At 42.1% G+C, this 57,671-nt stretch carries 57 protein-coding genes and 1 tRNA gene (2 of these 58 cut by a window edge); 25 read left to right on the top strand and 33 right to left on the bottom strand.

The annotated features are described in order from the left end of the window. A protein-coding gene (locus AAFH98_RS13810) for an L-fucose/L-arabinose isomerase family protein (RefSeq protein ID WP_342523361.1) crosses the window boundary here: on the top strand, positions 1-604 show its 3' end. 797 nt of this gene lie to the left of the window's left edge; 604 of the gene's 1,401 nt are visible here — the last part of the coding sequence; the start codon falls outside the window, past its left edge; it ends in the stop codon at positions 602-604. Between the two features lie 126 nt (positions 605-730). Continuing rightward, the gene (locus AAFH98_RS13805) at positions 731-2,479 is read left to right on the top strand and encodes a sodium:solute symporter (RefSeq protein WP_342523360.1); all 1,749 of its coding nucleotides are present in this window, start codon (positions 731-733) and stop codon (positions 2,477-2,479) included. Between the two features lie 90 nt (positions 2,480-2,569). Here the strand turns inward: AAFH98_RS13805 and AAFH98_RS13800 are convergent, their stop codons facing one another. The 3 genes from AAFH98_RS13800 to AAFH98_RS13790 form a co-directional block, all read right to left on the bottom strand. Next, positions 2,570-3,238, bottom strand: coding sequence for an HAD family hydrolase (locus AAFH98_RS13800; RefSeq protein WP_342523359.1), 669 nt, complete (start codon positions 3,236-3,238; stop codon positions 2,570-2,572). 116 nt (positions 3,239-3,354) lie between these two features. Beyond that, positions 3,355-4,437, bottom strand: a complete 1,083-nt coding sequence (locus AAFH98_RS13795; RefSeq protein ID WP_342523358.1) for an arabinan endo-1,5-alpha-L-arabinosidase — start codon at positions 4,435-4,437, stop codon at positions 3,355-3,357. Positions 4,438-4,482: 45 nt separating this feature from the next. Next, the gene (locus tag AAFH98_RS13790; protein ID WP_342523357.1) at positions 4,483-5,493 is read right to left on the bottom strand and encodes an arabinan endo-1,5-alpha-L-arabinosidase; all 1,011 of its coding nucleotides are present in this window, start codon (positions 5,491-5,493) and stop codon (positions 4,483-4,485) included. Positions 5,494-5,647: 154 nt separating this feature from the next. Between AAFH98_RS13790 and AAFH98_RS13785 the strand changes: the two genes are divergently transcribed. Next, complete coding sequence (locus tag AAFH98_RS13785; protein WP_342523356.1) at positions 5,648-7,129, top strand: hypothetical protein; 1,482 nt, start codon at positions 5,648-5,650, stop codon at positions 7,127-7,129. 9 nt (positions 7,130-7,138) lie between these two features. Here AAFH98_RS13785 and AAFH98_RS13780 read toward each other — a convergent pair whose 3' ends face one another. From AAFH98_RS13780 to AAFH98_RS13730, 11 genes are all read right to left on the bottom strand, one after another. Then, on the bottom strand, positions 7,139-7,933 hold the full coding sequence (locus AAFH98_RS13780; protein WP_342523355.1) for a purine-nucleoside phosphorylase: 795 nt from the start codon (positions 7,931-7,933) through the stop codon (positions 7,139-7,141). Further along, a complete protein-coding gene (locus tag AAFH98_RS13775; RefSeq protein ID WP_342523354.1) occupies positions 7,930-8,724 on the bottom strand; it encodes an MBL fold metallo-hydrolase in 795 nt (264 codons plus the stop codon). The genes AAFH98_RS13780 and AAFH98_RS13775 overlap by 4 nt, the downstream gene beginning before the upstream one ends. A gap of 1 nt (position 8,725) precedes the next feature. Next, a complete protein-coding gene (locus tag AAFH98_RS13770) occupies positions 8,726-9,712 on the bottom strand; it encodes a PhoH family protein (protein ID WP_407935513.1) in 987 nt (328 codons plus the stop codon). A 122-nt stretch (positions 9,713-9,834) separates the two neighbouring features. Further along, on the bottom strand, positions 9,835-10,521 hold the full coding sequence (gene rpe, locus AAFH98_RS13765) for a ribulose-phosphate 3-epimerase (RefSeq protein ID WP_342523352.1): 687 nt from the start codon (positions 10,519-10,521) through the stop codon (positions 9,835-9,837). Between the two features lie 5 nt (positions 10,522-10,526). Next, a complete protein-coding gene (locus AAFH98_RS13760; RefSeq protein ID WP_342523351.1) occupies positions 10,527-11,345 on the bottom strand; it encodes a PASTA domain-containing protein in 819 nt (272 codons plus the stop codon). 30 nt (positions 11,346-11,375) lie between these two features. Further along, positions 11,376-12,245: a DUF5683 domain-containing protein gene (locus tag AAFH98_RS13755; protein WP_342523350.1), complete on the bottom strand. Its 870-nt coding sequence runs from the start codon at positions 12,243-12,245 to the stop codon at positions 11,376-11,378. A gap of 190 nt (positions 12,246-12,435) precedes the next feature. Next, a complete protein-coding gene (porV, locus tag AAFH98_RS13750) occupies positions 12,436-13,539 on the bottom strand; it encodes a type IX secretion system outer membrane channel protein PorV (RefSeq protein ID WP_342523349.1) in 1,104 nt (367 codons plus the stop codon). Positions 13,540-13,707: 168 nt separating this feature from the next. Beyond that, complete coding sequence (locus tag AAFH98_RS13745) at positions 13,708-14,889, bottom strand: acetyl-CoA C-acyltransferase (RefSeq protein ID WP_342523348.1); 1,182 nt, start codon at positions 14,887-14,889, stop codon at positions 13,708-13,710. A 47-nt stretch (positions 14,890-14,936) separates the two neighbouring features. Continuing rightward, positions 14,937-16,076 (bottom strand): cystathionine gamma-synthase, encoded by a 1,140-nt coding sequence (locus AAFH98_RS13740; protein WP_342523347.1) that lies wholly within the window; start codon positions 16,074-16,076, stop codon positions 14,937-14,939. A 12-nt stretch (positions 16,077-16,088) separates the two neighbouring features. Next, positions 16,089-17,276, bottom strand: a complete 1,188-nt coding sequence (locus tag AAFH98_RS13735) for a tetratricopeptide repeat protein (protein WP_342523346.1) — start codon at positions 17,274-17,276, stop codon at positions 16,089-16,091. 70 nt (positions 17,277-17,346) lie between these two features. Further along, entirely contained in the window at positions 17,347-18,675 is a 1,329-nt protein-coding gene (locus AAFH98_RS13730) for a tetratricopeptide repeat protein (RefSeq protein WP_342523345.1), read from the bottom strand. A 156-nt stretch (positions 18,676-18,831) separates the two neighbouring features. Between AAFH98_RS13730 and AAFH98_RS13725 the strand changes: the two genes are divergently transcribed. Next, a complete protein-coding gene (locus AAFH98_RS13725; protein ID WP_342523344.1) occupies positions 18,832-19,635 on the top strand; it encodes an alpha/beta fold hydrolase in 804 nt (267 codons plus the stop codon). Between the two features lie 6 nt (positions 19,636-19,641). Continuing rightward, positions 19,642-20,019 (top strand): RidA family protein, encoded by a 378-nt coding sequence (locus AAFH98_RS13720; RefSeq protein WP_342523343.1) that lies wholly within the window; start codon positions 19,642-19,644, stop codon positions 20,017-20,019. 53 nt (positions 20,020-20,072) lie between these two features. On the opposite strand, the gene AAFH98_RS13715 is transcribed toward AAFH98_RS13720, so the two are convergent. The 4 genes from AAFH98_RS13715 to rplU all read right to left on the bottom strand — a co-directional run bounded on the left by AAFH98_RS13715 (position 20,073) and on the right by rplU (position 23,540). Beyond that, a complete protein-coding gene (locus AAFH98_RS13715) occupies positions 20,073-22,016 on the bottom strand; it encodes a M23 family metallopeptidase (protein ID WP_342523342.1) in 1,944 nt (647 codons plus the stop codon). Between the two features lie 3 nt (positions 22,017-22,019). Next, entirely contained in the window at positions 22,020-22,676 is a 657-nt protein-coding gene (locus tag AAFH98_RS13710) for a fumarylacetoacetate hydrolase family protein (RefSeq protein WP_342523341.1), read from the bottom strand. Positions 22,677-22,746: 70 nt separating this feature from the next. Beyond that, the gene (rpmA, locus tag AAFH98_RS13705; protein ID WP_342523340.1) at positions 22,747-23,004 is read right to left on the bottom strand and encodes a 50S ribosomal protein L27; all 258 of its coding nucleotides are present in this window, start codon (positions 23,002-23,004) and stop codon (positions 22,747-22,749) included. Positions 23,005-23,024: 20 nt separating this feature from the next. Beyond that, positions 23,025-23,540, bottom strand: coding sequence for a 50S ribosomal protein L21 (gene rplU / locus AAFH98_RS13700; protein ID WP_342523339.1), 516 nt, complete (start codon positions 23,538-23,540; stop codon positions 23,025-23,027). 154 nt (positions 23,541-23,694) lie between these two features. Between rplU and AAFH98_RS13695 the strand changes: the two genes are divergently transcribed. Both AAFH98_RS13695 and AAFH98_RS13690 read left to right on the top strand, forming a co-directional pair. Continuing rightward, complete coding sequence (locus AAFH98_RS13695) at positions 23,695-23,901, top strand: hypothetical protein (protein ID WP_342523338.1); 207 nt, start codon at positions 23,695-23,697, stop codon at positions 23,899-23,901. Between the two features lie 24 nt (positions 23,902-23,925). After that, complete coding sequence (locus AAFH98_RS13690) at positions 23,926-25,998, top strand: peptidylprolyl isomerase (protein WP_342523337.1); 2,073 nt, start codon at positions 23,926-23,928, stop codon at positions 25,996-25,998. 4 nt (positions 25,999-26,002) lie between these two features. Here AAFH98_RS13690 and AAFH98_RS13685 read toward each other — a convergent pair whose 3' ends face one another. Continuing rightward, positions 26,003-26,623 carry a Dph6-related ATP pyrophosphatase gene (locus AAFH98_RS13685; RefSeq protein ID WP_342523336.1) on the bottom strand — a complete coding sequence of 207 codons (621 nt, stop codon included), beginning with the start codon at positions 26,621-26,623 and terminating at the stop codon, positions 26,003-26,005. A gap of 144 nt (positions 26,624-26,767) precedes the next feature. Between AAFH98_RS13685 and AAFH98_RS13680 the strand changes: the two genes are divergently transcribed. The 3 genes from AAFH98_RS13680 to AAFH98_RS13670 are packed head-to-tail and all read left to right on the top strand — an operon-like array spanning position 26,768 to position 28,921. Further along, positions 26,768-27,976 carry a 2'-deoxycytidine 5'-triphosphate deaminase gene (locus tag AAFH98_RS13680; RefSeq protein ID WP_342523335.1) on the top strand — a complete coding sequence of 403 codons (1,209 nt, stop codon included), beginning with the start codon at positions 26,768-26,770 and terminating at the stop codon, positions 27,974-27,976. A gap of 16 nt (positions 27,977-27,992) precedes the next feature. Then, a complete protein-coding gene (locus AAFH98_RS13675) occupies positions 27,993-28,214 on the top strand; it encodes a hypothetical protein (protein ID WP_342523334.1) in 222 nt (73 codons plus the stop codon). Next, the gene (locus AAFH98_RS13670) at positions 28,214-28,921 is read left to right on the top strand and encodes an RsmE family RNA methyltransferase (RefSeq protein ID WP_342523333.1); all 708 of its coding nucleotides are present in this window, start codon (positions 28,214-28,216) and stop codon (positions 28,919-28,921) included. The genes AAFH98_RS13675 and AAFH98_RS13670 overlap by 1 nt, the downstream gene beginning before the upstream one ends. Before the next feature lie 67 nt (positions 28,922-28,988). Here AAFH98_RS13670 and AAFH98_RS13665 read toward each other — a convergent pair whose 3' ends face one another. The 8 genes from AAFH98_RS13665 to AAFH98_RS13630 form a co-directional block, all read right to left on the bottom strand. After that, entirely contained in the window at positions 28,989-30,869 is a 1,881-nt protein-coding gene (locus tag AAFH98_RS13665) for a S41 family peptidase (protein ID WP_342523332.1), read from the bottom strand. Positions 30,870-30,998: 129 nt separating this feature from the next. Further along, entirely contained in the window at positions 30,999-32,441 is a 1,443-nt protein-coding gene (gene hslU, locus AAFH98_RS13660) for an ATP-dependent protease ATPase subunit HslU (RefSeq protein ID WP_342523331.1), read from the bottom strand. Continuing rightward, complete coding sequence (gene hslV, locus AAFH98_RS13655; RefSeq protein ID WP_342523330.1) at positions 32,441-32,989, bottom strand: ATP-dependent protease subunit HslV; 549 nt, start codon at positions 32,987-32,989, stop codon at positions 32,441-32,443. The genes hslU and hslV overlap by 1 nt, the downstream gene beginning before the upstream one ends. Positions 32,990-33,034: 45 nt before the next feature. Beyond that, a complete protein-coding gene (locus tag AAFH98_RS13650; RefSeq protein WP_342523329.1) occupies positions 33,035-34,798 on the bottom strand; it encodes an Rne/Rng family ribonuclease in 1,764 nt (587 codons plus the stop codon). A 559-nt stretch (positions 34,799-35,357) separates the two neighbouring features. Further along, positions 35,358-36,629 carry a UDP-N-acetylglucosamine 1-carboxyvinyltransferase gene (gene murA / locus AAFH98_RS13645; RefSeq protein ID WP_342523327.1) on the bottom strand — a complete coding sequence of 424 codons (1,272 nt, stop codon included), beginning with the start codon at positions 36,627-36,629 and terminating at the stop codon, positions 35,358-35,360. Continuing rightward, entirely contained in the window at positions 36,622-37,131 is a 510-nt protein-coding gene (locus tag AAFH98_RS13640) for an acyl-CoA carboxylase biotin carboxyl carrier protein subunit (protein ID WP_342523325.1), read from the bottom strand. The genes murA and AAFH98_RS13640 overlap by 8 nt, the downstream gene beginning before the upstream one ends. Positions 37,132-37,133: 2 nt before the next feature. After that, positions 37,134-37,403 (bottom strand): hypothetical protein, encoded by a 270-nt coding sequence (locus tag AAFH98_RS13635; RefSeq protein ID WP_342523324.1) that lies wholly within the window; start codon positions 37,401-37,403, stop codon positions 37,134-37,136. 56 nt (positions 37,404-37,459) lie between these two features. After that, positions 37,460-37,993, bottom strand: a complete 534-nt coding sequence (locus tag AAFH98_RS13630) for a hypothetical protein (protein WP_342523323.1) — start codon at positions 37,991-37,993, stop codon at positions 37,460-37,462. A 98-nt stretch (positions 37,994-38,091) separates the two neighbouring features. Between AAFH98_RS13630 and AAFH98_RS13625 the strand changes: the two genes are divergently transcribed. The 3 genes from AAFH98_RS13625 to AAFH98_RS13615 all read left to right on the top strand — a co-directional run bounded on the left by AAFH98_RS13625 (position 38,092) and on the right by AAFH98_RS13615 (position 40,731). Continuing rightward, complete coding sequence (locus tag AAFH98_RS13625; protein ID WP_342523322.1) at positions 38,092-38,919, top strand: DUF3108 domain-containing protein; 828 nt, start codon at positions 38,092-38,094, stop codon at positions 38,917-38,919. A 3-nt stretch (positions 38,920-38,922) separates the two neighbouring features. After that, positions 38,923-39,366 (top strand): dUTP diphosphatase, encoded by a 444-nt coding sequence (gene dut, locus AAFH98_RS13620; RefSeq protein WP_342523321.1) that lies wholly within the window; start codon positions 38,923-38,925, stop codon positions 39,364-39,366. Between the two features lie 63 nt (positions 39,367-39,429). Further along, the gene (locus AAFH98_RS13615; RefSeq protein WP_342523320.1) at positions 39,430-40,731 is read left to right on the top strand and encodes an MFS transporter; all 1,302 of its coding nucleotides are present in this window, start codon (positions 39,430-39,432) and stop codon (positions 40,729-40,731) included. 49 nt (positions 40,732-40,780) lie between these two features. Here the strand turns inward: AAFH98_RS13615 and AAFH98_RS13610 are convergent, their stop codons facing one another. After that, positions 40,781-43,132 (bottom strand): S9 family peptidase, encoded by a 2,352-nt coding sequence (locus tag AAFH98_RS13610; protein ID WP_342523319.1) that lies wholly within the window; start codon positions 43,130-43,132, stop codon positions 40,781-40,783. A 241-nt stretch (positions 43,133-43,373) separates the two neighbouring features. Then, positions 43,374-43,901 (bottom strand): PH domain-containing protein, encoded by a 528-nt coding sequence (locus AAFH98_RS13605; RefSeq protein WP_342523318.1) that lies wholly within the window; start codon positions 43,899-43,901, stop codon positions 43,374-43,376. Between the two features lie 132 nt (positions 43,902-44,033). On the opposite strand from AAFH98_RS13605, the gene ccsA reads away from it, so the two are divergent. From ccsA to AAFH98_RS13575, 6 genes are all read left to right on the top strand, one after another. Beyond that, positions 44,034-44,729: a cytochrome c biogenesis protein CcsA gene (gene ccsA / locus AAFH98_RS13600; RefSeq protein ID WP_342523317.1), complete on the top strand. Its 696-nt coding sequence runs from the start codon at positions 44,034-44,036 to the stop codon at positions 44,727-44,729. Then, complete coding sequence (locus AAFH98_RS13595; RefSeq protein WP_342523316.1) at positions 44,726-44,998, top strand: hypothetical protein; 273 nt, start codon at positions 44,726-44,728, stop codon at positions 44,996-44,998. Before ccsA ends, AAFH98_RS13595 begins: the two co-directional genes overlap by 4 nt. After that, entirely contained in the window at positions 44,995-45,396 is a 402-nt protein-coding gene (locus tag AAFH98_RS13590; protein WP_342523315.1) for a cytochrome c maturation protein CcmE domain-containing protein, read from the top strand. Before AAFH98_RS13595 ends, AAFH98_RS13590 begins: the two co-directional genes overlap by 4 nt. 6 nt (positions 45,397-45,402) lie before the next feature. After that, positions 45,403-47,892 carry a heme lyase CcmF/NrfE family subunit gene (locus tag AAFH98_RS13585; protein ID WP_342523314.1) on the top strand — a complete coding sequence of 830 codons (2,490 nt, stop codon included), beginning with the start codon at positions 45,403-45,405 and terminating at the stop codon, positions 47,890-47,892. Positions 47,893-47,955: 63 nt separating this feature from the next. Next, a complete protein-coding gene (gene truA / locus AAFH98_RS13580) occupies positions 47,956-48,693 on the top strand; it encodes a tRNA pseudouridine(38-40) synthase TruA (protein ID WP_342523313.1) in 738 nt (245 codons plus the stop codon). Between the two features lie 83 nt (positions 48,694-48,776). Further along, positions 48,777-48,848: transfer RNA gene (locus tag AAFH98_RS13575), tRNA-Asn, on the top strand. Between the two features lie 68 nt (positions 48,849-48,916). On the opposite strand, the gene AAFH98_RS13570 is transcribed toward AAFH98_RS13575, so the two are convergent. Further along, on the bottom strand, positions 48,917-49,147 hold the full coding sequence (locus AAFH98_RS13570; protein WP_342523312.1) for a hypothetical protein: 231 nt from the start codon (positions 49,145-49,147) through the stop codon (positions 48,917-48,919). A 234-nt stretch (positions 49,148-49,381) separates the two neighbouring features. Between AAFH98_RS13570 and AAFH98_RS13565 the strand changes: the two genes are divergently transcribed. Together AAFH98_RS13565 and AAFH98_RS13560 are read left to right on the top strand one after the other, a co-directional pair. Further along, positions 49,382-49,594, top strand: coding sequence for a hypothetical protein (locus tag AAFH98_RS13565; RefSeq protein WP_342523311.1), 213 nt, complete (start codon positions 49,382-49,384; stop codon positions 49,592-49,594). A 27-nt stretch (positions 49,595-49,621) separates the two neighbouring features. Then, the gene (locus AAFH98_RS13560) at positions 49,622-50,287 is read left to right on the top strand and encodes a hypothetical protein (protein ID WP_342523310.1); all 666 of its coding nucleotides are present in this window, start codon (positions 49,622-49,624) and stop codon (positions 50,285-50,287) included. Positions 50,288-50,536: 249 nt separating this feature from the next. Here AAFH98_RS13560 and AAFH98_RS13555 read toward each other — a convergent pair whose 3' ends face one another. Continuing rightward, positions 50,537-50,677, bottom strand: coding sequence for a GIY-YIG nuclease family protein (locus tag AAFH98_RS13555; RefSeq protein ID WP_342523309.1), 141 nt, complete (start codon positions 50,675-50,677; stop codon positions 50,537-50,539). Between the two features lie 169 nt (positions 50,678-50,846). Here AAFH98_RS13555 and AAFH98_RS13550 point away from each other — a divergent pair, with 169 nt between their 5' ends. Beyond that, positions 50,847-51,956, top strand: a complete 1,110-nt coding sequence (locus AAFH98_RS13550; RefSeq protein ID WP_342523308.1) for a fatty acid desaturase family protein — start codon at positions 50,847-50,849, stop codon at positions 51,954-51,956. A 58-nt stretch (positions 51,957-52,014) separates the two neighbouring features. Here AAFH98_RS13550 and AAFH98_RS13545 read toward each other — a convergent pair whose 3' ends face one another. Continuing rightward, positions 52,015-53,082, bottom strand: a complete 1,068-nt coding sequence (locus AAFH98_RS13545) for a DUF2231 domain-containing protein (protein WP_342523307.1) — start codon at positions 53,080-53,082, stop codon at positions 52,015-52,017. A 311-nt stretch (positions 53,083-53,393) separates the two neighbouring features. Here AAFH98_RS13545 and AAFH98_RS13540 point away from each other — a divergent pair, with 311 nt between their 5' ends. Further along, entirely contained in the window at positions 53,394-53,597 is a 204-nt protein-coding gene (locus tag AAFH98_RS13540; protein WP_342523305.1) for a dodecin family protein, read from the top strand. 51 nt (positions 53,598-53,648) lie between these two features. Here AAFH98_RS13540 and AAFH98_RS13535 read toward each other — a convergent pair whose 3' ends face one another. Continuing rightward, positions 53,649-54,161, bottom strand: a complete 513-nt coding sequence (locus AAFH98_RS13535; protein ID WP_342523303.1) for a GNAT family N-acetyltransferase — start codon at positions 54,159-54,161, stop codon at positions 53,649-53,651. A 311-nt stretch (positions 54,162-54,472) separates the two neighbouring features. Here AAFH98_RS13535 and AAFH98_RS13530 point away from each other — a divergent pair, with 311 nt between their 5' ends. Together AAFH98_RS13530 and AAFH98_RS13525 are read left to right on the top strand one after the other, a co-directional pair. After that, positions 54,473-56,875 (top strand): choice-of-anchor B family protein, encoded by a 2,403-nt coding sequence (locus tag AAFH98_RS13530; RefSeq protein WP_342523301.1) that lies wholly within the window; start codon positions 54,473-54,475, stop codon positions 56,873-56,875. A gap of 49 nt (positions 56,876-56,924) precedes the next feature. Then, a protein-coding gene (locus AAFH98_RS13525; protein WP_342523300.1) for a YncE family protein crosses the window boundary here: on the top strand, positions 56,925-57,671 show its 5' portion. 354 nt of this gene lie beyond the right edge of the window; 747 of the gene's 1,101 nt are visible here — the first part of the coding sequence; it begins with the start codon at positions 56,925-56,927; its stop codon lies beyond the right edge, outside the window.

Below are 57,671 nucleotides of genomic sequence, written 5' to 3'. Positions count from 1 at the left end.
CTTTTCAGCCCATTTTGATACCTTCAAAGGGGATGGACGTTTTGAACAGATCAATATGCTTGCGGCCTCGAATTTGATGGCTGAAGGCTATGGTTATGCCGCTGAAGGAGATACCAATACGGCCAGTATGGTCGCAGCGGGTCATATCCTCGATGAGGATGCCCATTTTACTGAAATGTATGCCATGGATTTTAAGCGTGAATCGATGCTTATGAGTCACATGGGGGAAGGAAATTGGAAGGTTGCCCGTAAAGATGAACCTGTTCGTTTGGCCAACCGGGAGTTGGGAATCGGAGACTTGAATAATCCCCCAACAACGGTATTTCGCGTGGAACCGGGTCCTGCAACGATTGTTTCGTTAGTCCATATCGAGGGAGAAGAATTTCGATTAGTGACAGCACAGGGTGAGGTATTAGATTCTAAAAAATATCCTACGATAGAAATGCCGTATTTCCATTTTAAACCGGATTCAGGATTGCGTGCCTGCAACGATGCTTGGCTTAAAGCTGGTGGAACTCATCATCAAACACTGTTGATGGGTGATCAGCGCCAAAAATGGCAAATGCTCTGTAACATTCTCGATATCGAATATCTTGAGGTTTAATGATTTACCCTGACCACATGGTGGGAGGTATAATGCTGTAGTTGACTGTATACTTTGAACGGTCAATACTTTTGTGGATTGGGATACAAATAAAATACTAACAAAAATCATCTACATAGGAGTTTTATGGGAACATTAGCAGCAATTGATTGGATTGTTATTGGGCTGTATTTCTTGCTGATTGCGGGATTGGCCTGGTGGGTAATAAATCAAAAAACAGACACAACAACCGATTATTTTCTTGCCGGTCGGCATTTGGGGTGGATTATTGTTGGTACCTCAATATTTGCTTCAAACATTGGTTCTGAGCATCTGGTGGGGCTTACCGGAACGGGGGCTACTGATGGTGTAGCAATGGCACATTACGAGCTGCATGCCTGGTGTTTGTTGATTTTAGGATGGGTGATGTTGCCATTCTATATTCGCTCACGTGTTTTTACGATGCCTGAATTCCTCGAAAAACGGTTTTCACCCATGGCTCGGACGGTGCTCTCGGGAGTGTCATTATTGGCATACGTACTTACTAAGATTGCAGTAGGTATTTTTGCCGGCGGTATTGTATTCAGTGTTTTGATGCCTGAACTTTCTTTTATGGGGATGAATAGTTTTTGGCTCGGTTCGGTGCTTGTTATTGTATTTACTGGGTTATATACGGTGCTGGGTGGGCTTCGTGCCGTAGCTTACACCGAGGCCGTGCAAACCCTGGTACTTATTTTTGGGTCGGTTATGGTACTGTATTACGGCTTGGACGCAATTGGTGGTTGGAGTCGTCTTGTTGAAGTTGCAGGACCTGAAATGTTTGACCTCTGGAAACCAATCGTCCCTGAAGGGACTGAGGCTACGTGGGCTCCTGTGATGGGAGAGGATCAAATGGCATGGTATTTTAACAGCAACTATCCTTGGTTGGGTATGTTGTTTGCTGCTCCTATTGTAGGTTTATGGTACTGGACTACCGATCAATATATCGTTCAGAGAGCTTTAGGTGCGCCGAATGAAAAGGAAGGTCGTCGAGGAACTATTGCGGCTGCTTTCTTGAAATTGCTGCCCGTATTTTTATTTATCATCCCCGGGATTATTGCTTTTGCATTGGCAAAATCTGGGGATTTAGCGATTATGCAGCAAGAGTTGCTAAATGAGCAGGGAGAGATTATTAATCAAAATGCCCAAGCTTCCTTTCCGTTATTAGTGGCTCATATTTTACCTGTAGGCATCCGTGGTATCGTTGTCGCAGGACTATTAGCTGCTTTGATGAGTTCATTAGCCGGTGTATTTAATGCCTCGTCAACACTTTTTACCATGGACTTTTATAGCAAATTTAAACCCGAAGCATCCGAAGAGCATCTTGTATGGATGGGACGTCTTGCTACGGTTGTCATGGTTGTTATTGGCTTACTTTGGATACCGGTGATTCAAGGAAGTCGCGGATTATATGATTACTTGCAAGGTGTACAGGCGTATTTGGCACCGCCTATATTTGTGGTCTTTTTCTTTGGAATCTTTTTCAAAAGACTCAATAAGCAAGGGGCATTATGGGCACTGTTTGTAGGATTATTTCTGGGACTATTCAGATTGGCTATAGACACACCCGTAATGTTGGGAGATATGTCTTATGCCGAAGGGTCATTCTTTTGGATTGTCAATAATATCTTCTTCCAATATTATAGCCTGTTTATTTTCTTAACCTGCATTGCAGTAATGTTTGGTGTAAGTTATGCAACAGAACCTCCAAAATATGAGAAAATATCTGGATTGACTTACGGTACACTTACCGAAGAAGATAAACGTAAATCTCGTGAGAGTTGGAACTGGGTAGATGTAACACTATCTGTATTACTGGTAGTCGTAATTGGATTTATCTACATCTATTTCAGTTAGAGAGAGTGGAAATATTTATAAATAGAAAGGTCCGTCGAAAATATCGACGGACCTTTTTTATTAGAAAAGACGCTCTAAGTGAGGGGGTAATTATTTTTTCAGAGAATAAATTAATTCAGTGGTTTGTTGAACGGTAAGGTCAACAAAGTTATTAATGGTCATCGCACAGGGAGATAACTCTTCATTTGTATGGGTTGTCAGTACACCTACTACCTCTGCTCCGGCTTTGCGACCTGCTGCTACCCCCGAAACGGAATCCTCAAAAACAATACAGTTAGTAGGTTTTTTATTTAGGTGATCAGCAGCCTTTAAATAAACCTCAGGATCAGGTTTACCGGTGGTAACGTGTGAAGAATCCAAGATAGCATCAAAATAATGGGCTATAGAGAGTCCAGACAGAATATAATCGGCGTTTTCGCCGGGTGCTGATGTTGCAACAGCCATTGGGATATTGTTGTTTTTTAACTCATCCAAAAAGCTATGAATACCTTCAACAATGTGATCTTCTGGTGCAAACATATCACGAAACATCTGCTCCTTCTCATCTGCGAGTTCTTGGAGTTTTTTATCACTGATTTTTCCAAAAAGTTCAGGTATCCATTCTTTATTTGTACGACCGTATAATCGGTTTTCAAGAAAAGTTTTGGATACATCCTGATTATGTTTTTTACAAAATATTTGGATGGCTTTTTTATGAGCAGGATTGCTATCAACAATTACACCATCCATGTCAAAAATTACTCCAGGTGTGTTAGCCATTTTATTTAGATTGGTATATATATTCGCTTTTTGAGATAAATTTTAAGGAAGTACAACTTCAAAGCATCGGAATCCATTCCGTGTTAATAAGAGAATCCAGATAAAATAGTAAATGGTTAAAGTGAAATTTCGGGCCAGTTGTTATCCCAATTTATTTGACGGATGATTAGCTTGGCTTTTCCTTCATCAGATTTGTCATAGCCATGAAAAATAAGGTAATCAGTACCATTAAAGGTGTAAGCAGCTTGATGTCCTACCGCAGCCCAGTTTTCATCCTCTTTGGCAATAAGTGTTCCTCCACCATGAATTAATTTTTCACCAGATTTATCCAAGTATGGACCAGTAATATTTTTGGATCGGCCTACTTTAATTTTATACGAGCTATTAAGGCCACGGCAACAACGATCCATAGAAACAAAGAGGTAATAGTAGTCGTTCTTTTTAAAGATAAATGGAGCTTCTACGGCACCATTTTCCATATTTTTATTTGCTTCGAGCAAATCTTCAGAGTACAATTTTTCATAGTTCAACTCGGGATTAGCTGCATCGCCTGCATCGCGTTCATCTACCTTCCAATGACGATGTCGAGCAGCAATAGTGTGCCATTCTTGCTTTTGTGGTGCTTCGACAACTTCGGTAAGGGTATCCTTTAGTTTTACTATTTTTAATCCCATCCAAAAAGAGCCAAATGATAGCCATGGTGTGCCCTCATCGTCAAATGCCAGGTTAGGATCAATGGCATTCCACATATCACGCCCTGGCACTGATTGTACAACAATACCTTGGTCCACCCATTCAAAGTCAGGAGACTCGGGATTTAGGGTCTTATTTGTGGCAACTCCAATTGCTGAATTATTGCGACCAAATTGAGAAACTGAATAATAAAGGTAAAAAGTGCCGTTGTGTTCAGCGATATCAGGGGCCCAAATCACATTGTCGAAATTAGGGACAAGTTCCAGACTCCACTCTGGGGCGGAATCGAAAACAGGGTCTTCGGGTTGCCAGTTCTTCATATCTGGAGAAGACCAAACAGCTATACCCTTGCCGGTTCCAAAGGCGTAATACGTGCCGTCATCCTCGATCATAACCGGATCATGAATAGGAATTTGATCTCGATCTGACTGGGCTTGAGTCGGTTCTATCGTTAAACTGATTAGTGCAGCAAAGCTTAGTACAAAAACAATTAGTAAGCGTTTCATGGCAATGTATTGTTAGTGTTTAAGGATACATATTTTAGAATATTGTTATAGCGAAATAGTTGGCCAGCCATCATCCCAAGAAATTTCCTTGATGATAAGTTTGGCATTGCCCTCATCCGAATTATCATAGCCGTGAAAAACCAGGTAGTCGGTGCCGTCGAACGTATAAGCGGCATTATGTCCTACAGCGGCCCATTGCTCATTACCTTTAGCTACCAAGGTTCCACCGCCGTGTGTCATTTTGCGATTAGCTCGATCGCGATATGGACCGGTGATATTACGGGATCGTCCCACTACAATTTTATAGGTACTTTCTTTGCCAGAGCAGCACTGATCCCAAGATACAAACAGGTAATAATATCCATCTTTCTTGAAAATAAATGGGGCTTCTATATCTCCATTGGAACTATTCCCCGCATCACGCTCATCTAATTTCCAGTAACGATGCCGGGATGCTATGGTTTGCCAAGATTCAAAAGCAGGGGCAGTTTCTGTGAGGTTATCTTGGAGTTGAACGGTCTTAATTCCCAACCAATACGAACCAAAGGTAAGCCACGGATTGCCTTTCTTATCGAAGGTTAGATTAGGGTCAATGGCATTCCACATATCGCGACCAGGTACAGATCGTACAACTATGCCCCGATCTTTCCATTCAAAACCGGGGGCATCCGGATCAAGTGTTTTATTAGTGGCTACGCCGATGGCAGAATTGTTGGTGCCAAATCGAGAAACGGAGTAGTAGAGGTAGTAGGTATCGTTATACTCAACAATATCTGGTGCCCAAATGTGATTCCTAAAATTGGGGTGTGTTTCTGTAGTCCAATTAGGGGCATTTTTGAAAACCGGTTTCTCACGTGTCCAATCCTCCAGATTGTTGGATGATTGCACGGAAATCCCCCGACCCGTACTGAACAGATAGTACGTACCATTCTCTTCAATCATTACCGGATCATGCACATGGGTACTTTGTGATTGGGCGGTATTAGGAATAAAGAAGTTAATTACAAATGTGAGAGAAAACAGAATAATCCATCGTACTGATAAATACGAATTCATAGGCATTATGGTCACAAATGGAATATGCAAAGTGTTTAAAATACACTTATTAATAGGCATTTATTGTTATTTTTGCAAGCAGTTAATTTTTGTTGGAATGTGCAGGGGATAATAGCTGTTGCTAAGCTCAAGACAGTTTGAATAATTTTACTTTATGAAAAACATCAACAGCAAACGAGTTTTTAAGCGAAATGAGAAAGAACCGCATCCTGATGGGGATTATGTGCTATATTGGATGCAGATCAATCGTCGATTTCAGTATAATTATGCTTTGGAATATGCAGTGGGTTGGGCTAACAAGTTGGGGAAGCCGTTGCTTATTTATGAAGGGTTGAAAAGTGACTACCCGTGGGCGTCAGATCGTTTCCATCACTTTCTGATGGAAGGAATGCAGGAAAATAGGGCGATTGCAAAAGAAAAAGACTTAAATTATTACTCTTATGTTGAAGATGGATCTGGTACTGGCAGTGAGCTTTTTTATGAGTTAGCGGATAAGGCCTGTACCATTATTTCGGATGAGTTTCCGGTATATATTATTCGAAAGCATAACGAAAAAGTCGCCCCCAAATTAGAGGTCCCCTATGTCACGGTAGATACAAATGGGATTATCCCATTAGGATTAACGGATAAAGCGCCTTACAATGCCTATTTTTTCCGGAAGATTATGCAGCGTAATTTTGTGGAGGGTTTTACGCATCCGCCGAAGAAAGATCCGTTGGATGATTTAGAAAATGAAAATACTATTTCTTTTGATGATGAGTTTTTGACGAAATACCCACCGGCAGATGAAAAACTTGAAGACCGTGAATCATTTATCAGCTCATTGCCTATTAATCATGAAGTTGGCAAGATTGATTTGCAGGGGACACGTCAGGCAGCGCTTGATAAGTTGGAAGAATTCATTCAATGTAGACTTTCAAAATATGATAAGCATCGCAACGATCCTGATATCAATGCGACCAGTGGACTCAGCCCATGGTTGCATTTTGGTAAAATATCAGAATACGAAATAGTGGATGCCGTACTTGACCATCAGCCTAAGGGGTGGGATTTGGATAGTATAACCTTTAATAAAGGATCTACGGGTGGTTTTTTTAATGGAGACCCTAACATTGACGCTTTTTTAGACGAAGTTATTACATGGCGGGAGGTTGGTTTTCATTTCGCGCATCACGAATCGGAATATGATCAGTACGATTCTCTGCCGGATTGGGCGCTTAAAACGTTGGAAAAACACAAGGAAGATCCCCGGGAATATGTCTATGAGTTGGAGGAATTTGCCCAATCACAAACGCATGATGAAATCTGGAATGCCGCGCAGACGCAGCTCAGAGAGGAAGGAGAAATGCATAATTACCTGCGGATGCTTTGGGGTAAAAAAGTGCTTGAATGGACGCCCAATCCTGAAATTGCGTTGGCCTATCTGATTGAGCTAAATAATCGTTATGCAATCGATGGCCGCGATCCCAATAGTTATTCGGGTATTTTCTGGATTTTCGGTCGTTTTGATCGCGCTTGGCAAGAGCGTCCTATATATGGCAAGGTACGCTATATGACCAGCGACAGCACACGGAAAAAGTTGAAGCTAAAAAAATACTTAGAGAAGTATGGAAACCAGCAAACACTGGATGTATAGATCAGCTGCCTAAAGCTTTTGAATTAAAGCTGTAACCAATTTTGCAAAATCATCTTTACGGGCATCGGCGGCTTTTTTTACTTCTTTGTGATCCAGTTTATCGCCGGTTACACCGGTAGACATATTAGTGATCAATGAGATTGCGGCACTTTTAAGATCTAATCGAGCAGCCTCAAAAAGTTCAGTGGCAGTAGACATCCCAACTGCATCAGCTCCCATTTTTCGGAAAGAACGAATTTCGGCTTTGGTCTCATAATTGGGGCCAGTAACGTACATATAGTTACCCTGTTGGGTTACTAATCCTAATTCAGCGGCAATTTTCCGTACTTTTGGGACCCATTGGTGATGATTGTATCGATGCCGCTTGTTGCCACGTGGGGAGATTGACAAATTACTGCGAATAACGCTTTCGATAACCATAAGGTCACCTACCGAAAAAGAAGTATTGATAGCTCCGGCGGCATTCGAAACAATAAGCTTTTTGGCCCCAAGATAATTGGCGATATAAACCGGAGTGGCTGTTTCATCAAACGAAAACCCCTCATAGTGATGAAAACGACCCGAAAAAGCCATCACATTATTTCCATTAACTTCTCCAAAAATGAGTTCTCCAGCGTGTCCTTCTACCGAGGAAACCGGCATACCAGGGATGTTATGGTAGGGAAGGGGAGAAGGATTTTTAATCTGATCTGCAAAACCACCCAACCCAGAACCTAAAATAATGGCAGCTTCGATGGAGTCGGGCAATACCTGTTCGTCCAAATAGCTGAAAATATCGCCTGTAAATTCAGGATATGCCATCATACAATAGATTCAATTTTATAGCCTTGTTGTTCGTCGTGGTCGGTGAGATTAAATAGGGGATGATGCGAATCGTGGTAACCCATTACCGTGTAACCTTCTTCGTAAGCCTTTTTTGTTAGCTCTTTGCGGATTTTCATACTCTGATCGGCATCAAAGTCGTATTTTGCTGCAAACTTTCGATTTACTTCTCCTCGTGTAGCTAATACATCACCAGCCATCAGATATTTTTGACTACCATCATCAAAAAGTAAGACTTGCGAGAACTCAGTATGACCACCAATTTTTTTAACGGTTATTTCAGGATAGGGTTGGTCTTCGTCATCCAGAAATTGCAGATTTGCTTTAGCATCTAAAAAGTGAGCAAAAGCGGTCTTTTCCTCATCGTAATATTCCTCTTGGCCCATAACTTTTTCCCATCCTTTTTTCGAAACCCATACATTGGCCTCAGGAAAGGTGAGTTCCCAATATCCGGATGAACGTCCGGCTAGTCCGCCAATGTGATCGTAATGCAGATGGCTGGCAAAAACATCAGTAATATCGTATTCGGTCAGATCGTGTTCAGCAAGATTTTTTTTAATGATATCTGTGTTCGTATCTTCGCCAAAGTCACCAATTCCTACATCGAAAAGAATATTTTTATCACCGGACTGAATCAAAAATGGATTCAAAGAAATTTTAAGAGCTCCTTTGGCAGGAGGGTCTTCTCGATCTATCCGATTAAATTTTTTATCTAATCCAACGCTAAAGGTGCCTTCGTAAAGGGGATGGGCCGTTAGTTGCTTGGTTGCCATCTTATGATTTTTTGTTCTTTTTATTCTCGTACTTATCGTAAGCTTCGATAATATCGCGCACTAATTTATGACGAACTACATCGTTTTCATCCAGGTAAACAAACGAAATGCCATCGATATCTTTTAGGATTTTTTGAATAGAAATAAGTCCCGACTTTTGTTTGTGAGGTAGATCAGTTTGGGTGATATCACCAGTAATAATGGCTTTGCTGTTAAATCCAATACGTGTTAAAAACATTTTCATCTGCATATTGGTTGTATTTTGAGCTTCATCCAATATGACAAATGCGTTGTTGAGCGTACGTCCACGCATATAGGCCAACGGGGCAATTTCGATACTGTTTTTTGCCAGATGCATCTCCAGTCGATCATACTCAATCATATCTTCAAGTGCATCGTAGAGTGGACGCAGGTAGGGATCAATTTTTTCGCGCAAGTCACCCGGTAAAAACCCAAGTGTTTCACCAGCTTCAACAGCGGGACGGGCAAGTACGATCTTTTTTACTTTTCGTTCTTTTAGTGCCTTCACCGCCAAGGCTACTGACGTATAGGTTTTTCCTGTTCCGGCCGGACCAATGGTAAACACAATATCATTTGCAGCAGCTGCTTTCAGGATCTGTTTTTGTCCTGGTGTTTTAGCAGTAATTGCTTCTCCGGTATGCGTGTTTAGGATAAAATCACCAGTGACACGTGTATCACGTAGGGGATTTGGTCTTTTGGGTTTGCTGTCACTTTGCTTCAAGGCCAGAACAGTTTCAACATCGCTATCGGTAAGATCATCATTACGGAGGGCCATCTGTTCCAGCTCAGTGAAGATTTCAAGCAGTTCCTTACAATCTTCACCCGGCCCAGAAATCTTAATAGAACTTCCGCGAGCAGTTATTTTAGATTCAGGATACGCTTGATCGATCTTTTTAAGATGTTCATCCTGAAACCCTAAAATAAGTACGGGTTCAACATCTTTTATTTCATACGTTTCTTCGCTGATAGTGGATTGATCTGCGATAAATGGCCTCAAATTTAATTACAAATGTGAATCGAAAAATAAAGAAATTGTATGAATTTATTGTAAATATTAAATCATGAAGGAACGCTTTCGGCTGTGTTTTACTAAACCACCATTCCTTTGCCCACTTTTGCTTTCTCGATGAGGTTTTCTATTCGTTTAGGGACATTTTTGGCTTTAAAAACAGCACTGCCTGCAACCAATACATCGGCACCACTTTGCGTAACTTTTTGGATATTATCGAGGTTAACCCCACCGTCAACTTCTATTAAAAATCCGGCCCCGTGTTCATCACGCATAGCATTTAACTGTTGCAAACGTTGATACGTATGTTCGATGAATGACTGTCCACCAAAACCAGGGTTCACACTCATTAAAAGAATAAGATCTACGTCATTAATCACCGGTTCGATGGTTTGCAGAGAGGTTCCTGGATTGATGGCGACCCCGGCTGTTATGCCGTGGCTGTGGATATTTTGGATGGTACGATGCAGGTGTGGACATGCTTCTTGGTGAACTGTAATCTGATCAGCTCCGGCATCCACAAAATGTTCAATGTATTGATCCGGGTTTTCAATCATCAGGTGTACGTCCAGAAAGGCATTAGTACAACTTCCGGCCGCTTCTACAAATTTTGGTCCATAGCTGACATTTGGCACAAAGTGTCCATCCATGATATCACAGTGGAGCCACTGTATGTCAACCTTATTACATTTTTCAATCTCATTACCCAGTTGGGTGTAATCGGATGCTAAAATGGATGGTGCTAAAATGGGAAGTGTAAAATTCATTTTCATTAATTATTGGTTGTATCTGGAGCCGAAACATTGGAAGTATCAATAACAGCTCCTGATTCTAATTCTTCTTTTGCCTCGTATCGTTCAGAAACAATCAGTTTTAGTGTTTCCCCCTCTTTTACTTCTTGTCGCTGAGGTTGATAATTAATAATCACGTTGGGATCATATTCTTTGCTTGGTTGGAACCGGATTTCTCCAATGCGAAGCCCCGCTTGCTGTAGCTTCTGCTGGGCTTCAGAAAGTCGTAATCCTTGAATGTCAGGGATCTTAACCATCTTTTCGCCCAGGCCATCCCCAACAGCTAAGTCTATAACCGTTCCTTTAGGTACTGTTTTATTGGGATCCACAGATTGCCGCACTACATTTTTAAATCGGGAAGAAATATGGCTAATGGTTCCCACGCGCAAGCCATAGTTTTCGAGTTGTACCCGTGCATTACGAAGTGATAGATCAACCACACGCGGAACTTCGACGGTGGGGTTTGATTCGGTATTAACAGTGAGGTATACCTTGCGATTGGGCTTAACCAATTCGGCGGCAGCAGGCATCTGATCAATTACATAATCAGCGGGATAGGCCGTATTAGATCGGCGTTCCGCCACTTCATATCGAAGTCCATACGAGGCAAGTTGTTCTTGGGCTTCTTCCAGCGAAACTTGTGTAATATCGGGTACGGTAACGCCTTCGTTATAATTGGTATAGGCTGGCATAATAATGAAATCGAGCAGCACTAAAAATAGAGCTCCTGTCATAATGAGTCCGCCCAGACTCATATAAAATATCTTGTTGGTAAGTAGTATTTTTAATTTTGACCACATGTGCTAAAAATATGATTCTTTGGCTATTTCTTAAAAGTGAAATTTAAATAAAAATGCGCGGTGTATATTTAAGAGATTAGTATCAGCCTCTAACTTCCTGTTTTTTAGTTTTACCGTTAAATAAGCATCAAATGCTGATACAATATGGTTTAATATCATAAATGAGACCATGTTCCCAGCTAACCGATAGGTGTCATTGTAATCCTGGGCTAATTGGGCGCCCAAAAGAAAGTTTTTCGGCATGTTGCTGCCATCCCACTGAAGTTGATATTGAGCAGTAAAATCATTCCAGCCGGGTCCATATTGATAGTATTTGCTAATCAATTCATAATATTGTTGGGACCCATACTTTGGCATGACGTGAGAGAAATTGTTTCCGATATGCTCTGGATATACAAACGGTGTATTTTGTTCTACATTGCGCAGTAACTCGATATCGATTTTATTCCAGTCGCTGTCTGGTTGGTAGTTAGCATTAATATTTTCAACTTCTTGTTCCAGTTCGTCAATATAACTGTTGGACAAATTATTTTGTTCGTGATATTCTACCAACCATTTGGCATAGTTTATGACGCTCCAGTTGTTGTTGGCAAAACGCTCATATCGCTGCTCCTCCAAGCGAGCATCATGGGAGCTTTTCAAGTAGATACCAATCATAGCTGCTTCGGCAAGGAAGTACAATCCGGCTCGTATCCACTTTTTGTTGGCGGCTTGCCCACTTCCCGGCACTATTGCTGAACTGAGTAAGGCCCAGCCGGGTTTTTGCTGCAATGGTTCATAAAAGCGATCGGATTGGGCATAATTTATTTGAGGCTTTAGCTTATCAATATCGATATCCTGTTTATTTTGTTTGGATTGAACATGAGAAGCACCCCCAAGAATCCCCAGAAAAACAAACAAAGTGATGCTCTTTTTAATCATTATTTAGGATATCGAAGTCAAAAGTTAGCCCAAAATGAAAGTAAAATTCCCGGACACAACGTTTTGCCCTATACCAAAAACAAAAGCATGCTTATTAACAGCATGCCTTTTACTTATACAAGTGAATAATGTTTTTAATGCCCATTAAATTAACGCTGGTTTGCCCGCATTAGAAGTTCAAGAGCAAACCAAAACGGGTTGTATTGGCAAGAGGGTGATTTTCATCCCCAAGGGTATTTATATAACTGAAATCTACACCCAGAAATTTGTAACGAATACCTGCGCCCAAGGTCATATATTGGCGGTCTCCGTTGTTAGGGTCTTCATAGTAGTATCCGCCACGAATAGCGAAAAGATCATTGTACCAGTATTCAGTTCCTACCGCATACATCAGCTGTTGTGGAAGGGAAAGGGTTACTTCTCCAGTTCCGGTATTACGTGTAAAGCTGTCCCAGGATGAAAACAGGGAGTTCATTACCCCGTTGGGATTTCCTTCAGAGTCAAGCCGGGCCATTACTTTAGAAATATCATTTGCAATGGTGAGCTTGTGGATACCGTCGTTATCAAGCTTTGTATTTAAAGCCCATCCAAGTCGAAAAATAGTAGGCAGAGGATCTTTTTGGGCGTTGTCGGTGTAATGGACCCCGGGACCAATGTTAGAAATATTTAGCCCAGCGTTAAAATTAGCTTCTTTACCAATAACGGTGAATGGGTTTGATTTGTATAATCCTGAGAGATCAACTCCGACACTTGATCCCGGATTGATACTTTGTCCACTTACACTACCATCAGCCAGACTACTATAAATAAAACGAAAACCGGTACCCAGCGACCAGTTTTGGTTGAGTTTTAACCCATACGATAAGCCAATTGCAAATTCATAACTTTTAAAACGATCTTGTTCCAGGCCGGTTTCATCGGTGCGTAACTGTTCGCCCAGATTGAGATAGGTAATATGTCCACCAAATGTACCGATATCTTTCACGTGATATTTTCCAACTAAATAGTCATAAAATAGGTCGGCATTAAACTGCGGAAGCCATTCACTGTGGGTGATACTTACTTGGTTACCTTTTTGAAAAGCCAGTCCCGCTGGGTTCCAGAATACTGCTGATGCATTATCGGCAATGGCAACACCAGTATTACCCATACCTGCCGCCCGGGAATCAGGTTCAATTTGTAAAAAAGGAACGGAAGTAATACCAACCTGAGCATGTGATAGCCCTGCTGAAACGATTAGAAGGGCAAAAAGAGATAATGCTTTCTTAATCATAATAAAAAAATTAAAATAGAACTACATTTAGCGCCTTATCAAGTTATTTAACGAGTTGTCGATTAGAAAAACGCTCTTTTACTATCTTGATATAAAGTTATCAGAATATATGAAAAATAAAAAAGCAGGATGAAATTGTTCACCCTGCTTTCGGTTTTTCAAAATATTTTAATTTAAACGTTCTATGACCATTGCCGAAGCTCCGCCGCCACCGTTACAGATTCCGGCACAACCGAATTGTCCGTTAGTTCGGCGTAAGGCATGTAGTAAGGTTACCATAATACGAGCACCGGAACATCCGATAGGGTGCCCGATACTAACGGCCCCACCATGAATATTTACCTTTTCAGGATCAAGTTCTAAAATTTGCTCGTTGGCAAGGGATACTACCGAAAATGCCTCATTTATTTCAAAAAGATCAATTTCATCTTTATCAAGCTTTGCTCGTTTCATCGCCTTTGGCATTGCATCGGCAGGTGCCGTCGTAAACCATTCTGGTTTTTTGGCTGCACTTGCTTGACTTACAATGCGGGCAAGTGGCGTTAATCCCAATTCCTTAGCTTTTTCTTCACTCATCAAAAGTACTGCAGCGGCCCCGTCATTAATGCTGCTGGCATTTGCGGGAGTAACGGTTCCATCTTTTTCAAAAACGGGGTTCAGCTTGGGAACTTTATCATAGTTGATTCGCTTCAGCTCCTCATCCATTTTCACTTTGGATACATTGCCTTTACGGTCTTTGACTTTCATTTCGATGATTTCATCATCAAAGTACCCTTCTTCATGAGCTTTAATTGCCCGTTTGTACGAAGTGATAGCAAATTTATCTTGTTGTTCACGGCTGATATTGCATTCACGCGCACAGATTTCAGCCGCATTTCCCATGTGGAAATCGTTGTAGACATCCCAAAGACCATCGCGTATGATTCCATCCTGCGCCTCGGCATGTCCCAGTTTAGACCCAAAGCGATGTTTACTTAGATAATAGGGGACATTGCTCATGCTTTCCATTCCACCAGCAACCATAACATCAGCTTCTTCGAGCTGAATTTGGTTTGCTGCGACCATAATTGCTTTCATACCCGAGGCACAAACTTTATTGATGGCGGTGGCTGGTGTAAGCTCCGAAAGTCCTGCTTTAAGAGCGGCTTGACGTGCTGGGGCCTGGCCAACACCAGCTGTGAGCACATTGCCGAATACTACTTCTTGAATTTGCTCTGGTTTAATGCCCGATGATTTCATCAGTTCGGTGATTGTTGCGGCACCTAATTCAGGAGCTGAAAAAGATGATAAGCTTCCTCCAAAAGAACCCACGGGGGTCCGCTTTGCATCAACAATTACAACATTACGCATAACAATAATCTGTTTTAGAAGTTAAAATTTGTGTTGGATCTGGTGTATTATTCAAAAGCCAGATCCAAATCTTCAATAAGATCATCGGAATCTTCGATACCCACTGAAAGTCGAATTAAGGAATCTTTGAGCCCCGCTTTCTCTCGTACTTTCTTGGGGATCGAACCGTGTGTCATGGAGGCTGGGTGGCTAATCAATGATTCAACACCTCCAAGGCTTTCTGCCAGTGTAAATACTGTGGTCCGGCTCATAAATTCTTGTGCTTTTTCCATGGAATCATCCTTCAACGAAAAGGAAACCATTCCACCGAAATCGCTCATCTGTTTTTTTGCTATTTCATGCTGATTGTGACTTTCAAGTCCTGGATAGATAACTTCATCAACGTCGGGATGATTATCTAAGAACTCAGCTACCTTTTTAGCATTATCAACAGATTGTTGTACTCGTACCGAAAGAGTTTTAATTCCACGCAAAGTCAAGTAACAATCCATAGGGCCGGGCACTGCTCCTGTCGTTTTCACCTGGAATTGCAGCTGTTCCATAACCGCTTCGTTAGAAGTCGCTACAGCTCCACCGATAACATCAGAATGTCCCCCCAGATATTTTGTGGTTGAGTGGAGCACCATATCAGCTCCCAAATCAAGCGGCTGCTGTAGATAGGGAGAGGCAAATGTATTATCTACCAACGATAAAATATTTTGCTCTTGGGCAAAAGTAGTGAGCTCCTCTATATCAACTACCCGAAGGAGGGGATTAGTAGGCGTTTCTATCCAAAGTAATTTTGCATCGTCTGTGGCTGCCTCTTTTACATTTTCAATGTCGGTCATATCCACAAAGGTAAAGTCAATGCCGTATGGAGCAAATACCTTTGTAAAAAGTCGATAGGTACCACCATAGAGATCGTTTGAAGCAATAATTTGATCACCGGGACGAAACATTTTGAGTACGGCATCCATCGCAGCACATCCACTGGCAAAGCATGCACATTCATCTGCATTTTCAAGCCCGGCAATAAGCTTTTCAAGAGCTGTTCGTGTAGGGTTTCCTACCCGAGCATAGTCGTATCCCTTATTAACATTAGGTGCTTCTTGAGCATATGTGGACGTTTGAAAAATCGGAGGCATAACGGCACCCGATGTTTCTTCCGGTTTTTGTCCCGCATGAATGGTTTTAGTATTGAATTTCATTGCTAAATACGATTAAAGATTAGCCTTAGCATTTTGTGCTTCCTCGTCCATTCCTAAAATAGAATATATCTTATATAACTGGTCCCAAAGTTTTTGATCCTGCTGGTTTTGCGTCGCAAGTCGTTCAAAAAATGGAATAGAAGCAGATAGATAATTAGTCATTTTTTCTTCTAACTGCTCTTGGTGTTCATCAGCTACCAAAGGTATAAGGTTTTGGTATCTCGAGGCAATATTATAGTAAAAATTAGCTGTTCGTTTTTGTACATCAGTATTTTCAGGATTCTCTTCAGCAAGTAGTTCAAATTGCTCCCGAGCTTTTTCTACCGTTGTAACAGCACTGTCAAATTGTGTTTCTTCGAGCGGGGTTCCATTTTCAAGAGCGGTAAAAATAGAATCCAGCTGAGATTTCCCCACAAAGAACAATTCCGTTCCTAATGTTTGAGCATAAATAATGTTTTGAGGTTCATTTTCAATAAGCTGATTGAGCAATACAATAGCTTGTTGGTGTTTACCCGCATTTATATATGCATTCGATAGCCCATGTAGTAAGTTTAAATTTTGGTCAGAAAAAGATTCCGCCTCTTCATAAACAGCAACAGCTTTATGAGGATCATCATTTTCCAAATACAAAAAGGCCAGTTGTTCCAATAGTTCAGCAGGAGGAGAGTCAATCTGTTTCTGTGCTTTTTCTAAAACCCCAATAGCTTTTTGAGACTGTTGATTTTTATATAAAGCGCGTGCTCTCATGGTATATGAATTAGCACTATCAGGGATGATAATTGTTGCGTTGTTAAAGTGGGCAGAAGCTCTTTCATAATCAGGTTTTTGGTCTGACTCACCCTGAAAAAATTTGACTCCTTCGTTATGTTCCAGGCTCCATGTTACATTGAGCAGATCCTTCACTTGATCAGCTGCTTCCGTTGAATCATTATATAATTGAAGCGCTTTTTCTAAAGCCTGTCGTGCATTGGTGTAAGGGGTAACGCGATTTGTAGGCAATTTCTGTTTTTTAGCAAGTTCCGTAAGGAGTTTACCCTTTTCGAAATGAAGATCAGGTTGATCAGGAGCCTCAGAAATCCTGCTTTCCAATGAGGAAACTTCTTGCTTAAGCTCCTTTTCGGTGAGCGTTTTATTCGAAGCAGATTGTGGGTTTGAAGATTGTAATGTAGAGCAACTAATAAAGAACCCGAATGCAAGCATAACGCTTGCAATTCGGGTGAAAGAGTGAATCATAAAAGTGTACGTAAATTGTTGAGTTAAGTGATTGAGCTTATTCGTTCATGCCGGCTTTTTCCATAGCATTTTGAGCTTTTTCATCCATACCAAGGAATGTGTAAATCTGGAATAAGCTTCTCCAGTAATTTTTATTTTCTGGATCAAGTTCTACAGCTTGTTCATAATAATCCATTGCCTGACGGATGTCTTTTTTACCCTGTTCGTCATATTTGGCAGCCTCTTCGTTATCTGAAGTTCTATTTCGCTTATCGAAAAGGGCTTTAGCACGATTTTGATAAATGACTCCTAATGTTTCGTAGGCAGCAGGATCATCAGGACGTATTTCCAGAGCTTTTTTGATTTCTTTCTCAGCACGGTTGGTAAGCTCTTCTTTTTCAGCTAACAGCTCTTCGTTTTGAGCACTGAGCTCATCAATTTGGCTTTTGATTTCTTCTTGTTTAGAAGAATTGGCTTTCTGGAGCTTTTTCTGCAATTCCATGATTTCCTGTGAATTCGTTCCCACAGAATCTTGCAGGCGTAGCGCCTGTTGATAAATTTGGGTACCCATAACTAAGCGGTACTGCGCATTGTCAGGGTCTTGGTCAACGAGTTTTTGGAGCGTTGCAATAGATTTTTCTGCTTGCCCTGCTCTGCCATAGGCATCAGCAAGATTGGTAACGATAGGTTCACTTTCCGGGAATCGTTCTTGGCCTCTTTCGAAAACCTCTACTACTTTTTTGTCGTTATCCAAATTGAAATAGTAGTTCCCCAGGTGCATATAATCAACAGTGTCAATTTCTGACTCAGAGATCATGCCCATATATTTTTCTTTCGCAGAAACAGCCTCTTCAAATTGCTGATTACGAGCAGCTATTTGCGCAAGTACGTTCCATGTGCTTGCACTGTCAGGTTGTACATTAGTTGCATTGCGAAGGTGAGCCAACGATTGTTCCATTGGATTTTCTACGGTGCTCATCACACTGTCATCAGTAGCAAGATCTACTCCACGCTGAAACTCATTTTGCCATATAGCCACTTTAACACCAGAAATATTTTCAATTTCTCCTGGTTTGTTTTCAGAAGTGTCGGCAACAGCTTTAGCTGTTTCAAAAGATTCGTTCATTTCTTTATAATAGTCGGCACGCTCGGCAGGATCTTCTTTTGACCCGGCAAGTTCGCCCAGCGCAACGGCCTTGTAATAATATCCCAGAGGATCGCCCGGAAATTGTTCGATTGATTTTTCCGCAGAAGCCACAGCAGCCTCAAAATCTTGACCTTTGAGGTTATTTTGGGCTTCTTCGACCATCGGATTTGAAGATCCACAGCCGATCAAAATCGCCGCGAGCAATGTTACAAGTAAATGTGGTAATTTTTTAATAAACATGGTTTTTTTATTGCTATAAATTCAATGTTATTAGAATATCCATTCGTGATTGCAGAAAGTAACTATATATAGCCCTTTCTGCAATATTAATGGTTAATTTTATTATATTGCGCACTTAAAAATAACTCACAGATAACTTACTTATTACCCAAATTTATGTTCGGCAAAAGCCTCTTCCAAAGTCATCAGCATAACGATTTTGAGTTTCTAAAAATTTCAAAGGGTACAGAGGATTCACCTGATCTTGTTTTTCTACACGGAATGTTTGGCGGACTTAGTAATTACGATGCCTTAGTTGACTATATAGATGACTATAACATTTATGTTCCCTCTATTCCACTGTATGATTTTAGTGTTCGACAGTTAAAGTTTACTAAAATGGCGAAGTGGCTGCATTCTTTCATGGAGGAAATGGATATTAAAAATCCGATTCTGCTGGGGAACTCCATGGGGGGGCATCTTGCTCTCGAATACACGGTCCAAAATCCTGATAATGTTGCTGCTTTAATTTTAACAGGAAGCTCGGGGTTACAGGAACGGGATTTTGGGTCCACGTTTCCACGGCGTAATGATCGTGATTATGTGCGTCAACAAGCCGCTATTACATTTTATGATGATGATTTTGTGACCGAAGAATTAATGGACGAGATTATGGAGGTTATTAATGACCGGGGAAATCTGTTAAATGTATTGGCTATTGCTCGAGAGACTCATGAGTATAGTATGGAAAAGTATTTGCCGGAAATTAAGCAGGATGTTCTACTTATTTGGGGAAAGCAAGACGAAATTACCCCGCCTGAGGTGGCCGAACAGTTTCATAAAGACTTGCCAAATTCGCGCTTAAAATGGATTGATGAATGTGGACATGCCCCAATGATGGAACACCCTAAAAAATTTGCTTTATATTTAAATGAATTTTTAGTCGAGCTTAAAAATAAAAACGCAACTTCAATACAATAATAGATTATGAAGAAAATTATTCATACTTCAAATGCACCCGAAGCGATAGGTCCTTACAGTCAGGCTGTTGTACACGATGGAATCGTGTATTGTTCAGGGCAAATCGGTTTGGATCCCGAAAGCATGGAATTTATAGGCGATGATGTGAGTTCGCAGGCAAAACAGGTAATGAAAAACCTAAAAGCGGTTTTGGAAGAGGCCGGCTCGGGGTTTGACAAGGTGATAAAGTGTAGCATTTTTCTTGATGATATGGATAACTTTGGAACCGTAAATGAAATTTACGGCGATTACTTTGAAAATGATCCACCCGCACGAGAAACGGTTGCCGTTAAGACATTACCTAAAAATTGTAAGGTTGAGATTGGTTGTACGGCACACCTATAAAGGATTAGAATAACAGTTTTTAGTGGGGAGGAGCTTCATAGCTTCTCCCTTTTTTATTTTCTACTGCTGTGCTTTAACTGGAAACGTTGTACTGATTTATTTCCCGCCTTATCCCAAACAGAAATATCGATCTTCATGGAATCAGTAGGACTAAAAGTTGGATGGTAATACACAAAACGATCTGACTCGGGTTCAAACTCTGCAATACCACGTACATTATTTACTGTTATGGTAGCATTATTATGATCGATACCTGATAGATCGTCAATAGCATTAATTAAGATAACCCACTTGCCATCGGGTCGTTGCCGAACTCTTGGATTTTCAACTTTGGGTGGTGTAGAATCTCTTTGTAGAACAAAGGTACCTAATGACTCGGTTTTACTGATAATGAACTTTTCAGAAAAGGAAGTGGGAACCCATTCCCATTCATTGTCTTCCTCATCCCAATGGTAAAAAGAAAGTTTAGTAGTATCACTAAGCGCAGAATCTCGGTTGATATAAAACGAGTATTCATCTTTAATCGGATACGCATTGGGAAGTATGCGAACGGAAACAGAGTCGGCAGTGTGATTTTCTATGCTCATACCAACAGATACGGTATCATAGAACGTATGTTGAGGGAAACGAGCAAATCCATCCTGATGTGAAGACGAAATGAACGTCTGCTTTTCGGGTACTAAACGATAGAATGAAATAGGCCCCACTCCCGGAATATTCATAAATGTTTGCTTGCTGTGGCGAAGGTCAAGGGCCATGCCACTATTATGAGCTATTAATGACTTTTGTTCAGTTATTCCCACCGTGATATGCTGAAATTGATCTTGTGAAAGGGTGACCCAGTTTGAAAACCAGTTCCAATCATTTGGGGAATGAACAATCTTAGTAGGGGTTACTCTTTTCTGATCATAAGAAGGTTGGGTAGCCTTATTCTGTTTCTTTTGAACTTGCAGTGTTAACTGTGCAGTCGAACTGTTACCATAAAAGTCCTCAGTTTCTATGGTAATTTTATGTTCCCCGGGAGGTAAATTTAAAATGCCCTTTTGGGAGTCTGTTTCATAAAAGGGGAGCGTATTTCCATCAGCAATATAGAGTCGTTGATATCCTTTGTTTTTTTTCTGTAAAAGGGGATATACCCGATCAATAAACATTTGGTCAGTTTCGTGATACGAAAAGCTATCCACTTTTGAGGAAAATAACTTATTTTCATCAACGATAAGTTTTAGTTTATAAACGGCATAGCTGTTATGGACACGATTGGCTTGGTCGAAGGTGTTAATTCCCAATCCAATAGGACCATCAACGGTTACGGTTCCAAAATCATAGGTATCGCCATTTAATTGAGCGCGTTTAGTGTAAATATTATTTTCTCCTTCAATAGAGGATTGGGGACTTAGTGGCTCTATTGAAATATCACGGATTTGAGGAGGAATATTATCGGTTACTGATAAATTAGTCAGCAGAGGATTAAAAGGCCGGTGATTGGGCGTTCGTAGTTCAAAATGCAAATGAGGGGGACCAATACCCGAAGCTCCGCTATATCCGATCAGATCACCTTGATTAACTTCTATTTTTTTCCAGTTTAAAAATTTCTTCATTTCAAACTGATACCCATTGGCAAAACGGGTTGAATCGGCCAGTTGCTGTAGTTGATTATTAAATGATAACAGATGTGCATATACTGAATATGAACCGTCATCATGTTTAAGATAGACTACCTTGCCATAGCCTCTTGGTCCAATAGCAATACGATCTACAGTACCATTGCGGGTGGCATAGACTTCATAGCCGCGACGTCCCCAGGTTTTAATATCCAAAGCGGCATGGAAGTGAGCTGAACGGGTTTCACCAAATGTTGAAGACAGGTGCGAGCTGGCTTTGGTAGGCCACAAATAGGTAGCGGCAGTAGGATCGAAATTCGTTGATTCTTGTGCCGTAGTTGTAGCTATACCAATACCCAGAAAAATGATTGCTGTAAATAGGATACGCGTATTCATGGATCAGCTTACTGTTACCGAAAGTGTTGCAAGTCCGTTGTTTAGAGAAGCCTTAATATTATCCTCTTTATGAATTGGAGAAACGCCCTTTGGAGTACCTGTCATAATCATATCACCGGGTTGCAACGTAAAGATAGTAGATAAATAATGAATGAGTTCTGCTACAGGAAAGATCATCAATTTGGTGTTATCTGACTGTCGAACTTCATCATTCACTGTAAGTCGCAAATCCAAGTCCTGTGGATTTGCGATCTTATCAGAAGAAACAAAACTGCTAAGCGGTGCAAACGTATCAAATCCTTTAGCCACCGACCAAGGGTGTCCATTTTCTTTTGCTTGCTGTTGGATGTCTCGTGCCGTTACGTCAATGCCTATGCCATACCCATCCACATAATCCAATGCGTTATCTTTGAGGATGTTTTTTCCTGCCTTCCCAATAGCTACCGTTAGTTCCACCTCGTGGTGAACGTTATTACTTGCTTTCGGGATATGAATTTCATCACCATCAAAGATGATGCTGCTGGTCGGTTTTAGAAAAACAAGGGGTTGACCGGGAACTTTATTGTTAAGTTCATGGGCATGTTCAACGTAGTTTCGACCAATGCAAAAGATGTTACGAAATTGCAAATGGGGAAGACCGGGGATATGTGTTTTTTTCATAGCGGTAGAATATAAAAAAAGCCTTGGTCTCGTGAGAAACCAAGGCTCAAAAAAATCCTAAAACTTATAATTAGGAAACAGGCTCAACACTCACGTATTTACGTCCACCGGAGCGAACGCGGAATGTAACCTGTCCTGCTGCTTTGGCAAAGAGCGTATCGTCGCCGCCGCGGCCTACATTTTCGCCGGGGTGGAACTTAGTGCCACGCTGACGTACAATAATGTGACCAGCTTTGACAACTTCTCCGCCATATTTCTTAACTCCAAGTCGCTTCGATATCGAATCGCGACCGTTCTTTGTAGATCCTTGTCCTTTCTTATGCGCCATAACTGTCTAAAATTTCTGAATTATCCTTCTTGCTTACTGTTCCAAGCATCCAAAACGGTAACCCGCTCTTCATCTTCGGGAACAAAACCTTTGAGGTCATCGAGATCCGTATTACGGATATGACTGATAGCCTCTTTGGCCGTCATATCAGTAGATACTGTTCCTTGGCTTTCAGAAGCCTCAGTATCGTCTGATTTTTTAGCTTTTTTCTTGCTCCCGCCTCCGGAAGTAGAAATGCTGTTAATTTCGATCTGTGACATCGGTTGACGGTGGCCGCGTTTAACGCGATATCCCTTGCGACGCTTTTTCTTGAATACCATGACTTTGTCGGATTTTACATTGTCCAACAATGTAGCTTCAACAGCAGCACCCTCTACAACAGGTTGACCTACCGTTACATTGCCGTCATCATTTGTAAGTAATACTTCGTCGAAAGTGAGCGTTTGATCTACTTCGTCACTTTGCTTGTCAACAAAAAGGACATCGCCTTCTGATACGCGATATTGATGTCCACCAATTTTTACTACTGCGTACATCTAATTCTTTAATTTATTGTTGTAAATTCTTTTGGCTACAGAATGCCAAATATAAGCTTTTCATTGCTGAAAGCAAAGCTAAAAATCTTATGAATTATAGTTGTTAAAATTGTATAATGGGCAATGAATTACATCCCAAAAGAAACCTATTGTTATGGATAAGAAATTACCTGATTTGCACGAGCAAGCATTCATGTTTAAAAACAGTAAGCGCTTTCAGCATGACGGCGGACGAGCATGGATTAAAGACTCTCAGCTGCACGAAGCTCGGAAAGATGGTAATGGGCGGCTGAAAACGGTTCGTGATAAAAAAGATCCCTCTCGCGTGGAAGAAGCAAAAGATCATAACCCTTCTGTATAATCTTTTATAACCCCATTTCCTCCGATGAAATATATCCGACTTCGAGCATGGTTTACTATTCTGATAATAATAGTCGGTGTTTTCCTTTTACTGTATTTTTCATCGAGTAGTTCAGGTTCCTTTCAAAGCGATACGCCTGTAACTGATTCACTGCTTAAAGCTTCATATCCGGATTTATATACAGTTATTCAAAAAAGGGATGCTGAACAGCTCAAGCCATTTTTATCTCATAAACATGATGGGGTTCGGGCCCAGGCGTGGCGAGCATTAGCAAATACACCGGTAGAAGATGATTCTTTATCTGAGTATATCGCTTTAGCCAAAGAGCAAAACACTGGTGTGGCATGGTTTGGGATAAGTCAGCACGCATTAAAAGATGAACATTTTCAAATACTCGAACAGGATTGGGAGGAACATCCAAAACAAAGAGCAGGGATCGCCCGTGTATTTGGTCAGCAAGGCAATCAACAAACGCTCACCTTTTTACTCGATCGGTATGACGATGTCGATGCCAAAACTGAATATCATTATGCGCTGGCGGTAGGGCGATTAATTGAGGCTTATGCAGCGGGGGGAGAAAACCGACAAATTCGTGTTATACAACATGCTTTTGATACCGAAAATTATGATGCTACAAAGGCTTTTTTGTATGGATGGTATCGGGGAGATGAAGCGAGGCTTTCTAATACGGCTCAAGACACATTATATAAGCGATGGCAATTGATGGGGACGGGTATGAGTCGCGATGTGGATCAGTTTGTTAATAAGATATTACCAGCCCGCACAACGTATGAAATGACCATTTTTTATAACGGGGAGCAAATGCTGGATAGCGAAGTTCAGTTGGCGTATGAGCTTGCTACTTCAATTGGAAAGATATCCTTCAACGATAACAATTTGTTAGCCGCCAAAATACTGTTGACCAATGAAAACCCACATGTGCAAAGTCGGACGCTACAGAGTTTGCAAGGGCGCCTGAAAGAGGATGGTGATTTGTATAGTTACGTTAGGGATGAAATACTTACCGATGACAATGTAGCTCATGAAGTTTGGCTTCAGGCAGTGCAGGATGTACAGTCGGTGGATGTCGACATTGTTAATGAATATAAGGAAAGGTTGCAGGCTATTGGAGAAGAGAATCCATATCTGTGGCCTCAGGTGTTAGCGGTCTATGAAAAAGTGGAATCGCCAGATAACTATTTGGATCGCATAGATCAATTAGTTGCTGGAGATGATACACGTTCGGCAATGTATGCATTGCAAGGTTTATCGGATGCTTCGTCGGGCTTGGAATGGACCCAAAATCAGGTTGATTCAATTCGAAATATCGTTTTTGAGGCCTTAGCACTTGGAGATCGAGGCGTACATTATATGGCTGCCCCTTTATTGGAAGATGAGAATTTGTTTAGTTCGGATGATTTCAATCAGATTAATAGCTCGTTATCTGCATTTTCACTTCCCGAAGATATTGAGGTTTACCAGGCATTCGGTTCGCTTTACAAGCAGCAGTTTGAAAAGCAGGCCAAACCTGTAATTGATTCATTAGCGTCATTAAACTATGTGCCGCTTAGTCAATCGTTAGCAAGTGCCGGCTGGGATGATGTTACGGTACCTGAAGAGTCACAGGCTGAATTTCGTTCGATTGACTGGGAACGGCTTTGGGAACTTGGGATGGAACCAACGATGCGATTGGTTACCGAGAAGGGACGTATCGACATCGAGTTAAATACCCTTTCGGCACCGGCAACGGTAGCGATGTTGGATAGTTTAAGCAGATCCGGTGCGTACGAAGATGTCCCATTTCATCGAGTCGTGCCCAATTTTGTTATTCAGGGTGGGGACATTGAGCGACAGGATGGCTTTGGAGGTCCAGATTTTGTGATACCGACAGAAGCCTCAGACAAAGAATTTGTGCGGGGGGCGGTGGGTATTGCCAGTGCCGGATCCGATACTGAGGGTAGTCAGTATTTTGTGATGCACCAGTGGATGCCGCATTTGAATGGCAATTACACTCGTTTTGGTCAGGTCATTGATGGGATGAAGATCGTGGATAGAATCACAGTCGGGGATAAGGTGCTTTCAGTATCCTGGCGTTGATTAATTATTTGCTTGGAGATATAATTGGCTGATCTTGGGGCTTTTCCGGCTCATGAAATAGGACTTTTGTATGGAATTCTCCTTGTTCACCCATGGGATCGATCTCATTTAGGCGTTGCAATTGGGAAACTAATTGTTGATTGAAAGTTTCACCAACTTTAAGCAATGAGGTATACTCTTGATTGACGGCACTTATTTCAATAGTAATCGGTTGTAAGAAAAGAATAGGAAGGAGGTTTTGAAGATTTTTCTCCCAAATAGGGAAGAGGCACGAAAATCCCATATTTCCAAAAACTTCTTCGCGCCAGTCTCGAATATCTTGCAAACACCAATCTCCAAAAATAAGGTTTTCAATAGAGGTATCTACGGTGTTAAGTGCTTTTTTTATTCTGTGCAGGTAAATATCGTTTGGGCACTCTGCAGGTAATCCAACAGTAAGTAGTTCCAGATGTAAATGGTTAGCTTGTTCTTTTATGTCAGCGATTGGAATATTTTGATGTGGAACCGTATCATCGGTTTCGTTAAAAGTAGTAAGCAGCATGAGGTCTGCTTTAGGATGAGATTCTCGAAAATAATGCAGGGCCAGGTAGGCATCTTTACCGCCGCTCCAAAAGAGAATATTCATTAGTTAAATAATTTGGATATGTGATTCGTAGATCTGAATTTTAGCGCGAATGACTCTGAATTCCGATAACTGAATTCCTATATTACGAGGCCTTTGTACAACCTCACTTTATATGTATTAACGTTTAATTTAAAATAATTTCTGATGAGCAGCGAAATTCAAAAAGTACACCTGCGCACGAAAGGTATTTTACCTGTCCAAAAATTACGTGTGTTGGCTGATGCAGGTATTATCTCTCATGCGGAGGGCTATCCGTTGGAGGATGATCAGTTTCAACCGAATTCTATTGATTTACGATTGGGAGAAAAAGCTTACCGGGTGCGATGCAGTTTTCTGCCCGAGGATGAATCGGTGAGCCAAAAGTTGGATAAGCTAAGTCAATATGAGTTTTCAATAACTGACGGGGCTATACTGGAACCCAACTGTGTGTACATTATTCCATTGCTCGAAGAATTGCATCTGCCGTCGCACATTTCGCCACAAAAAACGCTATTCAATGGCAGTGAGAACGGTATTGATTATCAAATTGTGTCTGGGGAACATCTGTCAGCCAAGGCGAATCCCAAAAGTACTACGGGGCGGCTGGATGTATTTACACGTGTGATCACGGATCATTCGCATCGATTCGAAGAAATACGATCGGGCTACAAGGGGGGATTGTATTTAGAGGTTGTACCCAAATCATTTCCTATTAAAGTGAAAACAGGCCATCGGCTAAACCAGTTACGGCTTCGGCATGGATATACGGTACTCAGCGATCAGGAAATTTTGCGTACTCACAGTTCTGATCCTATGCTTTTTACCGAAGGTGGTGATCCGGTTGATGTGGATGATATAAAAGTAAATAATGGACTGTTTTTGAGTGTGAATCTGCATGCCTCAGAGGGAAAGATTGTAGGATACAAGGCGAAGAAACATCGCGATTATATTGATCTGGATAATATTAATCATTACGAAGTTTCTGAATTTTGGGAACCGATTTATCATCAGCCCGATGATCACCTGATTTTAGAGCCGGAGGCCTTCTATATTTTTGCTTCCAAGGAGCGGTGTCGTATTCCAGAGTATTTGGCAGCGGAAATGATTGCCTATGACACAGGATCAGGAGAACTGCGTACTCATTATGCCGGATTTTTTGACAGCGGCTTTGGTGGACGGGTCCAGGATAAAGGAGCCCGTGCTGTGCTCGAAGTTCGCTCGCATGATGTGCCGTTCTTGATTGAAGATGGGCAAACATTCTGTAGTATGAAGTTTGAGCCTAATACTGAAGTGCCAGAGTTTGTATATGGAGAAGATATTAAAAGTAACTATCAGGGACAGGAACTCCGTTTAGGTAAGCATTTTAAGCAGTAGAGAGGTAGCCAATGTTATGGCTCAAAATAAGGTAACGAAGTGTATTTGCCACAATAAGTCGTTTGTTGAGGTTAGAAAGTATGCCGAGCAGCACGAGCTTTCGTCAGTAACCGAACTTCAAGACGATAATTTTTGCAGCAACAGTTGTGGATTATGTGAACCGTATGTTGAGGTTGTGTTACAGACTGGACAGACGGAGTTTTTACCAGGCGAACCTTTTCGCAAAAGTAATAAGTAATGAATATTTACTACGCTCCACCATCACAGATTAATAACGGTTTTGCCGAGCTTTTGGATCAGGAAGCTATCCATGCCTCGAAAGTGATGAGGGCTCGTGAGGGCGATTCTTTGACCATTGTTGATGGACAGGGTGGACGTTATGAGGGTACCATCGGTCGCATAACCAAGCAATCTGTGCAGGTTGAAATTACGGAACGGGAACATATTCGCCGGAAGTCGCCGCAGTTAATGTTAGGAATGGGAATTATCAAAAAAAGGGATCGTCTGGAGTTTGCCATTGAGAAAGCGATAGAACTTGGGGCTGCCCGGATTTGCTTGTTTCGAAGTGAACGAACGATTAAAGAAAATGTTCGAATGGACCGGTTGGAATCTATTGCAATTTCGGCGATGAAACAGAGTTTGCAGTCATATCTATGTGAGATTGATCTGTTTTACTCTCTTGATGAAATGCTGGATACCATCCAAGCTGATAACTTGTTAGTTGCCCATGAAAAAGTAGAGGCTTCAGGGGGTAAAATAGATTTTGAAAGTGTAAGATCTTCCCACCAAAATTTACTTTTGGTGGGACCTGAAGGTGGCTTTTCATCAGAAGAGATTGACGATGTAGTTAATAGGGGAGCAAGCTTGGTGTCTTTGGGTAGCAACAGGCTGCGAGCAGAAACTGCTGCAGTCGCATTTTTGAGCCAGTTTTTGACGCAATTCTGATTTAAATAAAAAAGCCCGACTGTATAAACAGTCAGGCTTTAAACATCTAACAAATAATGTTCAGTTGTTACCCTTGAGAAGGTTTATGTGTTGCTGCATATTCTTCTAATTTGGCAACTTCATCCCACATATTCATAGCAGCATCAATGGTTTCATCAAGTTTATTTCGAACGGGATAATATTTCTTGAGTCCCCAAACTTGACGTGCAAGTTCTGCTTTCATAAGCCCTCTCGGCATCCATTCAATTTCTTCGAAATGACCTTCGGGAACAAAAAGCGTATCAGATTTAAAATCAGGTTCTGAAAGAGTGTCAGTGACGACCATATTCTTTTCTTTCAGTCGAGCAAAAACTTCGCCCATCTGTTCTTTAGTCCATTCAAACTCTTCATTAAACTGGTCAAAGTTATTTTCCCATTTTTCTCTAAACTGGTTGCCGTTCTCATCAAGGTAATCTCGAACAAATTCGAACCCTACCCGATTGCGGATCATAAAATTAGCTACAATCTTAGATTGGGCAGTGTCAGGTTGAACAATATGATCGGGCACAATTCCGCCTCCACCATAAACAGAACGTCCGGCGTCGGTGGTGTATTTAAGAGAATCCGGAATATTAGAAACAAATTCCATAACATCGCCTTTGGCGTCAACACCACGCTGATAAATTTCGTAAGCGTAGCTTTCACCACCATCTTTATTATACGGTTTTTGAATTAACCGACCTGATGGGGTATAGTATTTTGAAATTGTGACCCGAATTTTACTGGAATCGACCAGTTCGTACTGTTGTTGTACAAGACCTTTGCCGAATGTTCGTCGACCAACAATCCATCCTCGATCATGATCTTGAACGGCACCGCTGACAATCTCACTGGCTGATGCTGATCCTTCATCAACAAGAATCATAAGCGGTTTTTCTTTGAAGATGCCGTCACGTCGTGAAAAGTATGCAGAGGTGAATCGGGTGTGCCGACTTTTGGTGGAGACAATTTTTGTGCCTCGTGGGAAGAACTCCTCGGCAATGGCCACGGCTTGACTTAAGTATCCACCAGGATTGCCACGAAGATCCAAGATAAGTCGCTCCATGCCTTTATCCTGGAGCTCTTTCATCGCATCCATAAACTCTTCGTGAGTCGTCTGTATAAACTTGTCGAGCTTAATGTAGCCCGTTGTGCTATCATCCATCATGTACGAAGCTCCGAGAGAGTAGAGGGGGATATCGTCCCGTATAATAGTAAAGTTAATGGGATCTTGAACATTGGGTCGTTTGATCGTTACATCAACCTCAGATCCTTTGGGACCACGCAAGTTATTACGGACGTCTTCATTAGTAAACCCAATAGCGCTTTCGCCATCAATTTTAATGATACGGTCGCCCGATCGGATACCGAGTGCATCACTGGGTCCCCCGGCGATAGCTGTAATAACCGTAATGGTATCTTGAATTACATTAAATTGTACACCAATACCTTGAAATTTGCCCGAAAACTCATCGTCAATATTATCACTGAGTGATGGCTCAATATAAACCGAATGAGGGTCTAACCCACGAAACATCGATTCAAGCGCATCTTCGGTACGCGCGGTCATATCCTCATCTGGATAGTTATTCGTAATAAACAGGTAGGCCTGCTCAAATTTATCGACCGACTCACCAAGATTATCGATTTTCAAATCTCCAAACGTAGTGTCGGCCGGAGTATCCTCAAGGTTAGCCGTACTGTCAGATAGATTTTTCACTAATCCCTTAACGCTATTCTGGTATAAATCTGTCACATCTACTTCATCAACATAATTGTCGATGATACGCCGCTGCGTTTGGACGTATTTTTTGATGTTTTTTTGTAGGGTATCGTCACCGGGAATAACAGATTCGACTCCGGCAAACCAGAATGACGATAGTACAATCAGAGTTGCAATATTGGGGATGATAAACTTTTTCATGCTCATAGTGCAGTAGTATTGAAGATCAAGGTATTTATATTAACGTACCAACTATTAGGTAACGTACTGGTTAAGGCAAATGAGTAGTGCCTGATTGATAAGTAGCTGATTTATTTTCTGTTTGTCAACGTATAATTACAGAATATATTGACTTAAATCTTTGTCCTTAACAAGATCGTCAAGTTGTTTGTTCACATAATCCTGATCGATGGTGATATCACCTGAGTTAATATCATCAGGGATAGCAAATAACAGTTCATCTAACAGGGAAGAAAGAATGGTATGCAGGCGTCGAGCGCCAATATTTTCCACTCTTTCGTTTACTTGCGTAGCGATAGCGGATATCTCTTTGAGAGCATCTTCCGTAAATTCCACTTCTACGCCTTCCGCTTCCAGCATAGCTTGGTACTGCTTGGTCAACGCATTTTTAGGTTGTGTAAGTATATCGTAGAAGTCTTGTTCGGTTAGTGAGTTGAGTTCTACGCGAATGGGGAAACGTCCCTGCAGTTCCGGAATAAGATCTGATGGCTTAGAAACGTGAAATGCCCCGGAACCGATAAACAACATATGATCGGTTTTGACCATACCGTGTTTGGTGGATACATTGCTACCTTCCACAATAGGGAGCATGTCGCGCTGCACGCCCTGACGACTTACATCAGGACCTCCGCCACCACCGCTTTTACTATTACCGGATGATTCGGCCACTTTATCAATTTCGTCAATAAAGATAATACCTTGTTTTTGAACACGTTCAAGCCCTTCTTGTACGGCCGATTCGTGATCAATAAGTTTTTCAGACTCTTCTTCTAAAAGAATTTCCCGGGCTTCTTCGATGGTTACCTTGCGCTTGGTCTTCTTTTGTCCGCCCAAGTTACCCAGCATATCCTGCAGGTTAATACCCATCTCTTCCATACCGCCCTGGGGGCCAAAAACCTGCATCATAGGCGAACGGTTTGACTTTTGAACTTCGATCTCAATTTCGCGCTCATCAAGTTCTCCGTTGCGGAGCTTTTCGCGAAACTTTTTACGAGTACGCTCATTCAGTTCTTGGTCGGTAGCACTTTGAGGGCTAAAATCGTCGTCATCAGAATTAAAGCCTGGAGCACTATTGTCGGTTCCCTGGTTCTTTTTAACAGGAGGGATCAAGATATCTAAAATACGTTCTTCTACGATCTCTTTGGCCTCTTCTTGTACCCGGTCGCGCATCTCTGTTTTCACCATGTTGATGGCGATATCAGTCAGGTCGCGAATCATTGATTCCACATCGCGGCCCACATAACCTACTTCGGTAAATTTACTGGCTTCTACTTTGATAAAGGGAGCATCAGCAAGCTTGGCCAGACGCCGGGCAATTTCCGTTTTACCAACCCCCGTAGGGCCAATCAGTAGGATGTTATTAGGTAAGATTTCATCTCTGATTTCTTCGTCAGCATTCATACGTCGCCAGCGGTTGCGCAAGGCAATAGCCACTGATCGCTTGGCATCATCCTGGCCAACAATATATTTATTCAGTTCCGCTACGACTTGTTGCGGTGTAAGATTTTTTTGTGTAACAGTTTTTTGTAGGGTACTCATCAATCTTCAATTTCTAAAATACTCAAGTTATGATTCGTATAGATACAAATATCAGCAGCGATATCGAGAGACTTTTGGACCATTTCTTTGGCTGATAAGTCTGGAGCATTGTCTTTAAGTGCTCGTGCTGCAGCCAGTGCAAAATGTCCGCCACTGCCGATTGCTAAAATTTGATCATCAGGTTCAATAACATCGCCCTGACCAGATATCATCAAGGCTTGGTCTTTATTCATTACGACCAGCAGCGCCTCAAGTTTTCGCAAAAATTTATCTTGGCGCCATTCTTTGGCCATCTCAACAGCAGCACGCTTCAAATTGCCATTGTATTGTTTTAGTTTCTCTTCATACTTCTCGAATAGGGTAAAAGCATCGGCTGTAGATCCCGCAAAACCTGCGGCAATCTTGCCCTCATACAATCGGCGCACTTTATTAACGGTTGCTTTCATGACAGTATTCTCCATGGTGGCCTGCCCGTCGCCGCCAAGAGCAGCCTCACCATTATGGATAATACCTAATACAGTTGTTGCTTTGATTTCAGGTAAACTCATTAAATGTAATTGTGTTTCAATTCTTTTGGATTGTCGTGCAAAATATCAGGAGTCAGATTTGTAATACTTTGATTTGGAACCCGATTGGGAGGGACGTGGTTTTCGGCTATCGCGCTTTTGTCGCCCGCTCGAAGAACCATTATTTTTCTGATAATAATCCAAGTCACCTCTGTTTGGGCGTTCATCCAGGTCTTCCAAATCAGAGTTTTCATTTTTAATAAGCTCATCAACGTCTTTTTCTTGCATTACCACATCTGTGATATCAATATCGGAGCCCGCAATCGTAGCTTTGTACTCATTTAGTGAGATTGTATCATCCGCTACAAAGGTGATCTTTAGCCAATATTGCCACATCCATTTTCGTCGGATGCTTAAAAAGCCTTTTTCCAGATAAGCCTTTAAGTATGGATTGATATAGATATCAACGGCGCGGTAGTCGGTTGTAGTGCGGAACTTACTAAGCCACGCATCCAGATCGGCAATAATAGTATTCTTGGTAACAACGCTGCCCGATCCACCACAAGTGGGGCACACTTTAGATACCGAGTTAACAACACTTGGCCGGATACGCTGCCGTGTGATTTGAACAAGTCCAAAGTCGCTCATGCCAATAACATTGGTCTTGGCGGGATCTTTTTTGAACTCCTTCTTAAGCTCGTCGTAAATCTTCTTGCGGTTTTTATCATTGCGCAGATCAATAAAGTCTACAACGATAATTCCACCAATATCGCGTAGCCGAAGTTGCTTGGCTACTTCACGAGCTGCTTCAAGATTTGTTTTCAGGGAGTTGTCTTCCTGCTTCTCTTTAGCTGCATAAGGACCAGAGTTCACATCCACCACGTACATGGCTTCTGTTTGCTCGAAAATAAGATATCCACCGGAAGGCATACGCACGCGAGGACTAAAAATAGAGTCCACATCTTTAGCAACCTTCATAAAATCAAAGATGTGTTCACGTCCTTTGTAAAGCTCCACGTTGGGAAGCATTTGAGGGGCCACCTGGCTGACATACGATTTTATTTTCTTATGCATCTCAGGATCGTCCACCAGCACGCGATCATACTGTTTGGCAAAAAGATCACGTACCAAACTTTCAGTCATATCCAGATCTTTGTAGAGCAACTCGGGGGGATTAGCCGTTTCGAGTCGTTCCAGGATGCGCTCCCATTTTTTGAGCACATCCCGCATATCGTCTTCAATAGCCTGCTCATCTTTCCCTTTAGCGACCGTGCGAATGATCACTCCAAAGCCATCGGGGACCATCGAACTAACCACGTTTTTCAAGCGTCGACGCTCTTTGTAGTTGTTTATTTTACGTGATACGGCTACGTAATCGCCCATGGGAATGAGCACCAGAAAACGTCCGGCTACCGTAATATCCGTAGAAATGCGCGGGCCTTTTGAGCCAATCGGTTCCTTAACAATCTGAACCAACAACTTTTGACCGGGATTAAGAATCTTTCCCGCCCAGTTCTGTTTCTCATAATTTGAGATCTGGTTAAAGTCGGTTTTCTTTAACTCATTGCGCACATTTTTGTGAATAGCATCACGACCGTTAAGCATCTGAACATATTCTTTCAGATGGTCACCGGCATCAGAAAAGTGCAAAAAAGCATCTTTGGGTGTGCCCATATCGATGAAGGCAGCACGAATGCCACTCATCACCTTATGAACCTTAGCCAAGTATATGTTGCCTACCGTGCGCTGATTTTCATCAGATTCTATAAAAAGTTGGGCCAGTTCGCCATTTTCCAGCAGAGCTATCCGGGTCTGCTTTCCCGAAGCGTGAATAATGATTTGATTTTTCATTGAAATATTCTTCTTTCACGCAGTTGCTGTCCACCGGACGTATAATCCTGATCAGTAAATCAAAAGGGTACATAATAACAACAGTCTTACAGTTCGTTCGTCTTAGCGGGATTTCAGCAACCGCTAAATTAAAATTCCTGTTAGGAGAAAAATTTGTTTGTGTAAAAAAATCGTATTCAGAGGAGGGCGCTTCCTGCAGAGATCGTTCACAAGCAATCAGCGAATTCAATAATATCGCTGCATTCTTCAAAAAGACATTCAATTGCTTCTGAAAAGCGAATAAAACCTTAATAAAAACTTGTGAGTCAATAAGTTGCTGCAAAAGATAAACCTAAAAATTTAATAATCTCCGAATACGCGCTACATAGTATCACATGAATATACAAGTAGTTTACCTATTTTGTAAACGGTAAATTAGCTAACTTCGTTTGGGGGAATTCTATATACGGAGGGTCATGCTACTATTCACTTGGTGGCTGGGTTTGCCATCAGGAGGATTGTCTATTGGTTAGTCATTCGTCCGACTACAAGCGCAGTAGCGCAGTGTTTAGACGAAATGCTACTCCTCCTGCTGGGTACGGGTAATCTTAGCGCCGACATTGGTGAGCTTTTCCTCCAGGTCTTCATAGCCACGATCGAGATGATAAATGCGTAGCACATCTGTTTTTCCTTCGGCCACCATGCCGGCCAAGACCAAACTTACACTGGCCCGTAGATCGGTACTCATCACTGAGGCACCTTTAAGCTTTGTTTTTCCGCTGATATGAGCTGAATTTTTCTTGACGTCAATCTCTGCCCCTAAACGCACCAGTTCGGGTACATAGCTAAAGCGATCATCATAAATCGTATCTGTCACTTTTGATTCACCGGCAGCCTGAGTCATCATCGTAGCCCATTGTGCTTGCAGATCGGTAGGGAAGCCCGGGTAGACTTTCGTTTTTATTGAAGTGGGATCGATTTCCTTTGGTGCATTAATATGAATAGAATTCTCATTAATATTCATTTCAGCCCCGATTTTACGAAATGTCTCTGGGAAATGCCCGAGGTCATCTACATCTACATTGGTAAGCGTAATGTTTGATTTTGGATGCATGGCCGCTGCAATCATAAAAGTTCCGGTCTCGATCCGATCCGAAGCATTGCGTATAGTAATACCTTCGAGTTTATTGACTTTGCGGATGGTCAATGTACGAGTGCCAATGCCTTCGATATCGGCGCCCATCTCGGCCAGTTTTTCGCATAGCAGAACCACATCGGGTTCTTTGGCCGCATTTTTGATCGTAAATTCTTTGGCGCGAAGTACAGCTGCCAGTACTAAATTAACGGTTGCACCTACGCTGCTGGGTTCCAGTGTAAAGGTTCCGCCTTCCATCTCTTCGGGAGCATTAGCAATGACGTATCCTTCATCAAGCTGGATGTCGGCCCCCATGGCACGCATGCCATCAAGGTGCAGGTCAACGGGACGAGGTCCCCACGCGCAACCGCCCGGCAGTGATACTTTGGCTTCACCATATTTGCCAAGCAGTGCTCCCAGCATGTAAAATGATGCCCGCATTTTTCGAACAAGCTCGTAAGGGGCCTCGTAATGGGTTAGATTTTTTGAGTTGATCATGAGCACGCCCTCATCCTCATCAAAGTCTACACGGCAGCCTGTTACGCGAATAACGTTGTTAAACGTATAAATGTCGCGCAACTTGGGAACATTAGTGATGGTTGTTGGCGAATCGCCTAAAATGGCTGCTGCCATTAGAGGCAGGGCTGCATTTTTTGATCCGCTTATTGGAATGGTGCCTTGGAGAGGGGTAGGTCCTTCTATTACAAATTTATCCACTTGCTTCTATTTCTAAAATTAATGCGTCTTTTTCTAATGAATCTCCCTGTGCAACGGCAATAGATGATACGGTGCCTTTGACGGGAGCTTTGAGTTCGTTTTCCATTTTCATGGCTTCAAGAATGGCAACCGGATCGCCGAGTTCCACTTCATCGCCTTCGTCTACTAAAATTTCGAGGATTTTGCCAGGCATAGGGGCATTGAGTTCGCCTTCGCCGATTTCGCCGGCTGTTTTAAAGCCGAGTCGATCTAAGAGTAGATCTTGTTCGTTGCGAACATCTACCGAATGCCAGTTGCCGTTTAGGGTAAATGTTACCGTATGCTTGTCGTATGATACATTATCGATTTTGTAGAGTTTTGTTCCCACCCGCAACAGATAGCGGCCATTTTCTTGGCGGTGGAACTCATAGGACTGAGACTCATCGTCGAAAATAACCTCATTGGCATCATCGACAAGTTCCAGTTCGGTAGTAGAATCGTCAAAAACAGCTTCAAATTTCATAGTTAATTCGATTTAATTTCAGATAACCCTTTACTCGTAGCTTGAAAGGTAAAATCCTGCAGGTTATCGGTATCATAAAAACTGGTCAGGGAAATCTTATTTCCCGTTCGCTCGTAGGCTTCCACAAAACCAAAACTTAGCAGGTTGATGAGATCATCGCGAAGCTCTCCCTGCATTAACCCGGTTTCTTTCATGATAACCTGGAACTTTTCGGGAAAAATAAGTCGTTCTAACACACGCTTTTCGGTTTTGGTAATTTTGTGATTTCCCATAAATAAATCTTGTTAGAAAGAGCTATGAAAATAGGAGAGAGAGTTCTTTTTAACAACTACTGTATTTCTATATCTCCGTAGCTGATGAGGTTTTGTTTACCATCATAAATAAGAATGCGATAGAGAGTCCGTGCGTCATCACTTGAGTTTTCAGCAATTTGGTTGCCATCAATGGGGATCGTATTCATCGAGCTGTTAAGATCACTTTGGTCACGATACCCTATTTGTGGATACCTGTCATCAGAAGGCAAGCGAAACTTGCGTACGATTAGTTCATCTACCGGGTCCTGACTCCTAAAATAGATCTGAATAGTTAACGTGCTGTTGTAAGGGAGTGGATTGGGATGCGGTGGTGATGTTAATTCTGAATCTATCTCAATAAGTCCGCTATACATTGGACTGATTTTCCAATCAGACTGGTCTACATTGCCGATCATATCACCACTTGAGTTCGTCTCAGTAATACCACTGGGAGTTGCAAAAGCTCCATTCTCAAATTCACGTTGATCGTCGCTTTTGGAACAGCCAGTAAGCAACAGGAATCCTGCAAAAATCAAAAAAGAATATGTTAAAACAGACCGTATGTTCATGAACGAAATTCCTGTGAGAAGTTTTTAAAAATATTTCAATTTCACCTATATAATAGGGAACTTTGGAGGCTTATTTAAAACTAATTTTTGATGTTGATTTGAAGATTCTTAAATCATTTTCTGTAAAAGTTCTTGTTCTGCTGGGTGTGCTGTGGTGGATAGCCAGTGCTGGAAATCTCCGGGCTCAAGATTCTTTGCTTACCTTTGAACACCCCGATCGCCCACCCACCATGCAAGAACTGGTCGAATGGAAAGAGGTATTCACTTATAAAGTAAAGTTCGGCTTTTTTAAGTTGGGAGAGGTGAAGACGACGATTATCAAAGACACTACCTATAATGGAGATAAGGTTTGGTGGTTGCGGACGATTATTACGTCCAATTCGGGGATTCCTTTTGTGGGCGAAGAGGAAAATCACTACAACACGTTTATGGTGGAAACCGACAGTACGCCTTACACCAAGTTATATTGGCGCGATAATGTGGATGAGGATGAATATGAATCAGAAGTATATGAGTTTGATTACGACAACCAGCTGGTCTATTTCTCGAAGTCGGGTACGCCGGTTGATACACTGGCCTTGGGGGAACCTTCGAGTTCAGGGCAGTTAATCTTTTACTTTTCCCGATTGTTTGCAGGTACGGACAAGGATTATCAGCTGCCCGTTTATCTCGAAGGGAAAAAAGGATATATCAACGGCGCAAATAGCACGAAAATGGAAGAACGAGAATATGATGCTTTCGAGGAGCCTGTAAAAACATTTTATAGTGAGGGGGATGCCAATATAGATGGTCCCTTTGGATTTAAAGGAAAATATAAAGCATGGTATATTGCTGATGATTTACGCGTGCCTGCCGAAGCACATGCCAAGGTATGGCTGGGAAATGTTAAAGTGCAACTAATCGATTATAAAAAAGAACGCAGATAACGGATGAAGATACAGTTCAAGAAATTACCTCACGCAGAGGATTTACCTTTACCTTCTTATGAATCGGAATTTGCAGCGGGTATGGATATACGGGCTGCTTTGGATGAACCTATCACATTAAAGCCGGGAGAACGGAAGCTGATTCCATCGGGGCTGAAGATGGCGATGCCGCAAGGTTATGAGGCACAAATGCGTCCCCGCAGCGGACTGGCATACCGAAATGGAATAACTATGTTAAATACACCTGGTACTATTGATGCGGATTACCGGGGGGAGCTAAAAATGTTGGCAGTGAATTTGGGGGATGAAGAATTTACTATAAATCACGGTGATCGTATCGCCCAAATGGTGATAGCTCCTGTTATTCAGGCCAACATAAATAAAGTTGAGGTTCTGTCTGAAACCGAACGCGGAGATGGTGGTTTTGGCAGCACAGGGGTAAAGTAGCATTTAGTTAATGGTTATTAGTTGTTTGGATTTTCCAGTAACTAATAACAAATAACCAATATTTTGCTCGATAAGATACGTCCATACATTGATCTGGTTTCCAACAATCAGAACTACCGCCGTCTGTGGCTAAGTCAGGTGGTGTCTAATTTTGGGGATTGGTTTGGGATCCTGGCGGTCTATGCACTGATTACCAAATATTCTGATTCGGAATTTCTGCTGGGATTGATCATCGTTGTAAAAATGATGAGCCTGGCCAGTTTTTCTCCCTTCGCCGGGTATATTACCGACCGTTTTAACCGCCGACGCCTGATGATGCTCTGCGACTTGGTGCGTGGAGCTATCGTGTTGGGCTTACTGTTGGTTGTATCTTACGAAACGCTGTGGCTGGCCTATGTACTCACGGCGTTGCAAATGATGTTTTCCGCTATCTTTGAGCCAGCGAAAACATCATCTATTCCCAATGTAACCACCGAGAAAGAGCTTGTTGACGCAAATGTACTTTCAGCAGCAAGCTGGAGCATTATTTTCACTATTGGGATGGGAGTAGGAGGTTTGGCAACGGCTTGGCTTGGGACAGATCTTGTATTCATCATTAATACCTTCAGCTACGTGCTGTCAGCATGGTTTATCTATCGAGCGGAAATCCCTCAAAAGAAGATGGGTGAAGCGGAACGTAAGCGAACGCGAAATCCATTAACGGGCATCAAAGAGGGCTTCCGTTATTTGTTTGATAACCACCAGGTGTTACGACCGACGTTGGCAAAGGGGTGTTTTACGATGCTGTTGGGCGGACTTACCTACATGTTGATTCTTGTTTCGGAGGACGTATTGTTAATGGGGAGTATTGGGCTTGGTTTACTGTATTCGGCACGTGGAGTGGGCACTGGAATTGGTCCGGTTATTGGCCGACGTATTTTTAACCACGAACGTGATTGGGTGCGTGCCATGGGGTATTGCATGATGTTTGCCGGGGCGATGTATGCGGTGGTGGGGATGACGACAAGTTTAGCTGTGATGTTGATCTTCGTTTTTATTGCTCACGCTGCCTCGGGTGCTAACTGGGTGATGAGTACGGTGTTGTTACAGCGGCGAACACCCGATACTTATCGTGGACGTATTTTTAGTACGGAGTGGCTGCTATTTACGCTCACACAATCGGCATCGGTGATGACGGCTTCTTGGGTTTTAGAAAATGACTGGCTGACCATTCAACAGACAATGATCGTTTATGCTTTGCTGCTATCCGTAGCGGGTATTATTTGGCACTGGACGATTTCAATGCAGGAGGAAGAATATCAAAACTATAAAATAAATGCATCAGATACCTCTGCTGTATCACCCAGTGCGAAAGAGTTGCAATAGAAAAGCCCGACCAATAGCAGCCGGGCTTAAACGAATTAGTTTTGTGGTTTTAATCTTCCGGGATGTTATAATCAATCTTATCGGGACGGTAATCGCCTAACAAGTGCTCGGCGAAATAACGCCAGCGGAGACGTTCGAAGTAGGGAGAAAACGATCCAAACCCGTGTCGTTGCCCCGGAAGCATCATAAAGTCAAACATTTTACCATTTTCAATTAGCGCATTGGCCAGTTTGATGGTATTTGCCGGATGAACGTTGTTATCGATGGCTCCGTGAACCAGCAATAAGTGTCCTTCCAGGTTTTGGGCTAAGTCGATATTGGTCTCAATTTCTGATTCAAACTCCGTTTTGGTTTCCACCGAATCCGACGAAGTGCTATCAGGTTGCACATTCTTTTCTACACCTTCAACACCGTGATGGATTTCGCTCCACCACAGGTTGTAGATATTGTTGTCGTGGTTTCCCGCCGAAGATACGGCAACATCATAAAAGTTGGGATAGGTCAGCAGGGCTGCAGTACTCATAAATCCACCGCCGGAGTGCCCGTAAATACCAACTTTATCTAAATTAATATAGGAGTGGCGAGCAGCCAACTGCTCCAAGGCATACTTGTTATCTTTCAGTGGATAATCGCGTAAATTTCCATACCCATAATTATGGTAATATTTACTACGGATAGGGCTGCCACCACGTTGTCCCATAGCAACAACGATAAAGCCGAGTTGTGCCAGGGCCGTCTCATCCTCATGACTGAACCCGATAGGGAAAGGCTCAACCTGTGGACCGGGATAGACGTACGTAATGATGGGGTAGGTTTTGGTTGAATCGAAATCAAACGGCTTCCACATTACTCCATGCAAATTCGTTGCATCGTCGGCTGCTTTGACGCTGAATGTTTCGGGAGCTTGCCAACCGGCTTCTTTTAAACGACTCACGTTAGTTTCTTCAAGTGTGGTAATTACATCTCCGTCTTCGTTTCGGAGTACCGATTGGGTAGGCTGGTCGACGCGGGAATAGTTATCCACGAAATAATTACCTTTCTCAGATGTGCTGATACTATGTGTCGCATTTTCGGGCGTTAACCGCTCGATGTCAGAGCCGTCAAAATTGACTTTATAGAGTTGAGAGTAATAGGGATTTATGTTTGCTTCGCGACCGTATCCCTCAAAATAAAGCGTGCGATCGGTAGTATCGACTTTGGCGATATCACCAGCTACAAAATGGCTGTCGGTAATTTTATTCTTCAGATTACCATTCTCATCATACAAATAATATTGTCCCCAGCCCGTGCGCTCAGACCACCAAATATATTCTTCTCCATCGTTGATGATAGCTAAATTCGAAAGCATTACATTAAAATAAGGATTACTTTCTTCACTAAAGAGTACTTCGGTTTCGCCGGTATCAGTATTTGATTTGAGGACGTCAATTTTATTCCATTCTCGATTTCGGCGCAGCATATACAGATAATCTGAGCCGTTCCCGGTATAAATACCACCATTGTTAAAATAAGCTCCTCCAATCACCTCGTCGGTCCATTCTTCTTTGTTAGTATCTAATTTTACACCGCCGGTGTCAGCAAGGGTATCGGCTTCGAAAACCCACATTTCATGTTGAGGAACATGTTCTTCGCCGGGCATAGGGTATTTATAGGTTTCGAGCTCAGGACGTTCTTTTAGGGAGTTAATTACCCAGAGTTCTTTGACATTACGCTCATCGGTACGTTTGGTATAAAGCTTATTAGAATCCTCGAACCACTCGGCAACGGATCGTAGCTTTTCATTACTGGTAGTGTCTCCGGCATCAGCCTGAAAGCTATACCAGCGTTCACCACTGTCTGTCAGCTGATATTCAGTGCTGTCGGCATCATCAGCCTTCATTAAGTATAAGTCATGATTTTTCGCATAAGCAATCCAAGTGCTATCCGGGGAATAGGTGGCCCAGCGTTCGTTAGGCTCATCTTTCAGTGAATCTCCTTTGATGAGTGAACTGTTGTCGAGCCGATACTTAAAGTTGATACTATCAACATGAAAGGTGAATATCTCATCGGCAACATTATATTTGAAATCGTTGAGCTCAAGTTCTTTGTGATTAAACGTCCGGCTAAATATTTCCGAAAGCTGGGCGGCCATTACCTTGCGATCAAAAAGGGGACGTTTTTCACCATCTTCGGCATCTACAAAATACCAGTGTGTTCCGGATGGATTTTCATAGCTGTACCAAAAGCGATCTTGGTCTTCAATCCACCGGGGATATATTTCGGTATCACCCGTCATCTTTTCCATACGATCTTCAGTAAACCGTTCGGCTGCCTCAAAGTTGGCTTGTTGGGCAAAAATATTAGTTGAAAAGGAGAGGGTGAGTAGTAATAAAAATAACGTTCGCGAAAGATATGAGAACATAGCTTGATTTGTGCCTGTGTTTAATTTTCGATCAATATTTATAAAACAAACTATCAATGCTAAACGCGAGACCGTAAAAGAAAGTAAAAATAGGAGGGGTAATGGTTTACGGTAGGGGTTTGAGAAAGGTCGCAATGTCGAGCATTAAATCACTGTTGGAGAAGGTAGGCAGGGGAGCGTACAAAGAGATGATCTTTTTTAAGATTTTCGTATCAGGAGTTCGATTGAAAGTAATTTATTTTTACTCAAAGTGTTTTTTCTCTTTCTCAAAATCATCATCCGAAACAAGTCCCTGCTGCCATAGTCCTGTCAGATAATCCATACGCTCCATCGATCCGGGTTTGCCTTCGGGTTGCTCTGGCTTAGTTTGTTCTTTTTTCTTGAGGCGCTCTTTTTGGATAGAAATCGCTTTCTCAAGCATGTCCTTCAAGGCAAAGGGATCGTCCATGCCTCGAAGAGTCATTGAGGTCGCTGTAGTTTTTAGGACGATATCTCCGACAGAAGCTTTCTTTTGCAGCCAACTTTGCACAACGCTGACATTCTCAATATTCACCAAATCAATATTGCGTTGATATTTGTCATCACGCGAAGAAATTTGGGTATCGCTAAATGTATAAGTGTATTTGTTTTGTTTTTTGTAGATCCAATATAGCCCAACTAACCCAATTCCAAAGAGTGGAATCAGCAAAATAGAAAGGGTATATCCGAGAAGATAATTCTTCCAGTTAGGCTGCAGGGTGATCGTCTTTTGGGTAGATTGATCGACCATAAGATTCAAACTTTTTGACAGTTAATTAATCTATTGTAAAGGTAGGTAAAATTCGGGAAAGACTAAGCCGAAAAAACTAATTTTTCCAAAACAGATTTCGTATATTATCACGCTTTCTAATTGATGCCCACTGTGGGTGCTAAAGAATTTGATTTTTTGATGGCTCTAAAACCCTGGAAATACGTCGTTGCTGTTTGGATGACGGTTGTCATTATCGCCGGATTTCTGATCCCCATTCCCGAAATCGCTATTCTCAAAGAATCGGCGCGAAACCTGTTTCTGCATGTGCCTATGTGGTTTACGATGTCAGTTTGTTTTGCAACGGGATTATATTACAGCATCCGCTATTTGAATAACCCGATTATGAAATTTGACCGCAAAGCCGAAACGGCAACCCAAGTGGGGCTTATTTTCGGGATCTGTGGACTTCTGACTGGTGCTATCTGGGCACGCTTTACATGGGGCACGTGGTGGACTTTTGCTGAGCCACGTATGAATCTTTCGGCATTGGGAATGCTGATTTATGTAGGGTATTTTGTATTGCGAACGGCTTTTGATAACCCTGAAAAGAGAGCCAAGATAGCTGCTGTATTTAATGTATTTGCGGCTACGACTATCCCTTTTTTATTGTATATCATTCCGCGCCAGTTGCCAAGTTTACATCCGGGAGCTGATGGAAATCCGGCTTTTAGTGAGATTACCGCTCCGGAACTGCGTTATATTTTCTATCCGGCAGTAATTGGATTTATCGCATTGGCGGTTTGGCTGAATGATATTCTCAATCGCTATAAAACTGTTAAGCATTTAACTGATCAACAACGAGCATGAAATTTTCACTAATTCAGGCACAAGAAGATACCGTTGCGGCCGTTGATACATTAACTGAGAACTATTCCCAGCAGTGGGATGGCACCACGGGGCTGGATCAGGCAAGTCCTTTAATACAGGCTGTTGCATCATATGATCTTATTTTTATAGTCTTGGGCGTGAGCCTGGTTATCTGGTTTGTATTGTTATTTTTTATCATCAGGGTAGATAAGAAAGTCGGAAAGCTCGAAGAAGAAATAGAAAAATCTAATCGAAAGGAAATATCATGAAACCGAAGCTGATTATTGGAATAATCGCAATCGTTGGTTTTACATCGCTGCTAATGTATAACTTTGGAAACAGTATTAGCACATACGTAAATTTTGAACAGGCTTCAGGAATGGAAGGCGCCCATGTGGTAGGGAAGTGGGACGATTCGCAAAAGTATGGCTTTTCGATGGAGACCAAACAGTTTTCCTTTTATATGGAAGATGAAGATGGCAATGTTCGACGGGTAATATATCCCAAACCCAAACCCAATAATTTTGAAGAAGCAGACCAGCTGGTTGTAATCGGGGAGATGCAAAATGGTGTTTTTTATGCCAACGATATGTTGATGAAATGTCCTTCGAAGTATAATAACGCCGACGAAGCCGAATTTGAACAAGCAACTGCTGCAAAGAGCTAATATTTCATGATTGGATTTTTAGGAGACCTGTTTGTCAATGCCGCCTTGGTAAGCGCTATTCTGGCGGCTATTGGTTACTATTTTTTCGCCCAGAACGATACGTATAAGCACTTTAAGATATCAAACTGGCTATTTGGGCTGCAGGGACTTTTCTTGCTGGCTGCTTCGGGACTACTGTTGTATATCATCCTTACGCATCAGTTTAATTTCTATTACGTTTACAATTATACCAGCAGCAACCTCCAGATCAAGTACCTGATATCAGCTTTTTGGGGCGGTCAGGAAGGGAGCTTTATGGTTTGGATATTGTTTTCCATCCTGATTGGATTCGGTCTTATGAAATGGACGCGTGACCCGTATCGCGGACCGGTGCTGTTTTTCTTGACACTGACTCAGATCTTCTTGCTTTCGATGATTTCCGGTATTTCAATAGGAGATTTCCAGCTTGGAGCTTCGCCATTCCGGTCGCTGGCTGAGGCAATGCCCAACGCACCGTTTTTGCAATCTAATCCCGATTTTGTCCCCCAGGATGGCAAAGGACTTAATGACTTGCTCAAAAGCCCCTGGATGATGATTCATCCGCCCATTCTTTTTACTGGGTTTGCAATGATGACGGTGCCATATTGTTTTGCGATGGCCGCATTGTGGAAGCGCAAATACAATGAGTGGGTGACGCCAGCACTTCCATGGACACTTGGCGCTAACGTGGCGCTGCTAACCGCTATTTTTCTTGGAGGTTACTGGGCGTATGTGACCCTATCATTTGGTGGATATTGGGCTTGGGATCCGGTAGAAAATGCCTCATTTGTACCATGGCTGTTGGGCACAGCGGGTATTCATGCCATGATTATCCAGCGCAAAAGTTCAACGTCACAGAAAGCATCTATTATTTTTGCGATTCTTGCTTATGTGGCGATTGTATACGAAACCTTTCTTACAAGGTCGGGTATTTTATCAGATTCATCGGTGCATAGTTTTGTGGATTTGGGACTATATAACCAGCTGGTCGCTTTTATGGCAGCCGTTACTATTATTGGGCTCGGTCTGTTTGTTTATCGATACAAAGAACTTCCTTCACAGGAAAAAGAGTCCAAGCTTTTAAGTCGCGAGTTTATGACTTTTGCTGGCGCGATGGTGCTGTTTTTGCTCGGATTAGTCATTATTCTGGGAACGAGTTCACCTATCATTGGTCGATTGTTTGTAGAAAATCCCACGCCGCCCGAGGTTAGCTTTTATAATGAATGGACGATGCCGTTGGCAATTATAGCGGCAATCATGACAGTATTGGGGCAGTTCCTGTTTTGGAAGCGTCAGGATGCGGAATCGTTGGCTGCTGACTTGTTGTGGCCGGTAGCAATTTCATGTGCGCTTACGTTGGCTACGATTATTATCGGGGATGTTCGAAACCTCTATTACATGGTATACCTATTAGCAGCATGGTTTGCCGTGGTGGGGAATTCTGTGGTTATGTATCGGCTAATTCATCGGAATCCCATGCTTATAGGTGGTACGCTTACTCATATTGGGTTTGGGATATTGCTGCTCGGTATTTTGGCTTCGTCGGCTTATAACGAGATGCTGCTGGATGAGTCCGTTAAAAATTATAATGCTGCTATTGAACGCGGTGAAGTTACGGATGAGCAGGGATTTCAAAAGACGCAGAAAGTTGAATTTTTAGAGCTCAACCTGGATCAACCTAAAATTCTTGATGACCGTTATAAGGTGACCTATGAAGGATATACGCTCAAGAATCAAGAGCGTCCGGGACAGCAACAATACCGTATTAAATTTGAGCCGGCCGATGGTGAGGGGGAACAGTTTGTGTTAAGTCCACAGGTGTATCCCATGTTATCATCATCTTCGCAGTCCGAAATTCAGTGGTCGGTTGATCCCGATGTGCGTACAGGTTGGATGAGTGATATCTATTTATATGTGGCCGGTAGTTCGTACGTTGAGCGTAAAAATGAGCAGGCTAAAGAATCGGCCGAAAAGCGACCGGGCCTTGCATCAACAGAAGATGATTCTATAGCAGTGCAGGAGGTGAGCTTATCTCGTGGCGAAACGGTTAAGTTTGATATTTTTGATCTGACCTTTAATGACTATTCTGAGGTCGATGATCAGCAGCTGAGAGACAGTACCTTAGTTGCGATTCGGGCGAATCTTGAGCTTTCGGAGCGGGGTAGTGATTCGTCAGTGCCAATCCGCCCACTATTTTCAATTTACTTGCAGGATGATGAAAACTGGACCTATGCTCCACCGGTAGCAATTCCCGGTTATGAAGATGCAAGTATTCAGTTTACAAGTGTGGACCCATCAAATGGAGGGATCGATCTTAAAATCCGCGGTATTGAGTCCAAGATTCAAGAGCAGTGGGTGTTGCTGGTAGCCGAAGAGAAGCCATTTATATCAGTAGTATGGCTGGGTACCTTTTTGCTGATGGCTGGATTTAGCGTTTCCATTTTTCGACATTGGGATAGGGAACGAAAAAAGTCCTAAAACAAGTCTATCACTTTCAATCAAAGTTGAGTTTAACTCATATTTAAGGAAGCGTTTTAATCCATGCCACGCTATAAGATCTTGATAGAGTTTGAAGGTACTCGTTATAGCGGTTGGCAAAAACAGCCCAACAGCAATACGGTAGAGGAGGAGATTGAATCAGGACTGTCCAGAATTTTGCCGCATCCGGTAGACGTCATCGGTCAGGGCCGTACCGACAGTGGGGTTCATGCTGAAGGGCAAGTTGCCCATTTTGATTTCCCAACTGAACTGGATCCCCATAAAATATTGTATGCTCTGTTAGGAGTGTTACCGCATGATATTGCTGTTTGGGATATTCAGCAGGTTGCGGATGATTTTCATGCCCGTTTTGATGCTACTGCGCGACGTTATCGCTATCAGATTATCCGCCGCCCGGCTCCCTTGAAGCGGTCTTTTGCTGAAATGGTACTTGATGATCTGGATTTGGATGCTATGCACAATTGCGCACAAAAAGTTCAGGGTACGCACAATTTTGATAGCTTTACCAAGCCGGATAATGACAATCCTGATTCGGTATGTGAGGTAATGGAGTCGTATTTTACTGAGGAAGATTGCCAACTTAGTTACCATATCGAAGCCAATCGGTTTGTACGTCACATGGTACGCAGGTTGGTTGGGACAATGTTAGAAGTAGGAAAGGGCAAACGACCAGTTCAGGAATTTGAAGATATGATTGATAAACCCAGTAAAAATAAGAATGGTCATGGGGCCGCGGCACACGGACTGATACTTGAGAAAGTTAGCTACAAAAAAAGCTAAAAAAATTCTTGACTCGAGTAACCTAAATCTATTATATTTGTCCTCTCTTTGAGACGGTTGAAAGATTTTCAAAAGAGTAACATTCCTCGGTAGCTCAGCGGCAGAGCAATCGGCTGTTAACCGATGGGTCGTAGGTTCGAATCCTACCCGGGGAGCTCAAGAATGAAGGACTGATTAGCAATAGCTGGTCAGTCCTTTTTTATTTTCTGCCATTCTGTTTTAGCTATTTATCTGCTAAATAGTTGATCTCAATATCTTCAGTATCATCATCTACATGAAAACTAACTGACTGGGTTATTGTTTTTATTAAGTTTTCTCTTAGTACAGAATCAGATTCATCCCACATAGTGATGAGCTCGTTTAGAAAAACTTTGTAGGTACCATCAACCACGAGATTAGAGTTGTAATCGTCTACCGCTACATTTTTGATGTGATACCGGGAAACTAAAATCACGTAAGTTCATAATAAACCTCCTTGGTTAGAAATAATGAAAGGCTGCTTACACAGCCCGTTATCATTATTCTTATACCAAGAAATAGAGGATTCTGAGATCTGACTTCATGTTACCTTTTCGTGTTATTGCCTTTTCCGAATTCCAATTGGATATACTTGACTGCTAAAAATATTGGAACAATGAATAGATTTTTACATTTAACCAATACAATCAATAATTAAATTTGGGGTATTATGATCAATATTAAATTGGGGGGGATCCTCCTATCTGTTCTTCTTATTACGGCATGCGGAAATCCTGATCAACAACAAGGGGCAAACAACAATGTTGAAACCCAGTTGGTTAGGGAAACGGATTCACTGTCGAATGAACTTTCAACCGCGAGTGATTCGGTTGAGAAAAAAATGAATGATTTGCAGGAGACTTTAGAGAGTCTTGATAATTAATCGGAAAATGACATTACAACATTTATTATGAAACGACTATTCCAACTATCCATCGTTACAGTTATGCTACTGTTTTTGGCGGCAAGTGTTAGCATGGCCCAAAACAATAACAAAGGAAACAAGGGTAAATCAGAAAAAGCAGAGCAGAAACAAGAACGTCCTGACAGCCTAAAAGCTCAACAAGGGAAAGCGGATTCGTTAGCTCAGGGAGCCAAGGGAAAAAAGAAAAACCAAGGCAACAACCGAAAAACCGAAGGCCAAAAGACAAATAAAGGCCAAGGGAAGGCCTTCGGAAAAGACAAGGGTGATATGTCGGGGCGTGAGTTCGGACAAGCACGGGCAGCAGCTGCCAAGCAGCTTAAGAATGATATTGAACGATTAGATCAGAACGTTGATTCCGCAGAAGTAGCAACAAAGCAAGCCGAAGAACAAATAGAACAAGCTGAAGAACGCCTGGAGGCAGAGCAATTAACCGAAGAGGAAAAACGCCAGAAAAAGCAACAGATAGAAAAAGCCAAACAACGGCTTTCTGAACTGGAGCAGATGTTAAAAAAGGAAAAGATGAATCTTAAAAATGCTCGTTCTAAACTTGAAGAGCTCACTACCAACAAGCCTGCTCCTGATAGTACAGACCAAGAACCTAAGGAGGATAAACAGAATACCGATGAAGGTAATTCTGAGGAGGGTGGCTAAGAATCATCTATAATTAATTATATGAGACAAAAGGCTCAATTATCAGATTGAGCCTTTTGCTTTTAATAATAGAAAGTATTTTTTAAGTACTCACACTATTTTAGACACAGTTAAACTATAGATAGGAGGGGTGTCCGTTTAATGCGCGGTTTAGTCCAAATTTTCTTGCATCTAAAAGTCCAGTTAAACCCTCAATTGCATGGTCAGGATTGCTTAAAAGTTTTTGAGCGTTACTTAACCTTAACTTTCCTAACTCTTGATTTTATATTCACGCTGGCAAGCCTCGGAGCGGTCTGGATGCTCTTCGATAAACACAACGGCTTGCGGATCACAAGCTTGCAAGTATTTGGCACCTTTACCTTGCCTATGCTGATGCCACCGTCTGATCACATAGTTTATGGAACTGGGATGTTCATTTTCCAATCGAGTAAAATCATTTTTTGGTTTTGTGAGCTAAGCTATACATCATAATGGCAATAAATAGGTAGGGCAATCAAAAATAAGGTAATACTTTCACAGAAGGTTTAATGTGGAGTTTTACATAAAGGAGTTATTGTAGATGGCAGAGGTAGAACGAGTAACGTTTAATAACAGTACCAGCAGGGAATTCAGTCAAACGGTAAAGCAGCGGGTTAATCAATATTTTGAGGAGCGTAATCTCTCAAAACATGCTAACACCCAGATGGTTATTAAAACCATTATAATGTTAACGCTTTATTTTGGACCATATGCGTTAATTATGTCGGGTTCATTTTCTCTCGGAGCTATGTGGTTTTTGACCTTTGTAATGGGCATTGGCATGGCGGGTATTGGTTTTTCTGTATCACATGATGCCTTGCATGGAGCTTACTCTTCCAATAAGCATATTAATCGCGCATTGGGATATACGTTTGACCTGGTTGGAGCAAATGGCTACATCTGGAAGATAACACACAACATAATCCATCACACCTATACCAATATTCACGAACACGACGAGGACTTGGAGGTGGCCGAGTTTATTCGCCTCTCACCCCATTCAGAGTATAAATCAATCCACCGCATACAACATATTTTGGCCTTTTTTGCGTACAGCCTTTCCACATTTTTCTGGGTGTTTATTAAAGATTACAAGCATTTTGCAAAGGATAACATTGGCCCGTACGAGAACAAAACGCATCCCATGAGCGAGTGGATTATCCTGTTTGTTACCAAGGCTCTTTATTATACCTATATGCTGGTGCTGCCGTTGCTTTTACTTGATATCTCGTGGGTTCATTTGTTGATTGGATTTACAACGCTTCACCTGACGGCTGGCTTGACTGTTGGCATTGTTTTTCAACTCGCGCATGTTGTCGAGGGAACGGATCATCCGCTCCCGGACGAAGATAATATGATTGATGAACACTGGATGATTCACGAAATGGTGACGACCAATAATTTTGCGCGTGATAACAAGGCATTATGCTGGTTTGTTGGTGGACTGAATTTCCAAATTGAGCACCATCTTTTCCCCAGAATATGTAGCGTGCACTATCCGGCCATTAGCCATATTGTTGAAAAAACGGCTAAAGAGTTTGATATCCCCTATAACCAGCACGATACCTTTTTTGAAGCAGTGGCCTCCCATTATCGGACACTCAAAAAGTTTGGTGACCCGGAATTTACCTATTCCGAAGCCCATACTTAAGATATCTTGTTGAACACGGTAGGTATTCCAAACACTTCCTGCTTCTGATCAGTTTTTGCTACAGTTGCGTTAGGGATATCTTATCAATAATAATGGATCCGCTGCCGTTGAGGCGTACGCCTATCTTTCCGGCTTGGGGTGCATCTCCATGTCCATGCACAACCATTTCTTTGTTGATATATCCCCTAAAATGAGTTCCGTTGGCAACTGTGCGAATGAACATTATCCCCGAGGCGGAGTATTTACTCTCTTCGAATATCTCGCGCTCTCCATTACGGACTCTTCCCTGGGATATCATGCCGTCGGATGACAGCATCACAAAATCATAATTTTTGGCATCCTGTACGTGGTTAACCAACGATATATCGCCCTCGAAATTCGACATATCTACATAATAATCGACTTGTACATTTTGATACGTTTCCTTGCTGATATAGAAGTTAGGGGAAGAATTAGGATTTAGCTGTAGCACATGATTTTTATTATTGCTTCGTATCGTGGGACGAAGAGCCTGAATCCCACCTTCTAACCACTCAAATTCTGTGAGCAGGGTACTAACGCCATTAGGACCAATCTCCCAGGTCCAATCCCCATTATCATGGACAGTAAATGTAGATTCATTTTCTTGTAAGCTATCCGTTGTCATGGAGTCAATGTTTTGTTGTTGCAAAAGCTGTCCGGTTCCGGCGCCGTAACCGAAGACCATCTCAGCACCATGATCACCGGTTTCGTAGAGCAAGAACACTCCCGGCAAGGCAAGTACAAATAACGCAATGCGAATAGGTCGAGGGTCCATCTTTTGGTACCAGTGCAGGGCAATTCTCAACATCACGTATATCCCAAAAAACCACACGGTCCATACCGCCCAATCTGAATGTTCGTTTAGGACGGATTGGGCTCCGGTGGGGACAAAGATACTATCAGCGGCCCATGTTCCAGTGTAGTAAGCGGCAATTCCTGAAAGGGCTCCAATGCTATACAGGATTGTTGATTTTATGTCATCCCACCAGTTGTCTGGCAGAAAGAAGTTGAGAAAATCCATCAACACGGCTAATAGGATAATAGCAATTGGAAAGTGAACGATAATGGGGTGCAGGTTTGGAGCCCAGTGAGGAATCAGTTCCATAATTGATAAAATTGGTTACACCAGTTTAGAAACTGGTAATGTAGCTAATTTAAATACTTTGATATAACTAAAATAAGTGTTGTAGCTTTGTGAATTTTTGCCGTTTTAATACCTATGGCTTGTTACGATATTTTTTATGTATAGGGTATGCTGTTTTTGGATAACCGCCTTTGCGGCTTACACGTTTTGCAATAAATAACCTACAGTAGAAACAGGCAAATGCGTTCAAAAGTTGTAGATATTGAGAGTTATCATTTGAAAAGCTTTCGTGCTAAAAAAACTGTTATTATTAATCCAAAGAGGGAGTTATCATGTCATTAGCCAAAGTAATTGAAGTTATTGCCGAGGGAGATACCATTGAGCAGGCTGTTGAGAATGCAGTTAAGCAAGCTTCTGAAACAGTGCAAAACATCAAGAATATAAATTGCGAAAATATTCAGGCCATTGTTACAAATAATAGCATTGAAAAATATCGAGTGAATGCAAAAGTAACGTTTGTTCTTGGTAAATCCTGATCGAAGAACTATAGATAGGATTTGACTAATAAAAATTCCACTGACCAAGAGTTAGTTGTATGTGGAAAAGGTACGGTGGTAGGTAATTTCTCCCGAAGGAGGGTGATGGTTGAAAGATTTTACGAGAAAATATTTCTTGGGGATTCCATCACAGAATAGCTTATCATGATGGTGAAATCCAAATTGCTTATAAAAGTTCGGTTCACCTACTAATACACATCCATTAGCACCAAGGGATTTTAATTGGTCGAGTCCTTCTGTGATTAATGCTGACCCAATGCCTTGGTTTTGGTAGTCAGGAGTTACTGACACAGGAGCAAGACCATACCAGTTTTGATGGTCTCTATTAATTGAGATCTCTGAAAAGGCAATGTGGCCTACAATTATTTGATTAGTTACAGCTACTAAAGAAATTGAAAGAGCATCGTTATCTCGCAAGTCTGAAACCAACAGGTGTTCTGTTTGATTGCTATAAGGATGATTTTTAAAAGCTGATTCTATAACAATATTTATTTGTTTTATATCACGTTCTTTTTCTGGGCGGATCGTTAGTTTATCAGTCATTGTAAAATGATGTGTATGTCTATCTCAAATAAAAAAGTATGAGCATAATAGATGCTTTATAAAGCTGTTAAATAACAGTTGGAGGAAAGTTCTTTTTTCATGAGTTCTATGTGAACAATCCCAGACCTTCCAATGATAGAAATGGTTAAAATATTACTCTCTCAGGATAAAGATTATTGATTAATAAAGTAATAATTGGCTGTTAAATACTGTCAGCAATTTAACGCTTTTTTACGTACACTTTTTGCTTCTCGTCACGTATTTTAATAATTACTTGTGCAATTAATAGAAGCCCTTAAATTATGAGTTCTATGAAACGCATATTCATATTTTTTGTAGCATTTTTTCTTTCAACATCATTTAGCACAATACAGGCACAAACGACCAGTGATGGTGAGGCTGAAAGCTTGATGGGATTTGCTCGCGCTGTTGCAGTTACGGATGGCGCCGTGCTTATCGGTGAGCCGGCGAATCCCCACCAGCCGGGCCTTGTATATGTTTTTAAGCAGAATCAGAATGAATGGTCGCAGCAGTTAGAACTCTCTGCATCTGATGGTAAAATTGGTAACAGTTTTGGAGCTTCTATCAGTGTGAACGGCAATCGTGTATTAGTGGGAGCGCCAGCGCGTAATGATGAAAGTGGCGGAGCGTACTTGTTCGAGAAATCCGGAGACGGGGCGTGGAATGAAGTAGCCCAGCTGGCGCTTTCGGATACCAGTAAAAAAGGTGGATTGGGTAGCAGTGTTGCTGTGACTGACGATCATGCTTTTGTAGGCGCACCCGCAGAAGATGAAGAGAGTGGGGCAGTTTATGTATTTAAAAAGGATGGATCTGGTAGTTGGAGCCAGCAAGCTCATTTGGCTAATCCCGATACTGCTCAAGGCTTTAGCTTTGGATCAGCATTGGCGGTAGATGGTCAAAAGCTGTTTGTAGCGGCCCCCGAAGATGGTGGTGCTGTGTATGTATATCATAAAGATGAAGAAGGAAGTTGGAACAATGAAGGAATGCTAAAGAGCGATCAGGTAGCTGATAATGCACGCTTTGGATCTGCTTTGCAGCTGCATGGCGACAAGGTTTTTGTAGGGGCGCCCCGCGATGCTTCTGGATCGGGTGGTGTATTTATTTATGAATATGAGGATGATGAATGGAATTCTGCAGGACGACTTGTAGCATTCGATAGTGGACCGCGTTATGGCTTTGGATCATCATTGGCTATTGCCGATGATAAACTTTGGGTCGGCGCGCCCGGTGCTGATGGACGTAAAGGAGCACTCTACCAGTTTAAGCAGGATGATACTGATGAATGGGTAGGCGTTACAAAAGTTATGGGGCCCGATCGTAAGTCTGGCGATCAATTTGCCAGCACGCTTGCTGTTGGTAATAATACGGCAGTAGTCGGACTTACAGGTGCTGATTATGGAGCGGGAACAGCTGCTATTATGGAATTTGGTGACACGCAGAATTGGACGGTAGCTTCAACTGTTATGAGCAAAGGAAGTTCTGTGCTTGAACCCATTGCCGGTAATAAAGTGGAGTGCAGCAATGGTAAAGCCTCACATTTTGATTGCAGTAATGTAAATCTGCTTTCGTTTCTTCCTATTGAAGAAATTGGCGGAGATCGTGGCGTTCGAATGAATGATATCTGGGGCTGGACGGATCCCCAAACAGGAAAAGAATATGCTCTGGTAGGGCGTATTGACGGTACTTCTTTTGTGGATGTTAGTAATCCTTCAAATCCTGTTTACGTAGCTGATTTACCGATGACCGAAGGATCAAGAGCAAATGCATGGCGCGATATCAAAGTGTATGAAAATCACGCATATGTAGTGGCCGACAATGCAGGAGAGCACGGTATTCAGGTTGTGGATTTAACAAAGTTACGTGAATTTGACGGAACACCATTGACCTTGGAAGAAGATACTATTTACGACAAAGTTCATAGTGTGCATAACATTGTGATTAATGAGGATACCGGATTTGCCTATGCCGTGGGAAGCAGTGGCGGCGGACAAACTTGTGGCGGTGGATTGCACATGGTTAATATTCAGGATCCCAAGAATCCAACTTTTGCTGGTTGTTTTGCCGATCCATCAACTGGACGTAGCGGCACGGGGTATACGCATGATGCCCAATGTGTTACGTACAGCGGCCCCGATAAAGAGCATCAGGGTGAAGAGATTTGTCTTGGAGCTAACGAAACGGCCATCAGTATTGCCAACGTTACGGACAAAGAGAATCCACAGGCACTTTCCACGGTTTCTTATCCCGACTATGCTTACGTACACCAGGGATGGTTGACCGAAGATCAGCGTTATTTCTTTCAGAATGATGAGCTTGATGAGTTGACGGGCAACGTTGATCACACGCGAACGCTAATCTGGGATGTTTCTGATTTGGATGATCCCCAGTATGTGGATGATTATCTATTCGATAATGAATCATCTGATCATAACCTTTATATCAAAGGTAATACAATGTACTTATCGAATTACCAAAGCGGCTTACAGGTGCTTGATGTTAGTGATCCGGAAAATCCCCAGAAGACTGGATTTTTTGATACCGAACCTTTTGGTGAAGATGAGCCCGGCTTTGCAGGAACGTGGAGTAATTACCCTTACTTTGAGAGTGATATTATTATCATGACCAGCTCTACTGAAGGGTTATTTATTCTCGAAAATGCGGATCAGCCCGTTACTCCTGCAAGTGCACAATAAGCTATAATCTGACTGCAAATAATAGATTACCTTTCCGATTATGATGCGGATGTCTTTATGGTTGCGAATGTTGGTATGTGGTTTTGTCCTGCTAACTTTTTCTGCCGGTTCTGTAATAGCCCAACAAGGAGCTGCCGAGAGTAATGACAGTTCAGAACAGAATCAGCATATTTATGTATGCAATCAGGGAGAAGCAACGTTAACGGTTATTGATGTCGCTACCAATGAAGTTGTCGATAATATCGATTTGCAGGAGTTGGGATTCTCGGCCAATGCCAAGCCGCATCATGCTGTTGCAGAGCCTGATGGGTCGTACTGGTATGTGACATTAATTGGCGAAAATAAGGTACTCAAATTCAATCGTGAGAATGAACTGGTTGGTCAGGTATCGATGGAGGTGCCCGGGCTCATGGAGTTGCATCCTACGCGCGATTTGCTGATGGTTGGTCGTTCAATGAGCGCGGTAAATCCGCCGCAAAGTATTGGGATTATCAACCGCTCTGATATGACGCTTCAAAAAGAGGTGCCCACTTTTTTCGCACGTCCCCACGCAATTACGAGCACGCCCAATGGAGCATGGACCTATATTGCAAGCTTGGCCGAAAATCAGATCTTGTCGTTGAACAACGAAACGGAAGAAACGGACCTTATTAATCTTGCTGGAGATACGCACGTATTTGTTGATTTTGCGATATCACCCGATGGTAATACGTTGGTTGTCACCGGACAGATTTCCAGCAAACTGCTCTTTTTTGATATCAGCGATCCGTCAACTCCCAAACTTACTGAAAGTATT

It is taken from the genome of Fodinibius sp. Rm-B-1B1-1 (assembly GCF_038594945.1).
In the GTDB taxonomy this organism is placed as follows: Bacteria; Bacteroidota; Rhodothermia; order Balneolales; family Balneolaceae; genus Fodinibius; species Fodinibius alkaliphilus.
This window is presented reverse-complemented; position numbering and strand designations above follow the sequence as displayed.

Bases quoted from the DNA above. Each gene is read 5' to 3' on its own strand.
- AAFH98_RS13805 (WP_342523360.1), top strand. From the start codon at position 731: ATGGGAACATTAGCAGCAATTGATTGGATTGTTATTGGGCTGTATTTC.
- AAFH98_RS13800 (WP_342523359.1), bottom strand. From the start codon at position 3,238: ATGGCTAACACACCTGGAGTAATTTTTGACATGGATGGTGTAATTGTT.
- AAFH98_RS13795 (WP_342523358.1), bottom strand. From the start codon at position 4,437: ATGAAACGCTTACTAATTGTTTTTGTACTAAGCTTTGCTGCACTAATC.
- AAFH98_RS13790 (WP_342523357.1), bottom strand. From the start codon at position 5,493: ATGAATTCGTATTTATCAGTACGATGGATTATTCTGTTTTCTCTCACA.
- AAFH98_RS13785 (WP_342523356.1), top strand. From the start codon at position 5,648: ATGAAAAACATCAACAGCAAACGAGTTTTTAAGCGAAATGAGAAAGAA.
- AAFH98_RS13780 (WP_342523355.1), bottom strand. From the start codon at position 7,933: ATGATGGCATATCCTGAATTTACAGGCGATATTTTCAGCTATTTGGAC.
- AAFH98_RS13775 (WP_342523354.1), bottom strand. From the start codon at position 8,724: ATGGCAACCAAGCAACTAACGGCCCATCCCCTTTACGAAGGCACCTTT.
- rpe (WP_342523352.1), bottom strand. From the start codon at position 10,521: ATGAATTTTACACTTCCCATTTTAGCACCATCCATTTTAGCATCCGAT.
- AAFH98_RS13760 (WP_342523351.1), bottom strand. From the start codon at position 11,345: ATGTGGTCAAAATTAAAAATACTACTTACCAACAAGATATTTTATATG.
- porV (WP_342523349.1), bottom strand. From the start codon at position 13,539: ATGATTAAGAAAGCATTATCTCTTTTTGCCCTTCTAATCGTTTCAGCA.
- AAFH98_RS13745 (WP_342523348.1), bottom strand. From the start codon at position 14,889: ATGCGTAATGTTGTAATTGTTGATGCAAAGCGGACCCCCGTGGGTTCT.
- AAFH98_RS13740 (WP_342523347.1), bottom strand. From the start codon at position 16,076: ATGAAATTCAATACTAAAACCATTCATGCGGGACAAAAACCGGAAGAA.
- AAFH98_RS13735 (WP_342523346.1), bottom strand. From the start codon at position 17,276: ATGCTTGCATTCGGGTTCTTTATTAGTTGCTCTACATTACAATCTTCA.
- AAFH98_RS13730 (WP_342523345.1), bottom strand. From the start codon at position 18,675: ATGTTTATTAAAAAATTACCACATTTACTTGTAACATTGCTCGCGGCG.
- AAFH98_RS13725 (WP_342523344.1), top strand. From the start codon at position 18,832: ATGTTCGGCAAAAGCCTCTTCCAAAGTCATCAGCATAACGATTTTGAG.
- AAFH98_RS13720 (WP_342523343.1), top strand. From the start codon at position 19,642: ATGAAGAAAATTATTCATACTTCAAATGCACCCGAAGCGATAGGTCCT.
- AAFH98_RS13715 (WP_342523342.1), bottom strand. From the start codon at position 22,016: ATGAATACGCGTATCCTATTTACAGCAATCATTTTTCTGGGTATTGGT.
- AAFH98_RS13710 (WP_342523341.1), bottom strand. From the start codon at position 22,676: ATGAAAAAAACACATATCCCCGGTCTTCCCCATTTGCAATTTCGTAAC.
- rpmA (WP_342523340.1), bottom strand. From the start codon at position 23,004: ATGGCGCATAAGAAAGGACAAGGATCTACAAAGAACGGTCGCGATTCG.
- rplU (WP_342523339.1), bottom strand. From the start codon at position 23,540: ATGTACGCAGTAGTAAAAATTGGTGGACATCAATATCGCGTATCAGAA.
- AAFH98_RS13695 (WP_342523338.1), top strand. From the start codon at position 23,695: ATGGATAAGAAATTACCTGATTTGCACGAGCAAGCATTCATGTTTAAA.
- AAFH98_RS13690 (WP_342523337.1), top strand. From the start codon at position 23,926: ATGAAATATATCCGACTTCGAGCATGGTTTACTATTCTGATAATAATA.
- AAFH98_RS13685 (WP_342523336.1), bottom strand. From the start codon at position 26,623: ATGAATATTCTCTTTTGGAGCGGCGGTAAAGATGCCTACCTGGCCCTG.
- AAFH98_RS13680 (WP_342523335.1), top strand. From the start codon at position 26,768: ATGAGCAGCGAAATTCAAAAAGTACACCTGCGCACGAAAGGTATTTTA.
- AAFH98_RS13675 (WP_342523334.1), top strand. From the start codon at position 27,993: ATGGCTCAAAATAAGGTAACGAAGTGTATTTGCCACAATAAGTCGTTT.
- AAFH98_RS13670 (WP_342523333.1), top strand. From the start codon at position 28,214: ATGAATATTTACTACGCTCCACCATCACAGATTAATAACGGTTTTGCC.
- AAFH98_RS13665 (WP_342523332.1), bottom strand. From the start codon at position 30,869: ATGAGCATGAAAAAGTTTATCATCCCCAATATTGCAACTCTGATTGTA.
- hslU (WP_342523331.1), bottom strand. From the start codon at position 32,441: ATGAGTACCCTACAAAAAACTGTTACACAAAAAAATCTTACACCGCAA.
- hslV (WP_342523330.1), bottom strand. From the start codon at position 32,989: ATGAGTTTACCTGAAATCAAAGCAACAACTGTATTAGGTATTATCCAT.
- AAFH98_RS13650 (WP_342523329.1), bottom strand. From the start codon at position 34,798: ATGAAAAATCAAATCATTATTCACGCTTCGGGAAAGCAGACCCGGATA.
- AAFH98_RS13640 (WP_342523325.1), bottom strand. From the start codon at position 37,131: ATGAAATTTGAAGCTGTTTTTGACGATTCTACTACCGAACTGGAACTT.
- AAFH98_RS13635 (WP_342523324.1), bottom strand. From the start codon at position 37,403: ATGGGAAATCACAAAATTACCAAAACCGAAAAGCGTGTGTTAGAACGA.
- AAFH98_RS13630 (WP_342523323.1), bottom strand. From the start codon at position 37,993: ATGAACATACGGTCTGTTTTAACATATTCTTTTTTGATTTTTGCAGGA.
- dut (WP_342523321.1), top strand. From the start codon at position 38,923: ATGAAGATACAGTTCAAGAAATTACCTCACGCAGAGGATTTACCTTTA.
- AAFH98_RS13610 (WP_342523319.1), bottom strand. From the start codon at position 43,132: ATGTTCTCATATCTTTCGCGAACGTTATTTTTATTACTACTCACCCTC.
- AAFH98_RS13605 (WP_342523318.1), bottom strand. From the start codon at position 43,901: ATGGTCGATCAATCTACCCAAAAGACGATCACCCTGCAGCCTAACTGG.
- AAFH98_RS13595 (WP_342523316.1), top strand. From the start codon at position 44,726: ATGAAATTTTCACTAATTCAGGCACAAGAAGATACCGTTGCGGCCGTT.
- AAFH98_RS13590 (WP_342523315.1), top strand. From the start codon at position 44,995: ATGAAACCGAAGCTGATTATTGGAATAATCGCAATCGTTGGTTTTACA.
- AAFH98_RS13585 (WP_342523314.1), top strand. From the start codon at position 45,403: ATGATTGGATTTTTAGGAGACCTGTTTGTCAATGCCGCCTTGGTAAGC.
- truA (WP_342523313.1), top strand. From the start codon at position 47,956: ATGCCACGCTATAAGATCTTGATAGAGTTTGAAGGTACTCGTTATAGC.
- AAFH98_RS13565 (WP_342523311.1), top strand. From the start codon at position 49,382: ATGATCAATATTAAATTGGGGGGGATCCTCCTATCTGTTCTTCTTATT.
- AAFH98_RS13560 (WP_342523310.1), top strand. From the start codon at position 49,622: ATGAAACGACTATTCCAACTATCCATCGTTACAGTTATGCTACTGTTT.
- AAFH98_RS13550 (WP_342523308.1), top strand. From the start codon at position 50,847: ATGGCAGAGGTAGAACGAGTAACGTTTAATAACAGTACCAGCAGGGAA.
- AAFH98_RS13545 (WP_342523307.1), bottom strand. From the start codon at position 53,082: ATGGAACTGATTCCTCACTGGGCTCCAAACCTGCACCCCATTATCGTT.
- AAFH98_RS13540 (WP_342523305.1), top strand. From the start codon at position 53,394: ATGTCATTAGCCAAAGTAATTGAAGTTATTGCCGAGGGAGATACCATT.
- AAFH98_RS13535 (WP_342523303.1), bottom strand. From the start codon at position 54,161: ATGACTGATAAACTAACGATCCGCCCAGAAAAAGAACGTGATATAAAA.
- AAFH98_RS13530 (WP_342523301.1), top strand. From the start codon at position 54,473: ATGAAACGCATATTCATATTTTTTGTAGCATTTTTTCTTTCAACATCA.